Origin of the sequence: Euryhalocaulis caribicus (assembly GCF_000412185.1) — a bacterium.
Taxonomy (GTDB): Bacteria; Pseudomonadota; Alphaproteobacteria; order Caulobacterales; family Maricaulaceae; genus Euryhalocaulis; species Euryhalocaulis caribicus.
Window position 1 is genome coordinate 56,654 of sequence record NZ_ASJA01000009.1, and the last position, 56,711, is coordinate 113,364.

Consider the following 56,711-nt stretch of genomic DNA (forward strand, 5'->3'; position numbering starts at 1 on the left):
CCGTCATCGCCCGTGCGCGCCATGACGACATAGATATCGCTGGTCCCGCCGCCGGAAATGAACGCCTTGGTCCCGTTCAGGATATAATCGTCGCCGTCCTTCACCGCCTTGGTTTTCAGGCTGCCGGCGTCGGAGCCCGCGCCCGGTTCGGTCAGGCAATAGCTGGCGATCTTTTCCATGGTCATCAGCGGCGGAATCCAGCGTTCGCGCTGTTCGCCGGAGCCGTAGGAATCGATCATCCAGGCGGCCATGTTGTGAATGGAGATAAACGCCGCAGTGGAGACGCACCCCCGGCTCAGCTGTTCGAACACGATGGCCGCGTCCAGCCGGGTCAGGCCCGAGCCGCCAAATTCTTCCTGCGTATAGAGCCCGGCGAATCCCAGCTCCGCCGCTTCGCGCAGCACATCGACCGGAAACGTCTTGTTCTCGTCCCAGCCGGGCGCGTTCGGGCGCATCCGGTCGGCGGCGAATTGCGCCGCGGTGTCTTGAATAAGCTGCTGTTCTTCGCTCAGTTCGAAATTCAAAAGAGGCGCTCCTGCAGTCTTGCCGCCTTGAATTGGCTTGGCCGTGGCGCGAAGTCAGGACAGAACGGAACGAAAATCAAGCGGAGTAACCCACTTGGCCGCATATCCCGCCACCCGCATGCGCCGGCTTCGGCAGGCAGACTGGACGCGCCGGATGGTGCGCGAAACAACGCTCACGCCCGACGATCTGATCTGGGCGATCGTGGTCAGCGAGAGCGCCGATCCGCGCCAGCCCGTCGCCGCCATGCCCGGCGCGGACCGCCTGTCCGTGGCCGAGACGGCAAAGGCCGCCAGGCGCGCCCGCGAACTCGGCATACCCGCCCTCGCCCTGTTCCCGCACATCAACCCGGCGAAGAAAGACGAGGTCGGCAGCGCCGGAACGGACCCTGACGGACTGGTCTGCCAGACGATCAAGGCGGTGAAGGACGCCGCGCCAGAAGTGGGCGTCATGGTCGATGTCGCGCTGGACCCCTACACGACTCACGGCCATGACGGCGTGCTGCGCGACGGCGAAATCCTCAATGACGACACGGTGGCCCGCCTCACCGATCAGGCGCGCGCCTTCGCCGAAGCGGGGGCGGACGTCATCGCCCCGTCCGACATGATGGACGGGCGCATCGGCGTGCTGCGCGGCATGCTGGAGGATGACGGCTTCACCAACACCCTGATCATGTCCTACGCCGCCAAATACGCCTCCGCCTTCTACGGCCCGTACCGGGAAGCCGTCGGCTCCGCCACGGCGCTGCAGGGCGACAAGAAGACCTACCAGATGGACCCGGCGAACATCGAGGAAGCCCTGCGCGAGGTGGAGCTGGACCTGGAGGAAGGCGCGGACATGGTGATGGTCAAGCCGGGCCTGGCCTATCTCGACATTGTCCACGCCGTGAAACAGGCCTTTCAGGCCCCGACCTATGCGTTCCAGGTCTCCGGCGAATACGCCATGATCAAGGCCGCCGGCGCCAATGGCTGGATCGACGAGGACCGCGCCATTCTGGAAACCCTGATGGCGTTCAGGCGCGCCGGCGCCAATGGCGTGATCACCTATTTCGCCGAACATGCTGCGGACATGCTGGGCGCCTGACGAACTTTACCCCGGCCTTCCGCGCTTTAGCTCCCATTACGCACAAACAGGGAGCACTCGATGAGCAAGAAGGCCGAAACGCGTGTCCAGTCCTTGCTGGACGACCTGAAAGAGCGACACCCCGACCAGCCCGAGTTTCACGAGGCGGTGGCGGGCGTGGCGCGCTCGGTCATGCCGCTGGTCCTGGAAAATTCGGCCTATGATGACTGCAAGGTTCTCGAACAACTCACCGAACCGGACCGCATCATCTCCTTCCGCGTCGCCTGGCGCGACGATGACGGCGCGGTGCACGTCAATCGCGGCTGGCGGGTCCAGCACAATCACGCCATCGGCCCGTACAAGGGCGGCCTTCGCTTTGCCCCGCACGTCAATGAAAGCGTCCTGAAATTCCTGGCCTTCGAGCAAACCTTCAAGAACGCCCTGACCAATCTGCCGATGGGCGGCGCCAAGGGCGGATCCGATTTTGATCCGCACGGCCGCTCGAACGGCGAAATCATGCGCTTCTGTCAGGCTTTCATGGAATGTCTCTATCGCTATATCGGCCCCAATACGGATGTTCCGGCGGGCGATATGGGCGTGGGCGGCCGCGAAATCGGCTTCCTGTTCGGTCATTTCATTCGTCTGACCAACACGTTCGAGGGCTCGCTCACCGGCAAGGGGCTGGCCTTTGGCGGCAGCGCCGAGCGGACGGAAGCGACCGGTTACGGCCTGATCTATTTCCTGGAAAACGCGCTGAACCATCACGATCTGGAATTGAAAGAACAGACCGTGGCGATCAGCGGCGCGGGCAATGTCGCCCTGTACGCCGCCGAAAAAGCCATGGAGGAAGGCGCGAAAGTCGTCACGCTCAGCGACTCCGGCGGCCTGCTGCACGTTAAAGAAGGTCTCGACGAGGACACGCTGGACGCCATCAAGCGTTGCAAGCTGAAGAAGCACGGCGCTTTGGAAGACGGCGCAGGCGATATCAAGGGCGCGAAATTTCATAAGGACAAAACGCCCTGGGGCGTGGAATGCGATATCGCCCTGCCCTGCGCCACCCAGAACGAACTGGACGGTGACGCCGCGAAAACCCTGATTGATAACGGCGTCAAAGCCATCGCGGAGGGCGCGAACATGCCCTGCACCGAAGAGGCCCGCGAGGCTTTCCGGAAATCAGACGTGATTTTTGTCCCCGGCAAGGCCGCCAATGCCGGCGGTGTTGCGGTCTCGGGGCTGGAGATTTCCCAGAACGCGGTTGGTCTTCAATGGGACCGTGAAGAGGTCGACCAGCGCCTGCGCCGGATCATGTCGGAAATTCACGACAAGTGCCGCGACGCGTGTCCGGACAAGGACTGCAAACCGCTGGACTATGTCGCCGGGTCGGACATTGCCGGATTCAAACGGGTCGCCGACGCCATAGTCGCCTATGGCGTCGGCTAGGGCGGCGTTTATTGCGCCTGGTTGACGCTGATCTCGCCAATTCCCGTACGGTTGCGGGTCAGATCGCCATCATAGGTGTCGATGCTGATCTCCCCGATTCCCGTCATGCTCAGATCGGGATTCACGGCATGTCCGCCAAAGGACACGTCCCCGACGCCTGACATATCGACTTCCAGCGGATCGGCCCGGCCATCCCGGATCGTGATGTCGCCGACGCCGTTCAGTTCGATCTCCACCGGGCCGTTCACCGACCCGACGGTTATATCGACCACGCCCGAGATATCGGCGGTGAAGCCTTGCGTCTCGCCCAGGTCGATATCCTGAACGCCGCTGATGTCGAAGCGGGTGTCGCCGCGCACGGCGCCGACCTCCAGCCGTCCGCACTCACTGGTTTCCAGGTCAAAACCGGAAACGGTTTCAATATCGGTCGCGGCGATCGAATCCTCGATCCGAAGCAGCACCGATTCCGGGGCGGAGATGGTCAGCGTGTTGGCTTCCCTGGCGTCGTGGAACTTGCCCTTGAAGAACAAGGGGCCGTCCTCGCGATAGCCGGACCGGTCGCCATCGCTGCCACAATCATATTCATCGCCCAGATCGCGCGACTCGCCCCGGACCAGCAGCACGCCGTCTTCGAAGCTGATGGACGCGCCGGGCGCATCTTCATCCTCACCGCGGGTCAGCGTCACGGTGGTTTCCGCATTGCCGCTATTGGTCAGTTCGACCTCGCCCAGGAAGTTGGAAATGACGATTCCTTCGGCTTCGTAAGTGCCGCCTTGCTGCGCGAAGGCCGGCGCCGCGGACAGCGCTGCAACCGACAGGATCAACATGGTTTTCATGATCTTTTCCCCTCAGCGCGCCTTAAGAGCACGAGCCGGCGCAATCGCCGCTGAAATCGCCAGAACCCATGATCCGCTTGTCGACCTTGCCGCTATAGGACGCGACCCAGACATCGCCGGAGCCCATGATGGCGATTTCCGGATTGGTCACCGCCCCGTCAAAACTCACATCGCCGGATCCGGCGATGGTTACCTTGAAGGACGTTGTCTCGCCGCCATCGACCTCAATATCGCCGGAGCCGTTCACGCTGGCTTCCAGCGGTCCATCTATCCGGTCGACATAAATGCCGCCGGAGCCGTCAATGCTCAGATCGCCGCCATTCGCGACCGCGCCGGTCTCGATATCGCCCGACCCGCTGATCGTGAATTTGCCGGACCCGGCAATAGATCCGGTCGCAAGATCGCCAGACCCGGAGATTTTCAGTACGGCGTCGCCGCCAACATCGCCGGTTTCGATGTCGCCGGATCCGTCAATCTTGCCGCGCAAATCGCCTGAAACATCACCTAAGGTCAGGCGGCCGCAGCCATCCATTTCCACATCGGCGGACGACAAGTCGCCAGTCTCGCCGTGCACCATGGAATCGGTGACTTTCAGGCTGGCGCTGGCGGGAGCCGAAACGCGGATGACGGGAAAATCCTCAATCGAGTGATAATCGCCAAATCGCGACACGCGAATCTGCAGGTCGCCGCCGCGGCGGCTGCGGCAGCTATAGCTGCGCATTTTGCGGCGATCGCCTTCGACAGCATATCCCTCGCCCCGTTGTGAAACTTTTGGCGTTTCAACAAGGTCGCCAGGATTTTCAACGGTCACGGAAAGACTGTCCGATTCCGTCCAGACAATCGCGCCGAACACGTCGTCGATTACGATCTCCTGCGCCTGCGCAGCGCTCGCCGCGCACGCGGCAACGCCGCCGAGCAGAATTGTACGGTAAATGGTTTTCATGGGGTCTCCCTCCTCAAGACATCTGATCTTCTGCCCTGTTGGATGCGGGGGAAAGCCCTTCCGGATGCAAACGACCGAATTAAAGTTTCGCAAGATTCAAAACGGGCGGACCGAAATGGCCCGCCCGTCAGAAATGTCACATGGCTGAAAGCCTGTATTATTCTTCAGGCCAGCTCGGCAGGGTATTGAGTTCGGTGACCGACATTTCAGTCACCAGGTCGATCTCGTCATCCCAGATTTCAAAGAAATCATCGTCTTCCCGGGCGACAAGGCCGGCCAGCGGCAGTTCCACAACGCGCTCGGCGTCCAGGAAATCGTCTTCCAGTTCGACCAGCACGGAAACAACAGCGCCCGACTGATCGACCAGAACGGCCTCGACCTCGCCCAGCTCATCGCCAGCGGGATTGATCAGGTCTGCATCCTCGATCTGTCCGGCGGTGACGCCCAGATCGGTCATCACATTATTGTCGGCCCGCATATAGGGGCTTTGCGCAAGCGCCGCGCCAGCCGCCAGGGATGCAGCGGTAGCGAGAATGGCGGTTTTGTTCAGCATTTTCATTGTTACGCCTCCTTCGCGTTCGTCCTGGAGGCATAAACGGGGCGCCCGCCCCCTTCGTTCCGGTCAGTATCAGGGCTTGCGCAGCCGCGCGATCAGGCTGGACGTATCCCAGCGGGCCCCGCCCTGTAACTGCACCCCGGCATAGAACTGATCGACCAGCGCGGCGACCGGCAGGCTGGCGCCGTTCTCGCGCGCTGCGTCCAGCGCGATACGGAGATCCTTGCGCATCCAGTCAACCGCGAAACCGAATTCGAATTCGTCCTTCACCATCGTTTCCCAGCGATTTTCCATCTGCCAGCTTTGCGCCGCGCCCTTGGAAATCGCCCCGATCACTTTTGCCGGATCCAGTCCCGCTTCCTGCGCGAAGTTCAGCCCCTCGGACAGGCCCTGGACGATCCCGGCGATGCAGATCTGATTGACGCATTTCGCCAGCTGCCCGGACCCGGCCGGGCCGATCAGCGAACACGCCTTGGCGTAGGCGTCCATAATGGGCTCCGCCGCGCGATAATGAGACTCTTCGCCGCCGCACATAACTGTCAGCTGGCCGTTCTCGGCGCCGGCCTGACCGCCTGAAATCGGCGCATCAAGAAATCCCACGCCCTTGGCGCCGGCCGCTTCCGCCAGTTCCTGAGCCAGCGCGGGAGAGGCCGTGGTGTGGTCGACCATGATCGCGCCGGGCTCCATCACCTCCAGCGCCGGCTCCGCCACGGCCCTCACATCGGGATCATCGCCGACGCAGATAAAGACAAACTCAGCGTCCTTCGCCGCCTCTTTTGCCGTATCCGCGGCCCGGCCCTTGTGTTTTTCGGCCCAGGCGGACGCCTTGGCGCCGGTGCGGTTCCACACCGTCACATCATGCCCGGCGGCGGACAGATGCCCCGCCATCGGAAAACCCATTACGCCGAGACCGAGAAACGCGACTTGCCGAGCCATGGCCGAAACCCTCTAATGCTGTTCAACGAACCTTGCGCGACCATAGGCAAGGCGCGGCGGCCGTGAAACCGGCCTGACCGCAAAAGGGACGACAGGTCGGGGGACAGCTTCAAATGGCGGCACTGGGTCGATGGATTCGTCGCATCATATTGATTGCGATTGCGCTGGTGATCGTCGCGGCGGGATGGTTCGTGTGGCGTCTTTATGCCTCGCTGCCGATGACCGAGGGCGAGATCGCGCTGGAGGGCCTGTCAGAGCCCGCCTATATCGTGCGCGACGCCAACGCCGTGCCGCACATCTTTGCCAGCGACGCAAACGTCGCGGCCTATGCGCTGGGCGTCGCCCACGCGCAGGATCGCCTGTGGCAGATGCACTTCACGCGCGCCGCGGTTCGCGGACAGCTCGCCGCCATGCTGGGGCCGGACGCGGTCGCCAATGACGCCCGCATGCGCATCTATGGCCTTGCCGCCGCGTCAGACGATCTGGCCGCGCGCCTGTCGGAAGATGACCGCGCCTATTTTCAGGCCTATGCCGACGGCGTGAACGCCTTCATGGCGTCAGACGGCTTTTCCAGACCGCCGGAATTCCTGCTGCTTCAAACCAGGCCGCAGCCCTGGACGGTCGCCGACACGATCCTGATCTACAAGGCGATCGCGCTCGACCTCGTCACGGGCGATGCCATGCGCGCCGCGCCGCGGGCCCGGCTGACCTCCGTCCTCGGCCAGGCCAGAACCCGCGCCTTCCTGCCGCCCTACCCGGAAGACGGCGTGCGCGCGCTTTCGGAAGACGAGGTGAACTATTCCGGCGAAGCCGCCGACACCGCGATAGAGGTCGAGGCCGGCCGCGATCCGATGGGGGAAGAACCCGAAGGCTCCAATAACTGGGTTGTTTCGGGCCAGCACACCACGTCCGGCTCCCCGCTTCTGGCCAATGACCCGCATCTGGGCCACCGCACGCCCGGCGTCTGGTATCTGGCGCGCATGACCACGCCGCAAGGCTCGCAGGTCGGCGCCACCCTGCCCGGCGCGCCCAATATCGTGCTGGGCCATAATGGCCGCATCGCCTGGGGCTTCACCAATACCGGCACGGACGTGATGGACCTTGTCACGGCGGAAGAGGCCGGTCTCGACCTCGTTTCGGAAGACACCGAGACCATCCGCGTGAAAGGCGGGGAGCCGGTCGAGCTGAAGATTCGCAAAACTGCGGACGGCGTGGTCCTGCCCCGCGACTGGTTCGACGCCGCTCAGATCCAGCCGCTGGACACCGCCGCCATCCTTGTCTCCCCGCTGGACGATCCGGACGATTTCACCTCCACGGTGGGCCGGCGGATTTCCAGCGCCGAGAGCTGGGACGACCTGAACGCCGCCCTGCGCAATTTCGTCGTGCCGATGCAGAATATCGTGTTCGCCGACACCGCCGGGAATATCGGTTTCATCACGCCCGGCCGAGCGCCGCTGCGCGGCGAATCCGGGGCATGGACCGGCCAGATCCCGTTCGAGGACCTGCCCCGCACCTATAATCCTGAAGACGGCATGGTGGTCACCGCCAATAACCAGATCCCGCCCGACGGCTATCCCTATTTCCTGACAGAAAGCTGGTCGCCGCCCTTCCGCGCGGCGCGCATCACCGACCTGCTGACCGCCGACCGCCGGCTGGACAAGGCCGATTTCCGGGCCATCCAGACCGATGTCGTCTCCGGCTGGGCGACCGACGCCCTGCCCCATCTCTGGGAGGCCCGCCCCGAATCCGCCAACGGACAGGAATCCCTGCGACGCCTGCGCGGCTGGAACGGCGAGATGCGCCGCGGCTGGCCGGAGCCGCTGATCTTCGCCGAATGGATGAAGGAGCTGTCGCGCGCCATCTATGAGGACGATCTGGGCGAGGCCTTCATCGTCTATCACCGCCCGCGCGAGCAGTTCATCGTCAATGTCCTGTCCGGCGAAGCGCCCGGCTGGTGCGACGATTCCCGGACCGAGCTGCGGGAATCCTGCACCGACATCGCCGGCCCGGCGCTGGACCGCGCCGTCGCCGTGCTGGCCGAACAATACGGCCCCGATCTGGAAAACTGGAGCTGGGGCGAGGCGCATCCCGCCTATTTCGCCCATTATCCGTTCGCGGCCTCCTCCTTCCTCGACCGCATCTTCTCCACCCGCGTTCCCGCGCCGGGCGATGGAACCACGGTCAATGTCGCTCACTATTCCTATTCCCGTGAAGACTTCCGCGCCTTCCACGGTGCCAGCTATCGCGCGATCTACGACCTCGCCGACCTCAACGAGTCGCAATTCATCTCGCCCGTCGGGCAGTCCGGCCATTTCCTCTCGAAGCATTACCGCGACCTGGCCGAACCCTGGGCCGACGGCGAATATTTCGAGATCCGTTATGACTGGACGCCGCAGAATGCCCCGGAATCCACCGAAACCCTGGTCCTGCGCCCGGCGCGATAGCCGGTCATTTCACATTCATCGGAGACCGGCATAGTCTGAGACCATGATGAAGCGACTGACATTCGCGCTGACCGCGCTCGCCCTCGTGTCCAGCCTTGGCGCCTGCTCCAACGCCTATTACGGCGCGATGGAGGAGCTGGGTTACGAGAAGCGCGACATCCTTGTCGGCCGCGTCGAGACGGCGCGCGACAGCCAGGAAGAGGCGAAAGAACAGTTCGAGAGCGCGCTGGAGGCGTTCCGTTCGGTCGTGGACATCAATGGCGGCGAACTGGAATCCGCCTATGACCGCCTCAGCGCCGAATATAACCGCGCCGAGGCGGACGCCCAGCGGGTCCGCGACCGCATCAACTCGGTCGAGAATGTCTCCGAAGACCTGTTCCGCGAATGGCGGGCCGAGCTGGACGCCTATCAGGACCCGTCCTTGCGCGAGACCAGCGCCCGGCGCCTGCGCGAGACCGAGGCCCGCTACGCCAGCCTGATCTCTCAGATGCGCGCGGCCGCGGCCCGCATGGACCCGGTGCTGGAAATCTTCGAGGACCGCGTCCTGTTCCTCAAGCACAACCTGAACGCCCGCGCCATCGCCTCGCTGAGCGCCGAAACCGGCCAGCTGGAGGCCGACGTCGCCCGCCTGATCGCGGAAATGGAGCGCGCCATCGCCGAGGCCGACGCCTTCATCGCCGCCAATCGCGGCGCCTAGCGCAGGTTTTCCGCCAGGAAGTTCTCCATCAGCGCCGCAAATTCCTCCCGGCTGCGCTCGCTGGCGAAATAATGGTCGTCGCCCTTGAGGGTGACGAAGTCGAAATCCGCCCCCGCATCTTCAAGCGCCGCCCGCATCACCCCGGCATGGTCATAGGACACGGTCGTGTCGTCCTCCGCATGGACCAGCAGCACAGGCTCGTCATAGGCCGCGGCGTTCAGCGCCGGCGACCAGGCGCGCAGACGCGCATCGTCGGTAATCCGGTCGCCCATATAGAGCTTGAGATAGTTGGTGCCCTCGGTGGGGTTTCCGCCGGCAAGGGTCTCGCTGGCCAGCATCGGCAAATGCGTCACGCCATTGGCGCTGATCACGCAGTCCAGCGCCAGATCGTCCCGCATCCCCAGAGACAGCGCCGCGAACCCGCCATAACTGGCCCCCAGCGCGCACATGCGCTGCGGATCGGCGATGCCCTGCGCCGCCATCGCTTTCGCGCTGTCCACGATATCGTCGATCATCGCGGCGCCCCACTGGCCATAGCCCGCATCGCGGAAATCGGCGCCATAGCCGGACGATCCCCGGAAATTGGGTTGCAGCACGGCATAGCCGCGGCTCGCCAGAAATTGCGCGATCCAGTCAAACCCCGCCGTGTCCCGCGACTCCGGTCCGCCATGCGGCAGGATCACGGTCGGGAACGGTCCGGATGCCGGGTCGGCGTTCAGCGGATAGGTCACATAGGCGGGAATCGTCATCCCGTCCCGCGCCTCGAACTCGAACGCCTCGACCTGCGCCATTTTCTCCGGCGGCAGCATCGGCCGGTTGAACCCGATTACCTCCAGCTGTCCCGTTTCCGTGTCGAACAGGCTGTAGGACCCGGAGAAACGCGGCCCCTCCGCATAGACCAGGAAACGCTTGCGGTCCCGCGTCCATGAGGTCAGCGAGACATGCTCGTCCGGCAGCGCCTTGTCGAGCGCGGCGCGGTATTTCTCCAGTTCCTCGTCAAAATAATGCTGGCGCGAAAAGTCGTCGCGATAGGCATAGCCGGCGATCTCGTTCCGGAACGGGTCGACGATCGCGTAATCCACGTCATGCCCGTCGGGGGCGGTCGCGATCCGCTCGATCATTCCCTCGTCCATATTCAGCTCGAACAGGCCGCTGAATCCGTCTTCTCCATAGGCGTCGACCACCAGGCTGGAATCATCCAGCGCCCCGACAACGGTGAACGGCCGGATCGGGGTGTCTTCCTTGCGATAGACGCTGTCGAACCCGCTCGATCCCCGGAAAATTTCATAGACCCGCGTCTCCGGGTCATAGTTCACCCGCGCGATCACGCTGCCGTCCGGATGGGTCACCAGGTCGATCGTGTTGTCGCTTCCGGTGTCCAGACGCCGGCCGCCGCTATTGCCCAGATTGGCGCGGAACACGGCCAGTTCGAAATGCCCGCCGCTGGCGTTGACCCGCGTGAAACTGCGCGCCGATGACGCGTCATAACGCAGGCCCAGCATGATGATGTGCTCGGGGTCGTCCGGCAGATAGCTGAGAATATTGCCGAGGCTGCCGCTGAACACCCGCTCCCCGCTCAGCAGCACGTTTGCCTTGCCGCGCTCCACGTCCACGGAAACAACGACCGACTCGGTGAAGGTGAACATGCCCTCCATCGTCTGGATCTTGCGCGTCTCCCGCGCCTGCATCAGCACGTAATTGTCGCTGGCCCAGGTCAGGCCGGACAGGAACATGTCCTCCGGCGCCTTGATCACCCGCACCGGCTCGGTCATCTCGCCGGTATTATAGATGAACAGCGCCTGCGTGCCTTCATGGGGCCGATAGGCGGCGATCATCCGGCCATTGGGCGAAATTTCCGCGGCCGCCATGTCCGGCAGATGCGTATAGGCATCGCGTGGCGGCGTCTGGGCGTGCGCGGCGGCGGCCGCGAGAACCGCGCAAGCGGCGACAAGCGTTCTGATCATGATGATGGGCTCCCCTCCCCGGTACAGTCTTCCTGACTAGCCCTGAAGGCGGCGTCCGGTCAAACCGCGATTTAGGGTTGAGCGCACTCCCGCGTTGCCCCGCCCGCGCCTTTCGCGCTAACCCTTTGCCCGAGCGAAAAGAACACAGTCGAGCCGGGGGCCGTACATAGATGAAAGAGATCCTGGAGGCCCTTGAGGCCAAGCGTGAAGCAGCGCGTCAGGGCGGCGGAGAGCGCCGCATCGAAGCCCAGCACGAAAAGGGCAAGCTGACCGCGCGCGAACGTCTGGAGATCCTTCTCGATGAAGGCTCGTTCGAGGAAATCGGCATGTTCGTCGAACATCGCTGCAGCGATTTCGGCATGGAGGACAAGAAGATCCCCGGCGACGGCGTGGTCACCGGCTCCGGCACCATCAATGGCCGCCTCGTCTATATCTTCTCCAAGGATTTCACCGTTTTCGGCGGCTCGCTGTCGCTGGCCCACGCCGAGAAGATCACGAAGATTCAGGACATGGCGCTGCGCAACGGCGCGCCGATCATCGGGCTGTTCGACGCCGGCGGCGCCCGCATCCAGGAAGGCGTGGACGCGCTGGGCGGCTATGCGGAGATTTTCCAGCGCAACGTGCTGTCCTCCGGCGTTGTGCCGCAGATCAGCGTGATCATGGGCCCGTGCGCGGGCGGGGACGTCTATTCCCCCGCCATGACCGATTTCATCTTCATGGTGCGCGGCACCTCCCACATGTACGTCACCGGCCCGGACGTGGTGAAGACCGTCACCAACGAAGTCGTGACGCATGAGGAGCTGGGCGGCGCCAAGGTCCACGCCGCCAAGTCGGGCGTGGCCGAAGGCGCCTATGACAATGATTTTGAGGCGCTGACCCAGATGCGCCGCCTGATCGACTTTCTGCCGCTGAACAACCGCGAAAAACCGCCCAAGCGCGAATCCTACGACGACCCCGACCGGATCGAGGACAGCCTCGACACCCTCGTCCCCGACAATCCGAACAAGCCCTATGATATTCGCGAACTGATCCAGAAGACCGCCGACGAAGGCGACTTCATGGAAATCGCCCCCGAATACGCCAAGAACATCGTGGTCGGCTTCGGTCGGGTCGAGGGCTCCACGGTCGGCTTCGTGGCGAACCAGCCCATGGTGCTGGCCGGCGTGCTGGATATCGACGCCTCCAAGAAGGCCGCCCGCTTCGTGCGCTTCTGCGACGCCTTCAATATCCCGATCGTGACCTTCGTGGACGTCCCGGGCTTCCTGCCCGGCACCCGCCAGGAATATGGCGGCCTCATCAAGCACGGCGCCAAGCTCCTGTTCGCCTATGCCGAATGCACCGTCCCGAAAGTCACCATCATCACGCGCAAGGCCTATGGCGGCGCCTATGACGTCATGGCCTCCAAACATCTGCGCGGCGACATCAACTATGCTTGGCCCACCGCCGAGATCGCCGTGATGGGCCCGAAAGGCGCCGCCGAGATCATCTTCCGCAAGGACGCCGACGATCCCGACAAGATGGCCGAGCACGTCAAGGACTACGAAGACCGCTTCGCCAACCCGTTTGTGGCGGCGTCCAGAGGCTATCTCGACGACGTCATCATGCCCCACTCCACCCGCAAGCGCGTGGCCAAGGCGCTACGGACGCTCGCCAACAAGAAGCTCGAAAATCCCTGGAAGAAGCACGACAATATTCCGCTCTAGGCGCGGATATTCGTCCAGATTTCCCGGGGAGATTTGCGCCCTCCAGACGCCGCCTTCGAGACGCCCTCACGGGCTCCTCAGGCTAAGGGATGGGGTTGGAAGGCGTTGTTCTAACCCACGCTTCCATCACCCTCACCCTGAGGAGCCGCGCCAAGGGCGCGGCGTCTCGAAGGGCCGTCACAGAACAAAACGCGCCCTCCCTATCATCCACCATTGTCATCCCGGACTTGATCCGGGATCCCGGCGAACAAGCGCGCAAGCTTCGCCGAGATCCCGCATCTCCGCTTCGCTCCGTGCGGGATGACAATTTAGGGGGATGAATCAAAAACAATCCGCCCGGCCTCCGGGACGGCGTAAGCTCGTCCCCGTTCACCGTCATGCGAGGGGCTTCGGATCCGGTCGCCCGAGGGACGGAGTGAACGCGGTTCCCGGGATACGGCATGGCTCGACCGAGTCCGTGCGCGTCCCGGCGCACCGCCAGGCGCCAGTCTGAGGCTGAAATGCCCTGGCTATTAAGACTCTGGCGGCAGCGGATGGAGAGGCCGGTCGAGGCGACTCCCGCCCTCCGCAAAAGAACCGCGCGGCGCGTCTTTCGAAGACGCGAAACATACAAACACACGGTAACCGGCGTCCCGAAAGACGCGCCGCAACACCCTTGCCCTCTGACTCGATCAGAGGGGTCGTGTTTCTTCTTCTCTCACCTCTGCGGCCTGCGGGCCGTGGAGGCGAAGGCGCTTACCCCAACGAGTCCCCGGAAATCGCATAGCGATTATCCGGGGTCCAGAGATAGCGGCCACGTTGCAAACTGGATCCCGGACAATGGCTGCGGCCATTTCCGGGAGCTGAAAGAGAGAAAAGCAAAAAAAGAACGTCATCCTCCGACGGACCCCGGCCTTGAGCCGGGGGGAGATCGGAGGACCCAGTTGAAGTCTTTACGCTCCAAGCTCCCTGGGTCCTCCGGTCAAGCCGGAGGATGACGGTGAAGAGAGGCAGAGGGCGAAAAACCGCTCCCGCAGCGCGGCTGATCCGCTAGTCTGGCGTTCCGCCAGATCAGGAGACGCGCCGATGAAACCGTTCGTACTCTGCCTCGTCTTTCTCGCCGCCTGCTCGCAGAACGCCGGCGCGTCCGGTTTCCGCGAAACGCTGGACGCGCATCTGCAAGCCATACAGACGCGCGACCTCGCCGCCTATGAGGCAACGATCACCGGCGGCGACACCCTTACCCTGATCTTCCCGGACGGACGCCTGATCGAGACCCGCGCTGAAGTGATGGATTTTCACCGCGACTGGTTCGCGGACGAGACATGGAGCATGAGCTTCACCCCTGTCCGCGTCATCGAAGGCGCGGAGCTTTCCACCGCGCTTTACCGCACGCGGTTTGAAACCACGCTTGAAAACGGCGACCCTTACTGGTCGGAGAGCTATCTCGCCCTCACCTTCGCGCTGGAGGACGGGCAATGGCGCCTGACTCATGACCAGAATACCCGCATCCGCACCAGCCAGGACGACACCTAAATGACCAGAACCCTTCTTGCCCTCCTTGCCGCAACCACCCTCTCCGCCCCCGCGTTCGCCGACCAGATCGCGGTCGTGAACAAGGGAGAGGACACGCTCGCCCTCGTCGATCCCGAAACGCTGACGGTCACGGCCACCGTCCCGACCGGCTCCAACCCGCATGAGGCCTGGACCGCGCCGGACGGCTCTGCGGTCTATGTCACCGATTACGGATCCGCCGAAGGCTCGACCGTCACCGTCATCAATCCGGCCAGCGCCGAAGTCGCCGCCACATGGAGCCTCGGCCCCAATCGCGGCCCGCATGGCGTGTGGTCCTCCGCCGACGGCTCGAAGCTCTGGGTGACGACGGAGGGCACGGGAACGGTGGTGGAGCTGGACGCCGCCAGCGGCGCGCTCCTGAACACCTGGGAAACCGGGCAGGATGTCAGCCACATGATCGTGCCCCTGCCGGGCGGCGAGAAGCTCTATGTCACCAATATCGGGTCGGGCACCGTCACCGTCATCAACCGCGCCGATGACAGCGTCGCCACCATCACCGCCGGCGCCGGGGCGGAAGGCATCGACGTCTCGCCCGACGGCTCCGAAGTCTGGGTGACCAGCCGCGACCAGGGCGAAATAGCCATCATCGACCCTGCAGCGGACGAGGTGATCGAGACGATTTCCTCGCAAGGCGAAGTGCCGATCCGCGCCAAGTTCACCCCGGACGGCTCGCAGGTCTGGGTCTCCAATGCCGGCTCCAACGCGGTCGCCGTATTCGATGCGGCCAGCCGCGCGCATCTGGGCTCCATCGATGTCGGCGCGGTCCCGGTCGGCGTGTTGATGTCGCCGGACGGCAAACGCGCCTTCGTCGCCAATACGCAGGACGACAGGATCACCATTATCGATGTCGCCAGCCGCGAGGTAACGGGAGAGCTGGTCACCGGCGACGAACCGGACGGCATGGCCTGGGTCAGCAGCGCGGAATAACCATGAAAAAGGGCGGCCGCGATGGCCGCCCTTCAAAGGTTTCAAATCTGGCCGCCTTTAACGCGCGACAACGCGTCCATTGGCGTCCAGCCGCGCATTGCTGGGAACCCAGACCCAGCCCTGTCCGTCGACAAGCACCTGCGCGCCGTGATCGAAATTGCGGTAATCGCGCACCATCAGCGAGGAATCGATATCCGCATTGACCGCCGAATTGGCGTTGGCGCGAACGCGGGCGCGATCATTGGCGTTAACCGCCGCGCGCGAATTCACGCCCGCTCGGGCGCGAGCGTCGCCGTCATAACGGGCATTGGCGCGGGCCCGGCGTTCACGGGCCGCTTCGATGCGCGCTTCTGCGCCCACGCGCGCGTCAGCGCCCGCATCCTGAAGACGGTCGGCGCGATCCTCCGCGCGGTCTTCCAGCTCGTCAGCCCGGCGTTCGGCGCGATCTTCCAGATCGTCCATCCGCTCTTCCCGAAGGTCTTCGGCGTCATCAAGACGCTCCTTGAGCTCGCCGCGCTGAAATTCGCCTTCCAGTTCGGTCTGGCCGCGAACCGCGCCATTGACGGGGCCGTTCACCTGACCGGTGGTCTCGTTCACGACGCTGCCGCCAACAACCTGCGCCTGGGCCGGAACGGCCAGCGCGAACAGGGCCGCCGCGGCGGCGCTCGAAATCAGATATTTATTACGCATGGGTTCGATCTCCTTTTGCGTGATCGATTGACCCGTGAAACGCGCCCCCGCGCCGCCATGTTCCTTTATAATTCAGTCGGCACATCAAATTTGGATCGCTATTTTCACGCTCCCCTAACGCATTTCGTTTATGGCTCGACCACCATCCGGATATTTCAAGGGAGGTCCGCGCCATGGGTCCGATGAGCGATATACTCGCACGCGTCCGTCAATCAGGCCGCGTTTCGGCGGAGGACACGCAGGCCGTGCGCCGCATCGTCTATCCCGACATGTATGTCGACAAGGACGAGGTCGAGGCCCTGTTCGCCATCGACGAGACCGCCCATCGCCGCGACCCGCAATGGGTCAGCTTCTTCCTTGAAGCGCTCAGCGATTTCCTGGTCCGCCAGAAAAAGCCGATCGGCTATATCAGCGAGGCCAATGCCCGCTGGCTCATGAAGCACATCGACCGCGACGGCGAGGTGAAGACAGAGACCGAGCTGATGCTGCTCGTAAAGATCCTCGAAGAAGCCGACCACGCGCCGGAACCGCTTTTCCTGTTCGCTATGGACCAGATCCGGATGGCCGTGCTGGAAGGCCGCGGACCGCTGGCGCGCGACAGCCGGCTTGAACCGGGCCGCGTCAACGCCGCCGAAGCCGCCCTCCTCCGCCGTGTCATCTATGCCTATGGCAGCGACGGCGGCGCGGCGATCACCCGCGCCGAGGCGGAAATCCTGTTCGACATCAATGACGCCGTCGCGGACGCCGATAACGATCCGGACTGGACCGACCTATTCGCCAAGGCGCTCGCCAATTTCCTGATGGCCGCGTCGGGTTATTCCGCGCCGTCACGCGAAGTTGCGCTGGCGCGCGACGAGTGGCTGGGCTCCGGCTCCACCGATGTCGCCGGCTTTGTCGGCCGCATGGCGTCTTCGGGGTTCTCCGGCATCCTGAACGCCTATCGCCAGCCTTCCGCGCGTCAGGTCATGGAAAAACACAATGACCGCATGGCCGCCGATATCGCCGCCTCCGAAACGGTGACGCGGATGGAGGCCGAATGGCTGGCCGCCCGCCTGCGCCGCGACGGCGAGCTGAGCGAGTCCGAGAAGGCGCTCTTGCGCTTCATCAAGGAAAACTCGCCGGACATTCACCCCGCCCTCAAACCCCTTATCGACGCCGCCTGACCCGGCCGCTTCGGGACTGAAGCCGAAATTAGCGAAGTTACCTTGACGTTACATCATGTAACGTATACGTATCACACACCATGTAACCCACAGGTAACTCGGAGACCCGATATGGAAAAGATCGAACGTCTGGCGCAGCGGCGCCGCATTCTTCTGATGGTCAGCGCTGGCGCATTCCTCGCCTGGCAGATTCCGCTCATGGACAGTTTCAGCCAGTGGCAGGCCGGCGGCGCAAGCCTGATCAGCCTCGCCGGTTTCCTGATCTGGGCCGCCGCCCTGATCGCCGTGTTCGTGTGGGGCCGCGCAGCGGGCGTCCGGGACCCGGAAGCGCGCGCTGCGCTTGAGGACGAACTGACAGAGGCCAATCGCGCCCGCGCTTTCAGCTTCGCCTACTGGATCATGCTGATCGGCGCCGCGGGCCTGCTGGCCCTGTCGCAATTCCAGCCTGTCACCGCTACGGAAGTTGCGCACATCATCGTGGTTCTGGGCGTCGCCGCCCCGCTATTCCGTTTCGCCTTGCTGGAGCGCGGCTGATGGCGGCGCCCGTGCGATTGCTCAATCGCCTGAAGGAGCACAGAACCGCCGCCGACCTGACCCAGGCCGAACTGGCGGCCAAGGTCCGGGTCAGCCGCAAGACCATAAACACGGTCGAGAATGGCGTCTTCGTCCCCTCGACCGAGCTGGCCCTGAAACTCGGCCGCGCGCTGGGTGTCAGCGTGGAGACCCTGTTCCAGCTGCCGGACTAGACTTTACGCTTGGGCATGATGCGGCCTTCAACGGCGGCCGCCAACGCCGCCCAGATCGGAATGCCCGCGACCAGCCCGGTCTGTCCCGCCAGCGCCAGGGCCCAGGCGGACACAAGAACGACGAGGATCGAATAGGAGAGCCGCGCCCGGTTCAACGGCTCTCCAGTCGCGTCACAGACTGAAACCGGCGCGGGCTGGGTCATCGCAATCAACAGGACCCCCAATGTCAGGGCCACGGCGAGTCCCAGATACTCATAAGGCGCGGCGGCGATGTTCACCGCATCCGCCCCGCCAAACAGCACAAACCCCGCCACGGTCATCACCAGAGAGGCCAGAACGAATAACCAGCGGCGCGGCTGCGGCCGGAACAGGGTCGCGTCCAGCGCGAAAGCCAGCATCGCCGCCACGCCCAGCGCCCAAGCCCCGTCCCGCCACATGGCCAGCGCCAGCAGGATCAGGGTCAGGACGCAATCAGCGCCTGTCGCCGCGGGGCCTACCGTCCGGTTTACAATCCGCGCAAGAAAAAGCGCGACGGCGGCGCTGAGGATCGCCGCCGGTCCCAATAAAAGGCCGAACGGCGCGGCAACCAGCGCCAGGAACGCCGCGCTTTCATGGTCCGGCGCCAGCTCCCGCGCCAGCGCCCAGGACAGAAAAGCGACCAGAAGACCAAGGATCGCGGTCAGCAGCGCCGCGAGCGGTCCGGCGTCGAACCAGACAATGTCCGCGGCCGCCACCGCAATCCCGGCCAGCGGCGCCAGGAACAGGACGGCGCGGTTCGTGGGGTAGTTGGCTTCAAGCGGCCGGGCGATGCTGGAATATTTATGGACCCGATGCGTGGTCATGGCCGCGCCCCTTCCCTAATCTGCCCCGGCCCCTGCGGCGGAGACTCGCAAACCAGCATGCTGATTTCCCTCCACATATCCAAGACCGCCGGGACCGCTTTCCGGATTTTCCTGGAATCCAATCTCGGACGCGCCGCCGCCTTCGCCTATGCGGGAGAGCGCGGCGCCCGGCCGGAGATCCGTCAGGCGATGGAGCTTTTGAAACACGGAGAAGCCGCACAGGCAAAAGAGACAATCCAGCAAGGCGGCATCGAAGCGATCCACGGCCACGTCGCCTATGAATTTCTGCAGGCTTTTCCTGACGCCGCGACAATGACATGGCTGCGCGACCCCGTGCAGCGCGCGGTCAGCGAATGGCTGACCATGAAACGATCCCCCGACCCGGAGAATCCCGAAAGCGTGGCGGTTGCGAACGGCGAAGCGAAATTCGAGGCTTTTCTTGAAAAGCGCCGGGGTTTTTTGAGCCATTGCGTCGGCCTGCTGCAGGACAATGACCGTCCGCTGGCCCTCTTCGCGGCTGAGCGCGCCGCAGAAGCGGCGGAGGTGATGAGGCGCGAACTTGGATGGCGCGGCGCCGCGCCCAACCGCAACCGCACGCCCGCTTCGGCGCAGGATGAAGCCGTGGCGCTCACAAAGACCCACGCGGACTCCGCGCGGGAGATACTTGGCGCGGACATCGCCCTGCACCGCCAGCTCCTGGCCGACTGGGATTCAGGCGCTGCGGCGGAGCGCGCCGCCTTGGCGCTTAGCAACGCCCCGCACAGGCGCGCCGCATCTCCTCTCCGGCGGGCGCGGCGGGCGGCGGGGGTCGCGCGTGAGCGCGCGGGCCGGTTTCTGAGACGGGATTGGGCCTGAACGCGACGGACGGCATTGGTAACGCCGCCGCTTCGGGCTAAACCTTTGAACCAAGACCAATTCATGGGGAGAACCAACATGACACGCTGGATGACCGCCGCCGCCGCCATCGCCTTGCTGACCGCCTGCTCGCAGGAACCGGCCGCTGACGATGCCGCAATGACTGACGCCGCCCCGGCCGATGACGCCGCCGAGACCGGCGCCATGGACGAGCCAATGGACGATGCAGGCGATGACATGTCCGACATGGATGCGGATATGGACGCCGACAGCCAGATGGCGGACTCCGCCCTAAACGCCGAGGCGCAGGAAAAACTGGACAGCGTGCTCTCTGACGCCCGCCGCGACGACGACCGCGCGCGTGACGAATTCCGCCACCCGGGCGAGACGCTGGCTTTCTTCGGCATCGAACCTGACATGACCGTGGCCGAGGCCCTGCCGGGTGGCGGCTGGTATACGCGCGTCCTCCTGCCCTACCTGACGCCCGAGGGCCGTTATATTGCCCTGAATTACCAGACCGGCGTCTGGGAAGGCATGTATGGCGACAACTGGAACGATGACGCCGCGGCGGAAATCGCCGGCTGGACGGAAACCGCGCCAGCCAAGCTGATGGAGAACGGTCCGGACGGCGCCGAGGTCGAGGCCTATGTCATCGGCGAAACGCCGGCCTCTCTGGACGGGCAGGTCGACGCCGTCCTGTTCGTGCGCGCCCTACATCATCTCAACCGCTTCGATGTTGCCTATATGGACGAAGCCGTCGCGGACTCCTTTGAAATGCTGAAGCCGGGCGGCGTTGTCGGGGTGGTTCAGCATCGCGCGAACGCCACGGCCTCCGATGACTACGCCAGCGGCGATAATGGCTATCTGCGCGAAGCCGATGTCATCGCCGCTTTCGAGCGCGGCGGGTTCAAGCTGGACTCTCAATCCGGCATTAACGCCAATCCGGCCGACACCGCTGATTATGAAGACGGCGTCTGGACGCTTCCGCCCTCTGGCGGCGGCGGAGAGGAATACGCCGATATCGGCGAGTCCGACCGTATGACCCTGAAATTCCGCAAGCCTGAATAAAGCCTCTTTTTTACGGGCGTCTTGCCGGACAATACGGGGCGGACGGCGCGAAAGCCGTTCGCCCCGATCCGTTGGAGTTTCAGCGTGAAAATCATTCGAGATTTCCTGCTTTGCCTGACATTTTTATGGCCAGCAGGGGCCGCTTTCAGCCAATCTTCGGGCGATGCCGGGCAAGCTCTGGAGCCCTATGCCGCCGCGTTCTATGGCGTCGTTCGCATTGAACGCGGCGGAAACAGCATTTTCGAACAGGCCTACGGGCGCGCCAATTATCAATTGGATGTCGCGAATGCGCCGGATACGCGCTTTGCGCTGCAGGCGCTGACCCGTCCGCTTGTCGCCGCCGTATTTCACAGCGCGGCCGATCAGGGCGTGATCGATCTGGAAGCCTCGATCTGCGCTTATCTGTCGGCCTGCCCGGAGAGCTGGAACGGCGTGAAGATACGTCACCTGCTCAACCAGACTTCCGGCCTGCCCGACCTCTCGGCGGCGCTGGAAGCAAGCCCGCAGGGCGGGCCGCGCGAGCGTCTGTCCGCCATTCTGCAGGCTGATGAGCCGTCAGCTCCGCTCTATACGCCCGGCTCCCGCTATCGCGATTCCCGGTTCGACTACGCCCTTGCGGCGGCTGTTCTTGAAGCCGCTTATGGAGAGTCCTTTGAAACCATCATGGACGCCCAGCTTTTCAATCGGGCGGGCATGAGCAATGCCGGCATCGCCGCGCCGAACGCCGCCATCGCAAACATGGCGGCCGGCTACGCCATTTCAGACGGCGCGCCCGAGATTGTCTGCGCCGGAGAAACCTATCTGCCCGGCGCGGAAGGCGCCTATGCCACGGCGCGCGATCTGGCGGCCTTTGCAAACGCCTTGTTCGGGGAACGCCTCACCACGGCGAAAATGCTGGACGCCATGGTGACCCCGGATTACGCGCTTTCATCCAGCCACGCCTATGGATTGATGACGGCGGAGCGCGGCGGCCTGCTCAGTCATTTCTATGGCGCGCGCGGCGACGGCTATGCCGCCTGGCTTTCGCGCTATCCCGACCATGATGTGACCATTGTCATCCTGTCCAACCAGAATGGCGCGCCGGTGAACGATATGCGCAAGGCGCTGGAAGCTGCATTGTTCGGGAACGGAGCCTGATCGCCCCCGAATTTCAGGGCCATGACCTTGCAGCGACTCGATTCAGCGGGTTTGCTCAACTCATGCCACTGGGCCGCGCCACGCCAATCGACAGAGTCCGCCAGACGGTGAACGTCATCGCGGCGCTGGCGAATTTCGCGTTGCCGCAAATCCCCCTGATCTTCGGCGTCGGCAAGGAGATCGGGCAAAACCCCGGATCGGACGCCAACGCAGTGCCGCCGGGCTGGGCGTTTTCCATCTGGGGTCTGATTTTCGCCTGGACCATTCTATTTGCGTTCTGGCAGGCGCTGCCCGGCAAGGGCCGGTCCTCCTATCTGCGCAGCGAAGGCTGGGGCACGGCGCTGGCCATGGGGCTGGCCGCGCTCTGGTCAGTTTTGTCGATGTTCGCCCCCTTCTGGACCACCCTGCCCGTCATGGCCGCGCTCTATGTGACGCTGGCCTGGCTGGCGCTGAGCCTGCTAAGCCGGCCGGAGTCCGATACCGAGGCGGTGCGGTGGCTGGCCATCTATCCGTTCCAGCTTTTCTTCGGCTGGATCACTTTGGCGCTGATGGCGAATTTGGCCGCGGTACGGCTGGAATACGGGATCAATCCCATCGGGGGCACGGAAGATACCTATACGCTGATCATCATGGCGTTCGGCGGCGTTCTGGCCTTGATCGGACTGAACCTGACCCGCGGCGCCGCGGCCTATGCCCTGCCCGTGGCGTGGGGCGTCGGCGCGCTGTTGCTGCAACACGCATGGGCTGACTGGAATCCGGCCCCGGCGGCGGGCAGCGCAACGCTGTTCCTGTTTCTGCTGGCCGCGGAGCGTTGGGTCGCCCTGCGCACCCGTCCGCGGCCCCGGTTCTCGCGATAAGCCTTGTCGGCTTGCCTTGGCGGGCGCGCTTGCTTACCGCTTCGCCCATGAAATCGCTTCTACTGGTCGCCACGGGCGGCGCCGCGGGCGCGGCGGCCCGTCACCTTCTGTCACAGGCTTCCATGCGCTGGCTGGGGCCGGCGTGGCCATACGGCACGATGGCGGCGAATATTCTGGGCTCGCTTCTGATGGGGGCGCTGGCCGGATGGCTGGCCTACAAGGTCGATGGCGGGCGCGATCTGCGCCTGTTTCTTGGCGTCGGCCTGCTGGGCGGCTTCACGACATTTTCCGCGTTTTCGCTGGAGACCGCGCTGATGATTGAACGCAAGCAATTCGCCAACGCCGGCTTCTATGCGGCGGGCTCCGTCATCCTTTGCCTGATGGCGTTGTTTGCAGGGCTGTATCTGGCGCGAAAGGCGTTCGCATGAGCGAGGTGAAGCACCTGCCTGTGGATCCGTCCGAGGACGGCGTGCGTCTGGACCGCTGGTTCAAGCGGCGCTTCCCGCACATCAAGCACGGCCAGCTGGAGAAGATGCTGCGCAAGGGCGAGATTCGCGTCGATAGCGGCCGTGTCAAATCAAACACGCGGCTGGAGGCGGGGCAGGAAGTGCGCGTGCCGCCCCTGCCGGCGCCGGAGGAAACGCCGGACCAGCCGGGCGTTCCGGCCAGGGATGCGAAGCTGATCCGCTCGCTCATCCTCTATGAGGACGAGACGATGATCGCCCTCAACAAGCCGTCCGGGCTGGCGGTCCAGGGCGGCTCCAAGACCACGCGCCATATCGACGGCATGTTGCCCGCGCTGGAGCGAAACGGCGAAACGCCGCGCCTTGTGCACCGGCTGGACCGCGACACGAGCGGCGTCCTGATCGTCGCCAAAACGACGCAGGAAGCCGCGAGGCTGGCCAAGCTGTTCAAGGGGCGCGACCTGCAAAAGATTTACTGGGCGATTGCGCTGGGCGCGCCCCGGCCGCGCGAGGGCGTGATCAAGGGCCATGTCAGGAAGGCCGCGGGCATGGGCGACAATCCCGACCGCGAGCAGATGGTGTTCGCCGAACATGGCGATGAAGGCGCGCGCTATTCCCTGACCGATTACGCCGTCGTCGCGGAAGCCGGACGGCGGGCCAGCTGGGTGGCGCTGAAACCCATGACGGGGCGCACGCATCAGCTTCGCGTTCACATGGCCGCGGCCGGTCACGCCATACTGGGCGACGGAAAATATGTTTGCGACATCCCGACCCCCGAAGGGCTCGACAAGCGCCTGCACCTGCATGCGCGCAGCCTGACCCTTCCGACAGCGCGCGGCGGGACAATCGAGATCACGGCCCCCCTGCCCGATCACATGGCGAACACGTTCAACACTTTCGGATTCGATCCGGCCGCCTATATGGACCCGTTCGCCTAGGGCCTGACACACTGGTCCTTTCAAACGATTCGGACGCGCCGGAGGGGGCCATGCCGGGATTGAAACTCGCCATTTTCGATATGGACGGAACGCTGATCGACTCCCGTCAGTCGATCGCCCACGCCATGAGCCAGGCGTTTCAGGGCGAAGGCCTGACCACGCCGCACCATGACGACGCGCGCAAGGTTGTCGGCCTGTCGCTGGACGAGGCGCTGCGCCGTCTTGCGCCGCCCGATATCGGGCAGGAGCGCGCCGCCGCCCTGTCCCGCCGTTACAAGGCGGCGTTCGTGGCGCACCGCAACAGTCCGGATTTCCACGAGCCGATGTATGACGGAGCCCTGGAAACGCTGACGCGGCTGAAGGATGAAGGCTGGCTGATGGCGATCGCCACGGGAAAATCCAGGCGCGGCGTGCGCGCGGCGGTTCAGGCGCACAATCTGTCCCGGTTCTTCGATACGATCGTCTGCGCCGATGACGGGCCGGGAAAACCGCACCCGTTCATGGTGCGCGAATGCATGGCCGGCGTCGGGCTGGAGCCCGCCGGAACCCTGATGATTGGCGATTCAGAGCACGATATCGGCATGGGCCGGGCCGCCGGCGTTCATTGTATCGGCGTCAGCTGGGGCTTTCAGACCCGGGATGAACTGGAAGCGGCGGGCGCGCACGCGGTGTTCGACAAATTTCCCGATCTGGATGTTCACCTGGAAGGTTTTCCGCACGGGCTGGCGGCATGAGCAAAGGGTTCAAACGCTTCTATAAACACGCCGAGGCCTCCGACGCCGAGGGCGGGTATAACGTGCTGCTCGACGGCAAGCCGATGATGACGCCCGACGGCGCGAAACTGACCCTGCCCACGCGCGCCGCGGCGGCGCAGATCGCCGATGAGTGGAATGCGCAGGGCGAGCAGATCAAGGCCAATGACCTGCCCCTGACCCGCCTGGCCAATCTGGCGCAGGACCGGATGGGCGCAGCGCGGGAAGCCACCGCGGACTGGCTGACCCAGTACGCCCAGACGGACGTGCTGTGCCATCGCGCGGAGCATCCGCAAAACCTGACGCAGAGGCAGGCGGAGCAATGGGACGCCGCGCTTGAATGGGCAAATCAGGAACTCGGCGTAAGCCTTTCAACTGTTTGCGGCATTCAGACAGCCAATCATCCGCCGGAGTCTCTTGAACGGGTTCGCGATCTGGCCCTCGAGCTGGATGATTTGCGGCTTACCGGCCTGGCCCACGCAGCCGGGATGATGACCTCCGCCGTGCTGGCCTTCGCCCTGATCCGCAACCGTTATTCGGCGGAGGAAGCCTATGCGCTGGCGACGCTGGAAGAAAAATTCCAGCAGGAGCAATGGGGCGTGGATGAAGCCGCGGCCAAGCGGGACGCGGAAATCCTGAGCGAGCTGAAAACACTGCAGGACTTCATGAATTCGCTTTGACCCCCTAGTGACTCTCCGCCCGGCCGTAATTTGAGCGGTAATAGGTCAGGGCCGGTTTGTCCCTGTGATCATAATCCACGACCTGTCCGATAATGATCACGTGGTCCCCTGCCTCGACCCGCTTGTAAGTCTTACAGGCCAGCCGCGTGACCGCGCCAAGGATCCAGGGCGCGCCGTTCTTCGCCGGCTCCCACGGGGCCGCGGAATCCAGGCTGGTGGTTTCAGCCATTGTTTTCGCCAGCACTTCCTGTTCGTGCGCCAGCACGTTCACGGCAAAATTATCCGCCTTGCCGAAAAGCTCGAACCGCTTGCTGTCCCGGCCCAGCGACCAGGAAACAAGCGGCGGGTCGAGCGAGATCGAGCTGAAGGAATTGACGGTGATCCCCGCCCCGCCGCCATCTTCGCCCGCCGCGGTTACGACCGTAACGCCCGTGGTGTAGCGCGCCAGCGCGTCGCGATAGTCGCGATCCGTGAAGTCCATTCAGCGATCCTCAAAACCGTAAAAAAGAGCGGCAACGCGCTCTTAACCTCGTTGGCGGCATATAGACCGCTGAAAACAAGGGCAAGCGCGGCGATTCACATGGCGGGCGATCAGGCAATCATAATCAAGAAGGTCAAGAAAGGCGGCGGCCATGGTCATCATGGCGGCGCCTGGAAGGTCGCCTATGCGGACTTCGTGACGGCCATGATGGCGTTCTTCCTGCTGATGTGGCTGATCAATACCACGACGCCTGAGCAGAAGCGCGGCATCGCCGACTATTTCGCCCCCGCCAGCGTCAGCCCCTCTCAATCAGGTTCCGGCGGCGTGCTGGGCGGCACGTCCATCGGCGAAGACGGCGCAAAAGGCAGCGGCGCGTCTTCCGTGATCGAACAACTGGCGCCCAAAGCTCGCCAGCGCACCAATGAGGAACAGCGTCAGGCCGGGGTGGGCGACAATCAGGGCGCGGACGCGCCGGAAGTTTCCCAGAGCGCCGAAGACCGCGCCCGCGCCATTCGTGAAGCCGCCGCGTTCGAAAGCGCCGAAATGTCGCTGCGTCAGGCGATGCAGGACATGCCCGAACTGGCCGAGCTTTCCAAACACCTGATCATCGACGAGACCCCGGAAGGCCTTCGCATTCAGATCGTGGACCAGGAGGGCCGCCCGATGTTCGAGCCGGGCTCCGCCGAGCCGCATGAGCGCGCACGCACCCTTCTGCGCGCCGTCGGCGAAATCGCCGCGCGCCTGCCCAACCGGGTCAGCGTATCCGGTCACACGGACTCCAGCGTTTCCCCCAACCCGGCCTATACGAACTGGGAACTCTCATCCGACCGGGCCAATGCGTCCCGCCGGATGCTGCAATCGGCCGGCCTTCCCGGCGACCGGGTTTATCAGGTCACAGGCAAGGCGGGTTCGGAGCCGCTTTTCCCCGACGATCCCTATCAGGCGGGCAATCGGCGCATCTCCATCACCTTGCTGCGGGAGGCGCCGGTCCTTCCCCCCGGCTACCAGCCCTAGGCGCCGCCGCGCTGTATTTGAGGGCAAGAAGCGCTTGCCGGACGCCGGGCATTTGCTAGCGTCGGCATGGCGATGGGAAATGAGGGGCTTGTAATTTGATGGATCTGGCCGCTGGCGGCGGCGCCCTGATGTGGGCTGTTATGGCCTCCATCGGCGTGATCGTCGTCCTGTACGCGACCGAACGCTTCTCGATCGAGCTTATCTCGGCCGGGGTGATCGCTTTCTTCCTGCTGCTGTTCCAGATCTTCCCGGCGCCGGTTCCGGAGGGTCAGAGCTTCGGCCCGGCGGAATTGCTGTCAGGCTTTGCGAACCCGGCGCTTATCACCATCATGGCGCTTCTGGTCATCGGCCAGGGCATGTTCCAGACCGGCGCGATGGACGGCCCCACGCGGCGCCTGACGGCCAGTTATGAGCGGCATCCGCGCCTGACCCTGCTGACCGTCTTCGGCTTCATGTTCGTGGTGTCGGCCTTCATCAACAACACCCCCGTCGTGGTGATGTTCATCCCGATCATGGCCGCGATTGCCCAGCGCATGGGCGGCACGCCGTCCGGGCTGATGATGCCGCTGAGCTTCGTGGCGATTTTCGCCGGCGCGACCACGCTGATCGGTTCGTCCACCAACCTGCTGGTTTCCGACGTTCTGCGTCAGACGCGGGGCTTCGGGCTGGAATTCTTCCAGCCGACATTGCCCGGTCTGGTGCTGGCGGGCGCGGGCATCATTTATCTTCTGGTGGCGGGCCGTTTCCTGATGCCCCGCCGCGTGACCATGGAGGGTGAATTGAAAGGCGCCACGGGGCGCCAGTTCATCGCCCAGATCGAGGTCACGCCCGGTCATCCGCTGGTCGGCAAGAAGCCGGTCATGGGCATGTTCCAGGATCTGCCGAACATGACCGTGCGCATGATCCAGCGCCGCGAACACGCCATCCTGCCGCCCTTTGACGACGCCGAGCTTCAGGAAGGCGATCTGGTGATCGTCGCGACCACGCGGAAGAATTTGACGGAATTGCTGTCTTCGCGCGCCGAGTTCCTGCGCGGCATGATGCAGCTTGGCGACTTCAAGATCGAGGAAGGCCGCGACGAAACCCTGATGATGTCGGAGGCGGTTATCGCCCCCGCCTCCCGCTTCATCGGGCGCACGATCGAACAGGTCGGCTTCCGCTACCAGACCGGCTGTATCGTGCTGGGCGTGCAGCGCCGCAGCCGCATGATCCGCACACGCATGGGCGAAATCCGGCTGGAAGCCGGCGACACGCTGCTGATCTTCGGCCCCGAGTCCGCAATCAAGTCCCTGCGCAACAACAAGGACGTGCTGATCCTGGAATGGGCGACACAGGACGTGCCCGATATTCGCCGCGCCGCGCTGGCGCGGCTGACATTCGGCGGCATCATTGTCGCCTCGGCGCTGGGGCTCGTGCCCATTGTCGTGGCGTCTGTCGTGGGGGCGACGATCATGGTGGCCGGCGGCTGTCTGAACGGCCGTCAGGCCATACGGTCGCTCGACATGCGGGTCTTCATGCTGATCGGGGCCGCGTTCGCCATGGGCGGCTCGCTGCAGGCGACAGGCGGGGCGGGATATCTGGCCAATGTCGTGGTCGACATTTTTGCGCCTTATGGATCGGCGGTGCTGATTTCCGCCCTGTTCCTGCTGGTCGCCATCCTGACCAATATTCTTTCCAACAGCGCCACGGCGATCCTGTTCGCCCCCATTGCGATACAAGCCGCGCAACTGGTCGATGCGCCGCCGGAGGCGTTTGTCCTGACCGTGCTGTTCGGCGCCAATTGCTGTTTCGCCACGCCCATCGCTTATCAGACCAATCTCCTGGTCATGGGGCCGGGCCATTATCGCTTCATGGATTTCCTGCGGGTCGGCGGGCCGCTGGTGCTGGTTTTCTGGATTGTCTACAGCCTGTTTGCGCCGTGGTATTTCGGGCTGTAGCCGTATCTCCTAGACTTGGCGCGGAGAACGCGATTCCGCGCGAGACGACAGACCGAGGCCAGCCGAGTTGAGCCACCCATTTCAGAGCCAGCAGCTGCAGTTCTACATGACGCGGCCCGCGCCCTGTCCTTATCTGGACGGGCTGCAGGAACGGAAGGTCTTCGCCCATCTCGACCCTCTGGCCGGCCCCGGCATGCACGACGCGATGATCCGCGCCGGCTTTCGCCGTTCCCAGAACGTGGTCTACCGCCCGGCCTGCGAGGGCTGTGACGCCTGCATTTCCGCCCGTGTTCTGGCCGGCCGCTTCGAACCGTCGCGTTCGCAACGACGCACATGGCGGCGCAATCGCGACCTGCGCGTCGAGGAAAAACCGGCCGAAGCCACGCGCGAACAGTTCCAGCTTCTCAAGCGCTACCTCGATCATCGTCATCCCGGCGGGGGCATGACGGAAATGACGTTCGGGGATTACGCCGCAATGACCGAGGAAGTCTGGGCCCGCACCCGTGTTTTCGAATATCGCCTGCCGGACGAGAACGGTCAGCGCGGACGCCTGATCGCCGCGGCCTTGTCGGACTGGATGTCGGACGGGATATCCATGGTTTATTCCTATTTCGATCCGGATTTGCCCGCGCGGAGCCTGGGCGGTTTCATGATCCAGCATCACATCGAAATGACGCGGCGGCGCGGCCTGCCGCATGTCTATTTGGGCTATTGGGTGCCGGGCAGTCCGAAGATGCGCTACAAACAGGATTACCAGCCGCTAGAGCTGCTTCGCCCCGGGGGATGGGCGGAAATCGATGAAAACGAGTTTTCGGGGGAGACATAGATGGACCGCAGGAAATTCCTGAAATTCGGAGCCGCGGGCGCCGCAGCGGCGACGACGGGCGCCTGCGCGGATAGTTCGAACGCCGACAGAGAGGCGGAGAGCGCCGCCGAATCCGCCCCCGCGCCACGCCGCGGCGCCAAGGAATTGTCCATGGTCACGACGTGGCCAAAGAATTTCCCGGGCCTGGGCGACATGGCGACGCGCACCGCGGACCTGATCGGACGCCTCACAGAAGGTTCGGTGACCGTGAAGGTGTTCGCCGCTGGCGAGCTGGTGCCCCCCTTCGAATCCTTTGATGCGGTCTCGACCGGCGCGGCGGACATGTATCACGGCGCGGAATATTACTGGCAGGGCAAGGCCAAGGGCTTTCCCTTCTTCGCAGCCGTTCCGATGGGCCTGACCGCCGACGAAATGCTGGGCTGGATCAAGTATGGCGGCGGACAGGAGTTGTGGGACGGCCTGTCGGCGCAATTCAACATCAAGCCTTTCCCGGCCGGCAATACCGGCCAGCAAATGGGCGGTTGGTTCAAGCGCGAGATCAAGACGCTTGAAGATTTCCGCGGCTTGAACATGCGCATTCCCGGCCTTGGCGGCGATGTATTGCGGCGGCTTGGCGGCGCGGCCGTGGCCATACCCGGCGGCGAAATTTTCCAGTCCCTGCAATCGGGCGCGATCGACGCGACCGAATGGGTGGGGCCGTGGAACGATCTGGCGTTCGGCTTCTACCGCGTTGCGCCGTTCTATTACGGCCCCGGCTTCCATGAACCCGGGCCGATGCTGTCCTGCGGCATGAATCTGGATGTCTGGAACAGCCTGACCGCGCACGAACAGCTGGCCGTCAGTACGGCCTGTGACTGGGCGACCAACCAGTCCATCGCGGAATACCAGCATCAGAACGCCCTGGCGCTGAACACGCTGGTCAATGACCACAAGGTGCAACTGAGAAGCTTCAGCGACGATATCTGGCGGGAAATCCAGCGGGTTTCCGCCGAGGTGATCAGCGAAATCGGCCAGTCGGACGCCACCACAAAGGCGATCTATGAAAGCTACATCGCCGCCCGCGGCCGCGCGATGCGTTGGAGTTCGGTTTCCGATGGCCCGTACTTGCGCGCCCGTACGCTGGGCACCGAATATGAGCGCAAGCCCGCCGAGACGCCCCGGCAACCCGCCTCCCCCGCCCAGAACGCGCCCGGCAACGAGCCCCCGGCTGACAACGAGCAATGAGCTATGACGCCTGGACGATGGTTGGCGCCGCGCTGGGCTGGCTCGGCTGGCTGACCAGCTGGATTCTGTTGCTGCCGCTTGTCGCCGTCATGTTTGGACTGGGCGGCGCATTCGGGAACAGCCTGCGGAGCTTGCTGGCGCGCCTGATCCGGGTTTCTGAGCGCATCAATGACGGGCTGGGCTGGCTCGCCAAGTGGCTGGCCGTGGCTCTGGTCGCCGTCGTCGCGATTGTCGTCGTGCAGCGCTATGTCTTCGGCGTATCCCTGACCCGCATGCAGGAGGGCGCGACCTATCTCCATGCCGGCCTGTTCATGCTTGCAGCGGGATCGACGCTGCTGGCGGACGGGCATGTGCGCGTCGATCTTTTCTACAGCAAGCTGTCGGCGCGCGGGAAAGCCCTTACCGATTTCATCGGGGTCTATCTGTTCCTCTACCCGATGTGCTGGCTGATGCTGAACATGTCGCGGGATTATGTGGCGCGCGCCTGGCGCGTGTGGGAGGGTTCGCCCGAAACTGACGGCCTGCCGCTGGTCTTTGCGCTGAAGACGCTGGTTCCGGTGACGGCCCTCCTTCTGGCGATGGCGGGATTCAGCCTGTCCGCCCGGGCGGCCCTGACACTGCGCGGGCGGCCGATCGAAGATCATGAACATCACGAGGCGCTGACCGGGACGAGGACCGCCTGATGCTCCTCGCCGAGATCTTCGCCATCACCATGATCGTCGTGACCATCGCCGCCCTGCTACGCGGATTTCCGGTTGCTTTCACCCTGGCCGGGGTGGCGTTAATTTTTGCCGGCGCGGGGGTGCTGACCGGGGCGTTCGAACCCGCCTTCCTGCGCGCATTTCCACAGCGCATCTATGGCGCGGTGATGACGAACGAGCTGCTGATCGCCGTGCCGCTGTTCGTGTTCATGGGCGTGATGCTGGAGAAATCCCGCATCGCCGAGGAATTGCTGGAGGCGATGGGCAAGCTGTTCGGTCCGATGCCGGGCGGGCTTGGCGTATCCGTTATTCTGGTCGGCGCATTGCTGGCGGCGTCCACCGGCATTGTCGGCGCGACCGTGGTGACCATGGGGCTGCTCTCCCTGCCCACCATGCTCAAGCGCGGCTATGCCCCGGAACTCGCCACGGGGTCGATCACCGCATCCGGAACGCTGGGCCAGATCATACCGCCTTCTATCGTGCTCATCCTGCTGGGCGACCAGATTTCCAACGCCTACCAGAACGCCCAGCGCCAGCTTGGCAATTTCGCGCCGGAGCCTGTCTCGGTCGGCGACCTGTTCGCCGGCGCGCTCATTCCAGGCCTGATGATGGTCGGGCTGTATATTCTCTATGTCATGTTCGTAGCCTTTACCCGGCCCTCCAAAGCGCCGCCCGTCCCACGCGAGCGCGGCCAGAGCGGCCCGGCTTTCGTCGCCGAAATCCTCAAGGCGCTCGCCCCGCCCCTGATTCTCATCGTTGCGGTTCTTGGCTCCATTCTGGCGGGCCTGGCCACGGCGACGGAAGCGGCGGCGCTGGGCGCGCTCGGCGCGACCCTTCTGGCCGGTTTCCGTAATGCCGGGGAGGCTGACAATCCGGCTTTCGGCCGCTGGGCGATCGGCCTGGGCGCGCTGGCGTTGATCCTGCTGATCCTCATGGGTGCCTTCCTGGATTTGCGGCTGGGACGCGCCGATGTCAGCGCCGGGGAAGCCGCGGCCACGACACTGGCCTATGTCCTGTCCGCCCTCGCCGTTCTCAGCGCGCTCTGGTCCGGCATGCGGCTGCTGTCGGGCGGCAAGCTGGGCGAGGTCTCGCGCTCCACGGCGGAAATCAGCGCCATGGTGTTCATCATCCTGATCGGCGCGACCCTGTTCAGCCTGGTCTTCCGCGGCTTTGGCGGCGACGAGATGGTTTCGCAGTTCCTCACCGGCATTCCGGGCGGCCAGTGGGGCGCGCTGATCGCCGTGATGGCAATGATGTTCGTGCTCGGCTTTTTCCTCGACTTTATCGAGATCACCTTTGTGGTGGTGCCCATCGTCGCGCCCTCACTGTTCATGATGGGCGTCGATCCGGTGTGGCTGGGCGTATTGATGGCGCTGAACCTTCAAACTTCGTTCCTGACGCCGCCCTTCGGCTTCGCGCTGTTTTATCTGCGCGGCGTCGCGCCGCCCGAAGTGACGACGGCGCAAATCTATCGCGGGGCGATTCCGTTCGTGATCCTGCAGCTTCTGGCGCTGGCGCTGGTTGCCGCCGTGCCCGCGACTGCGACATGGCTGCCGAACCTGATGGCCGGCTAGCCCCAGGGGCCGGCGGGCTGTTCCGCCGTTTCCGGCTCCAGCGCCGAAACCTGGCCGCCGGCAAATTTCACCAACGCATCTATCCGCTTCTCAATCGGCGGGTGCGTCGTGAACATCCCGGAAAAACCCTTGTGCGGGTTATAGAGAAACATCTCCCGCACCTCTCCGGGCGCGCCCTTGATATCCGCCTTGCCGGAGATTTTCTGGAGCGCGCGGATCATCGCATCCGGGTTCTTGGTCAGTTCAACCGACCCGGCATCGGCCAGATACTCGCGTTTCCGCGACAGGGAAAACCGGATCAGGATGGCGAGGATATAAGCCACGGCGAGTATGCCGATGGCGATCAGGATCAGGACGCCCGCCTGTCCGCCGCCCGACCGCCGGCTGCGGTCCGTCCGCCCCATATGCCCCCAAAAGAAGCTGCGGGCGACGATCTCCGCCACGAAAGAGATAATGCCGACAAATATGACCGAGATGATCAGCAGCCGCACATCCCGGTTACGGATATGCGTCAGCTCATGCGCCATGACGGCCTCGACTTCGTCTTCGTCCAGCGCGTCCAGCAGGCCGCGGGTGAAGGTGATCGTGTAGTCCTTTTCCTTCAGTCCGCTGGCAAAGGCGTTCATCGCGCCGGTTTCGATGATCTTGAGCTTCGGCATGGTCATCCCGCGCGAAATGCACAGGTTTTCCAGCATGTTGTAGAGTTCGGGCTCATCGGACCGCGTGAGCGATTTTGAGCCCATCGCCATGGAGATCATGGCGTCATGCCCTACCCAGGCAATGCCGAACCAACCCGCGGCCGCGATCAGCGCAAAGGGGGCGACGAAGGGCAGCCGGGAGAGCGCGATGGCCGCACCCTCCCCCACGCCGTAACCGTTCATGCCGGCCCAGACGAGCGTGCCGGCATAGGCCAGCGCGATCAGAAGCACCGGGAACATCGCCAGAAGGAAGATGCTGGCCCGGTTATTCTTCCAGATATGGGTTTTCAGGCCGAAGGCCTGCATGGCTCAGCCGTCCCTAGAAGCTGACGTCCGGCGCGGCCTCGACCTTGGCGCGGTCGTCCACGTCGACCTCGAAATATTCCTTCTTCGAGAAGCCGAGCGGCGCGGCGAACAGCACGGCCGGGAATTGCTCGACCGCGGTGTTCAGTTCCGCCACGGAATTGTTGAAGAAGCGGCGGGCCGCCGCGATCTTGTTTTCCACGTCCGACAGCTCGCGCTGCAGCTCCAGAAAGTTCTGGTTGGCCTTCAGGTCCGGATAGGCCTCGGCCACGGCAAACAGCTGGCGCAGCGCGCCGGTCAGCAGGTTTTCGGCCTGTTGCTGGTCCTGCAGAGAGCTGGCGTCAATCGCCTGCTGGCGCGCTTGCGTGACCGCTTCCAGCGTTTCCCGCTCATGGCTGGCATAGCCTTTCACGGTCTCGACGAGGTTCGGAATGAGGTCGTAGCGCTGCTTAAGCTGGACGTCGATATCGCCCCATGCCTGGTTGACCGCCTGGCGCAGAGCCACAAGGCGGTTGTAAATCGTGATGCCGAAAATCGCGACGACAACAACGATCGCGAGCAAGATCCAGATAAAGGTCACGGTGTCTCTCCCGGTGAAATGGCGTTGCGTCTAGGAATACCGCCCGCGGCCCCGAGCTTAAAGGCGGAAATCGGGGCCGAATTTCCCGGTCCGCGGGAATCCTTTCGGCGCAAGGCGTCCCGCCTGGGCGCGCTTGCCTTCATATTCCTTCCATTCGGCAATCTCGCGCCGCCGGCCGGATGTGTCGATCACGGTAAAGCCATCCTCGGCGTTGAATACCGCCACGTCGGCCAATCCGCCGTCGCGGAAGGTCTGTAGCTTCACGCCCTTGCCGCGCGACAGCTCGCTCACCTCTTCCAGCGGATAGATCAGCAGCTTGCGGTTATCGCCAATCACCGCCACGCGGTCACCGGTGACTTCGCGGGCCGCCGCCGCTTCCACGTCGCCGCTGACCGTCATGACCTGCTTGCCGGACTTGGTCTGTGCGACCAGGTCCTTCTCCGAGGTCACGAAGCCATAACCCGCTGACGAGGCCAGCAGCAGCTTCCGCTCGGGATCGTGCCGGAACAGGGCAATCGGCTCGTGGTCTTCTTCCAGGTCCAGCATCAGGCGCAACGGCTCTCCCGCGCCGCGGCCGCCCGGCAACTTGTCGCCCGCCAGCGTATAGAAACGGCCATTGGAGGCGAACAGCATGATCTTGTCGGTCGTTTCCGCCTGCACCACGAACTTCGCGCGGTCGCCTTCCTTGAATTTCAGGTCGCTGACGTCATCGACCTTGCCTTTCAGCGCACGGATCCAGCCTTTTTCCGACAACACGACGGTGATCGGTTCGCGGACAACCAGCGCCTCGCTGACCATTTCGGCCGCACCTTCCGGGGCTTCGCCAAACTGCGTGCGGCGGGGATCGTCCTTGAAGGCGTCGCGCGCTTCGCGGATCTGATCTGTGATCCGCGCCCACTGCTTGTCCTCGCTGCCCATCAGGGCTTCCAGCTCGCCCTTCTTCCCGGACAGCGAGTCGTGCTCCTTCTTCAGCTCCATCTCTTCCAGCTTGCGGAGAGACCGGAGGCGCATGTTCAGGATCGCCTCGGCCTGCCGGTCGCTCAGCTTGAACGCGGCGATCAATTCCTTCTTGGGCTCGTCCTCTTCCCGGATGATTCGGATCACCTCGTCCAGGTTCAGATAGACGATCAGATAGCCTTCCAGCACCTCCAGCCGGTCGGCGATGGCGGCGAGGCGGTGACGCGTGGCCCGCTGCAGAACCTCACGGCGGTGATCCAGCCAGTATTGCAGCACATCGCGCAGGCCCATGACGCGCGGCGCGCCATGCGGGTCCAGCACATTCATGTTCAGGCTGACCCGGCTTTCCAGATCGGTCAGCTTGAACACCGACTCCATCAAGATTGCCGCCTCGACCGTCCGGCTGCGCGGCTCCAGGATCAGGCGCACGTCCTCGGCGGACTCGTCGCTGACCCCGCCCAGCAGCGGCAGCTTCTTGGAATCCACCAGTTCGGCGATGCGCTCGACCAGCTTGGATTTCTGGATCTGGTACGGAATTTCCGTAATCACGATCTGGTACTGACCGCGCCCCAGATCCTCGGTCTCCCATTTCGCACGCAGGCGGAAAGAGCCGCGCCCGGTGGCGTAGGCCTCGGCAATGCCGGCCGGATCATCGACCAGAATGCCGCCCGTCGGGAAATCAGGCCCCTTCACATGCTCGATCAGCGTGTCGGTGCGGGCATTGGGATGCTTGATCAGGTGCAGCGCCGCGTTGCACAGCTCGCCCGCATTGTGGGGCGGAATGGACGTCGCCATGCCCACCGCGATCCCCGCCGCGCCATTGGCCAGCAGGTTCGGGAAACCGGCGGGCAGTACGACGGGCTCTTCATCCTCGCCAGAATAGGTCTCGCGGAAATCAACCGTATCCGCGTCCAGCCCCTCAAGCAGAAGCTTGGCGGCCTGAGTCAGGCGGGCCTCGGTATATCGCATGGCGGCGGCGTTATCGCCGTCCAGATTACCGAAATTCCCCTGCCCCTCGACCAGCGGGTACCGCGCCGCGAAGGTCTGCGCCAGACGAACCATGGCGTCATAGACCGCCTGATCGCCATGTGGATGATACTTACCGATGACGTCGCCCACCACGCGGGCGCACTTCTTGAAGCCGGATTTCGGATCCAGCTTCAATTCCCGCATCGCGAACAGCAGGCGGCGGTGAACCGGCTTCAGGCCGTCGCGGACATCAGGCAGCGCACGCTGCGTAATGGTGGACAGCGCATAGGCCAGATAACGGGTGGAGAGAGCCTCGGTAAGCGGCTCGTCCTGTATGCGCCCGGCGTCGGGCGGAGGCGTCAATTCGGTCATGACGGCATTGTCTCTGATTCGAGCGAAATCGGTACGCCGGGGAGCGGCGTTTTATACGGCGGGTCAGGCTGTCTTGCGCATCCAGAACGATCCGCCGCCATATTCGATCATGCCCGTGCGCCGCATGAAATGCACCGGCAGCAGCACGTCCCAATGATCGGAGAATTGCAGCATCGCCGCCAGGGCGTGCTGCTCATTGAACTGCTTCACGCGGATCGCCGCCGGATATTCAAAAGGCAGATAGATGTCGTGAACGTGCACCAGAACGCCCGGCTTGAGCACCGGGAAAACGTTCAGCAACGCATGGGTCACGTCCGTCCCCTGCAGCATGACGTGCGACCCGTCGAGGAAGAACACATCCCCGGCTTCAAGCGCCGCGAAGGCATCCAGCGGCACGTCCAGCAGGTTCTGCTCGATATGCTCATCGGTCTTGCCCTCGATCTCCGCGCGGGGCGACGGGTCGATCGAGGTGATCCGGGTCTGTAGCCCGTGTTCCTCTATGGCCTTTCGCAAAAACCGGGTGGAATGGCCAACCCCCACCTCGACCCAGCGTCTGGGATCATGAACCGCGGCGATGGCATAGAGCGCGCGGGCGTCGGCGCGGGAGAAATAACCGTTCTTCCAATAGACCGCCTGCGGATCGTCGTCCGGGGCGTTCTCCGGAACCGCGTTCAGCGCCTCGGAATAGAAATGAGGCTTCAGTTCTTCGAAAAACGCCTCGAAATGGGCGCGGTCGCGTTCCAGGCGCGCTTCGACAGCCTCGAAACGGTAATTTTCGGGCAATTCCTTCTGGATTTCGCCATAGGGCGCGGCGGGAATGAAAGCGCCGTGTTTCGAGAGAAACTCCGACAGCGCGCCGGACATGGCGTCCTGCAAATCGCGCCGGACTGCGGGGCGTTGCGCCAGAAAATCGATGATATCACGTGATTTGCTCACCTACCCGTCCCTCGCGAAGAATAGAAAGCGCGGCATATCAGGGCCCCGCGCGACGGCCAAGCTTTCGCCTCTACAGGCGTCCGGCTTTCTCCAGCCGCTCCAGCATCTCGGCGCGCGCCTCCGGCAATTGCTTGTCAGAGGGCCAAAGCACCCAGCGCTCCAGAAAATGCCCGGTCAGGGCGAACGCCGCCGCCACGTCGCCCTCCTTCAGATTCGGCGCGCCGCCGCGCATATATTCGGGTAGCAGGAACAGCTTGTCCTTATAGGGCTCGCCAGCCGCCTCGCTGACCGCCCGGCCCGATTTCGGGCTGACATAGATCAGGTCTTCCTCGACTCCGGTCGCCGCGCACCGCCGCAAATCCAGCCCGAATCCCAGCTCCGCCAGCAACCCGGCTTCGAACCGCGTCATCAGGGCCGGCCAGATGTCGGGCTGATCCATATTGGCGATCAGCGTGGAAAAGGCGTCGAACAGTTTGGGATGCGCTTCGCGCTCAGGCGCCACCTGGGAAAGCAGCGTGCAGGAGGCATTAAGGCCGGAAATGGCCAGCCGGTCATCCAGCAATTCCGCCGGAAACGGATCCGCCGCATCGATTTCAAAATAGCCCAGATGGTCTTCCAGCCGCGCCCGCCAGGTTGCCCGCACCTGATTGCCGGGCTGCAAAACACCGCGCAGACGCTTGGATCGCCCGCCGCGGACCAGCCCGGCATGACGGCCCTTTTCCGGGGTCAGCAATTCTATAATGGCGCTGGATTCGCCATGGGGACGGACCCGGATGACGATACCCTGATCGGTCCATTCCATGGCGTCAGACGTCGAACTCCAGTCCCAGCGGCGTGTAGAGACTGCGCTGTTCGGACCAGTTTTCCTTCACTTTCACATGCAGGAACAAATGCACGCGGCGGCCGAGGATTTCTTCCAGCTCTTCCCGCGCACGCTGCCCGATTTCACGGATGGCGCGGCCCTGCTTGCCCAGAACGATGGCGCGCTGACTTTCCCGCTCCACGAATATCGTCTGCTCGATCCTGACCGAGCCGTCGCGCTTTTCCTCCCAACTCGCTGTTTCCACGGCGGTGGCGTAGGGAAGCTCCGCGTGCAGGCGCAGGAACAGTTTTTCGCGCGTGATCTCGGCGGCCAGCAGACTTTGCGGCAGGTCCGCCGCCTGATCGGGTGGATAGAGATACGGGCCTTCCGGCATCGTTTCCGAAACAGCTTTCAACAGATCGCCTACACCGTCGCCCTTGGTCGCTGACAACATGAATATCTGGCTATAAACACCTGTATCATTGAGTGTTTGCGCTAACTCAAGCAGCGGTTCCCGCTTCATCGCGTCAATTTTGTTCAGCGCCAGAAACGCCGTCCGCCCCGCCTCCTTGAGGCCGTCAATAACCCGCGCGACATCATCTCCGGAGCGGTGGTCGGAGCCGGTTTCATCAGGCGTGCCGATCCGCGTCTGGGCGGCGGCGTCGACCACATGGATGATCGCGTCGGCCTCCTCCGCGCCCGTCCAGGCCGCGCGCACCATGGCGCGGTCCAGCCGGCGGCGCGGGGCAAAAATGCCGGGCGTGTCGACAAACACGATCTGGGAGTCGTCATGCATGGCGACGCCGCGCACCGGAAAGCGTGTCGTCTGCACCTTGTGCGTCACGATCGAGACCTTCGTCCCGACCATCTGGTTTACCAGCGTCGACTTGCCGGCGTTCGGCGCGCCAATAACGGCGGCAAATCCGGAACGTGTGCTTGGGTCAGCCATTATCGGTTTCTCGCTTGAACAGGGCTTCGGCAGCGTTGCGTTCGGCGGCCTGTTTTGAACTCCCCTTCCCCCGCTCGGGTTTCACGCCCTCCAGGCTGACTTCCACCTTGAATTTCGGCGCGTGATCGGGGCCCGACCGGCCCACGATCGTATAGCGGGGAACGTCGTAACCCTGCGCCAGCGCCCATTCCTGCAGGGCGGTCTTGGGGTCGCGCGGTTTATCGATGACCTTCTTCAGTTCTTTCTTCCAGAAGGAATCATAGAAGTGACGGGCCACCTTCAGCCCGCCATCCAGATACAGCGCGCCGATCATGGCCTCGCAGGCGTCGCCCAGGATGGAATCCTTTTCCCGGCCGCCGCCCCGCTCCTCCGATTTGCTGAGCCGCAGCGCCTTGTCGATACCGGCGTCCAGCGCCACCCGGGCGCAGGTTTCCCGCCGCACCAGCGCGTTCAGGCGCGGCGCCAGTCCGCCTTCGGCGACGTCGGCAAATGTCTCATAGAGCTTTTCGGCGGTCAGAAGGCCCAGTATCCGGTCGCCCAGAAATTCCAGACGTTCATTATTGCTGCGGTCGCCCGCGCCATCGCCAAAGCTGGAATGAGTCAGGGCGCGGATCAGCAGCTCGCGATCCTTGAACCGGTGTCCGATCCGGTCCTGCAGTTCGGCGAGAGCCGGGTCCTTGCTCACAATTCTTCGGCGTTGGCCCTGACGCCGTGGAAGAAGCGGCCCAGCCGGAAATTGAACCAGGTCCAGGGCCGCAGCAGGCGGAAATTCTCATTGACGGAGAAGAAGATGATCTGCGCCTTGCCGACCAAATTCTCCGCCGGAACCGCATCGAAATAGCGGCTGTCGCGGCTGTCGTCCCGGTTGTCGCCCATCATGAAATAATGGTTCTCGGGCACGAAGAAGACTCGCGTATTATCGGCCGGGCCGCCTTTGCGCTGATCGAAAATGATGTGCGTATCGCCGTTCGGGAAGGTTTCCCGATAGACCTGAGTGGCGCGGCGGTTTCCGAAATCGTCCGTCGTATTGAGGCTTTTCACGAATTCATGGCCGACCGGCTGACCGTTGATGTTCAGCACGCCGTCGATCATCTGGATCCGGTCGCCGGGCAGGCCCACAACCCGCTTGATATAATCGGTGCGGTTGTCGCGCGGATATTTGAACACCACGACATCGCCGCGATCTGGCTGCCCGCCCAGAATCCGTCCGTCAAAAATGGGCGGCGACAAAGGCAGGGAATGGCGGCTGTAGCCATAGGAAAACTTGGACGCAAAGATGTAGTCGCCGGTCGCCAGCGTCGGCACCATGGACTCAGATGGAATATGGAAAGGCTGGAACAGCAGGGTGCGCAGGATCAGCGCAATGCCGAGCGCATAGACGATCGTGCGGACATTCTCGCCCAGCGCGCTTTTCGAGCCCTTCATATTCAAAACACGATCCATCATTGTCTTATCCGCGCGGCGCCGGTTGAGCAGGCGCGATGGCGGCTTCAATAATCACAAAAGCCTGCGCCAGCGGGAAGTCGTCCGTGATCGTCAGGTGAACCTGCACCGTATGCCCGTCCGGGGTCATCGCCGCAAGCCGTTCCGCCGCGCCGCCCGTCAGGGCCAGCGTCGGTTTTCCGCTCGGCAAATTCACCACGCCCATGTCTCGCCAGTGCACGCCGCGCCGCGGCACGCCGGTTCCCAGCGCCTTGGCGCAGGCCTCTTTGGCCGCAAAACGCTTGGCGTAACTCGCCGCACGCTCCCGGCGCTTGTCGGATTTGGCCTGTTCGATCTCGGTAAAGATGCGCTGCACGAAACGGTCGCCGAACCGGTCCAGCGAATGTTCGACCCGGCGGATATCAATCAGGTCGTTGCCCATGCCAAGGATCATGCGCGCGCCTCCGCAATCAGCGCCTTCATGCGCCTGATCGCCTCTTCCAGCCCGATGAAGATCGCCTCCCCCATCAGGAAATGCCCGATATTCAGCTCACGCATCTCCGCGATGGCTGCGACCGGCTTGACCGTGTCGAACGTCAGGCCGTGTCCGGCGTGGATTTCAAGCCCGCGCCCCGCCCCGTCAGTGGCGGCGTCGCGGATCCGCTCCAGCTCGGCTTCCGAGTCTTTCGTTTCACCTGCGAAAACGTGCTCGACATAGCGGCCGGTATGAAATTCCACGACCTCCGCGCCCAGCGCCGAAGCCACGGCGACCTGTACCGGGTCCGGCTCGATGAACAGCGACACGCGAATGCCGCCTTCCTCGCGCAGCCGACGCACGACGGGGGCAAGCTGGTTGTGATGCCGCGCGGCGTCCAGCCCGCCCTCTGTCGTCCGCTCCTCGCGCTTTTCAGGCACGATGCAGCAATGGGGCGGGCGGTGGCGAAGCGCGATCTCCACCATCTCGTCCGTGGCGGCCATTTCCAGGTTCAGGGGCAGGTCGATCTCGTCCACCAGCCGCTGGATATCATTGTCCCCGATATGGCGGCGGTCTTCCCGCAGATGGGCCGTGATGCCCTCGGCGCCCGCCTCCGCGGCCAGCCGCGCCGCGCGCACGGGATCGGGATGGTCTCCGCCGCGCGCGTTCCGGATGGTCGCGACATGGTCGATATTGACCCCGAGGCGCGGCAGGTCGCTCACGCAAGGCCCCGGCTGCCCGGTTTCACCGGCGGAATGGCTTTCAGTTCTTCAGGAAGTTCGTCTTCCTTATAGGCCGGGAAATCGACCTGGGCGAGCGAGATGAGTGGCGCGCCAATATCCGCCTTGCCGCCCGACCGGTCGATCAGGCACGCGCCGGCAAGGATTTCCGCGCCCGTCTTGCGCAGCGCGTCCAGACATTCGCGGGAAGACAGCCCCGTGGTCACGATGTCCTCCACCATCACCACGCGCTCGCCCGGCTGCAGCGCGAAACCTCGACGCAGCTGGAATTCACCGTCCTCGCGCTCCACGAACAGGGCGTCGCAGCCCAGATGCCGCGCTGTTTCATACCCCGGGATAATTCCGCCCACGGCGGGCGAAACAACGGCGTCGACCGGACCGCCCACGGCGTCGCGTATCTTCTTCGCCAGCGCCTTGCAGAGCTTCTCTGTCCGGTTGGGATCCTTGAAGACCTGCGCCTTCTGCAGGAAGACCGGGCTGCGCAGCCCGGAAGACAGAATGAAATGGCCTTCAAGCAGGCCGCCGGCCGCCTTGAATTCGTCGAGTACGTCCTGGGTATTCACCGTCGCTTGGTCTCCTGTGCGCGTTTGGCCTTCACCACGCTGCGGCTGGCGCGCAGGGCGGCGATGATGTGCGACAGGTGTTTGGCGTCCAGAACCTCGATATCCAAGCGCATGTCGAAGAAATCTGTGGACCGATTGAGGGTGGAAACATCGGTAATGTTACCGTTGTTCTCGCCCACGATCTGCGCGATCTCGGCCAGCACCCCGGCCTCGTGCACCACGGTCACCAGAACCCGGCTCATGGCCGTCGCTTTCTCGGCCTCCGGCGTCCAGTCCAGGTCGACCCAGCGGTCCTTGTCCTCGTCAAAATCGGCCAGCGTGTCGCAATCTATGGTGTGGACCTCCACGCCGATTTCCGGCTGCAATATGCCCACGATGCGGTCGCCCGGCAGCGGCGTGCAGCACTTTGCGAAATGCAGCGTCACGCCAGGCGTCAAATCCTTGTCCTTGCCGCGCACGAAAAGCTGCGCCTTCTCCTCGCGGATCAGCCAGCGCGGTCGTCCCCGCAGGCGCTTGGCGTCCTTGCGGCCGGGGAATACGGCGTCCAGCAGGTCCGCCCCGGTAATGCGATTGCGGCCCAGCTCTTCATAGAGGCGGTTCTCGTCATCCACTTCCAGCCGGCGCAGCGCATCGTTGAGATTGGACTTGCGCAGTTCCTTGCCCTCGCGCCGGAACGCGGATTCGGCAATTACCCGGCCCAGCTTGACGAATTCGTCCTTCTCGCTGGTCCTCACCAGACGCCGGATGGCGGACCGCGCGCGCCCGGTGATGACCAGGTCTTCCCAGCCGGAAATCGGCGCCGGCGACCCGGCGCGCAGGATTTCCACCACGTCGCCGTTATTCAGCGTGGTGGTCAGCGGCCGCTCGCGGCCATTGATACGGGCGCCGACCGTGGTGTCGCCCAGATCGGTATGGATCGCATAGGCGAAATCCAGAGGCATCGCGCCCGCCGGTAGCGGAATAAGCTGGCCGCGCGGAGTGAAGGTGAACACCTGGTCGGTGAACATCTCCAGCTTGGCGTGCTCCAGGAATTCGTCCGGGTCGCCGCCATGCTCCAGGATTTCCACGAAGGGCCGCAGCCGCGCCAGCGGGTCGCCGCCCGCGCGCTTGGCCGCATCGGCGTCGAACCGGTAGGCGTCATCCTTGTAGCGCCAGTGCGCGGCGACGCCGTGTTCGGCGACCGTATCCATTTCCTCGGTGCGGATCTGCAGCTCGACCCGCATCTGGTCCGGGCCGATAATCGTGGTGTGCAGGGAGCGGTAATTGTTCGGCTTGGGGACAGAGATGAAGTCCCGGAAACGGTCCGGCACGCAACGCCAGCGCTGATGGATGATGCCCAGCGTTCGGTAGCAGGTATTCTCCTCGTCCACGACCACGCGAAAGCCGTAGATATCGGCCAGCTCCTCGAAGCTCAGCGACTTGCGCTCCAGCTTGCGCCAGATCGAATAGGCGCTCTTTTCACGGCCATAGACCCGCGCGGACACGCCTTCCTTCTCCAGCATGTCGACAAGGTCGGCCGTGATCTGGGCGATCTTGTCGCCAACCTGCTCGCGCAACACCGCCAAACGCCTGGAGATCGTCTCGAACGCCGCCGGGTTGAGATGCTTGAAGGACAGCTCCTCCAGCTCGGTACAGATGCGGTTCACGCCAATACGCCGCGCAAGCGGAGCATAGATTTCCAGCGTCTCGCGGGCGATACGTTCGCGCTTCTCCGGCTTGGAGATGAAATGCAGCGTCCGCATATTGTGCAGCCGGTCCGCCAGCTTCACCAGCAGGACCCGGACGTCGTTGGAAATCGCCAGAATGAACTTCTGCAGGTTTTCGGCCTGTTTCGTCCGCTCCGAATTCAGCTCCACCTGGCCCAGCTTGGTGACCCCGTCGACCAGCTTGGCGACCTCCACGCCGAACATCTCGGCAACCGTGTCGAAACTGGCGTCGGTGTCCTCGATTACGTCATGCAGCAGCGCCGTCGCGATAGAGGCGGAGTCGAGCCGCAGGTCTGTAAGAATTTCCGAAACCGCGACCGGGTGGGCAAAATACGGATCGCCCGAAGCGCGCATCTGGTCACCGTGCATTTTGACGGCGTACACATAGGCGCGGCTGATCAGATCTTCATCGACATTCGGGTCATAGGCCCGGACCCGGTCGACAAGCTCATATTGACGCAAAAAACCGCGCCGGTCCGCCGGCGCGGTTTGCTGCGTCGTTGCTGCTGTGTCTGCGTGCTCGCGAACAGCTTCGGCCAAGGCGGCTCCTTAGAACCGGTTATCCGGCCCGGCGTCGCGGTCGGTCTGCAGAGCGCGAAGCATGTCTTCCTCGCTGATGCCCTCGTCACCGCCGCGGCTGGCGATGGCCGCGCGTTCTTCTTCGTCCTCGACATCCTCCAGCGGAATAACGCGCTGCAGGCTGGAGACGAGGCTTTCTTCCAGATCGGACGGCTTGACCGCCTTCTCGGCGATTTCGCGCAGCGCCACGACCGGATTCTTGTCGTTGTCGCGGTCCAGCTTCAGTTCAGCGCCGGCGGAAACATTCCGGGCGCGATGTGCGGACAGCAGAACAAGCTCAAAACGGTTCGGAACCTGTTCGATGCAATCTTCAACGGTGACGCGGGCCATGCGCCCTCCTGGAAAACGAAAAACCTAGACGAAACTTCTGTTTAGGGGCCCCTGCCCTTGTATTCAAGACCGCTTGTGCGTCTGCGAAGGGCTCAAGCGCAGTCGCGACAGGCCTTCACGCGCCTCGCCGGGCAGGCTTTCCAGCACGCTCCGCGCCCGTCCATGCGCCGGATGCGACCATTCCGGCGCGATGTCCATAACCGGCGCCAGCACAAAGGCGCGCTCATGGGCGCGCGGGTGCGGCAGAGTCAGGTGTTCGCCCCCTGCCGTCCGCCCGTCATAATCAATCAGGTCCAGATCCAGTGTACGGGAGCACCATCGCGGCTCGCCCGCGCGGTCCCGCCCGAACGCCTTTTCCACCTCCAGCAAGCGCGTCATCAGCGCCTCCGGCGCCAGGCTTGTCTCGATACGCGCCGCGGCATTGGCGTAGGGGGGATCAGCCGGATCGGGCCAGGCCGGGCTGCGCCACAGCCCCGACCGCGCAACAACCGCAACATCCCCCTTCTCGGGTAACGCCCGTATGGCCTTCAGCAAGGTGATTTCCGGCGGACGTCCTTGAAAAGGACGGTTGCCGCCAAGGGCTATGATGATCATGCTACGCGCTTAGTCTTCTATATTGATTGCAATTACGGGATTTGATCATGGCATTCTATCCGAATGAACGTCTGGCGCTGATGATTGATGGCGCGAATTTCTACTCCGCCGCCAAATCTCTCGATTTCGACATCGACTATCGCAAGCTTCTGGAAGAATTCCGCAAGCGCGGCCGCCTGATCCGCGCCATCTATTACACCGCGCTGGTGGAGGATCAGGAATATTCCCCGATCCGTCCCCTGATCGACTGGCTGGATTATAATGGCTTCAGCGTCGTCACGAAGCCCGCCAAGAGCTATACCGACCACCAGGGCAATCGCCGGATCAAGGGCGATATGGATGTCGAGATTGCAGTCGACGCCCTGCAGCTGTCAGACAATCTGGACCACATCGTCCTGTTCTCCGGCGACGGCGATTTCCGCAAGCTGGTCGAGGCGGTGCAGGCCAAGGGCGTGCGGGTCTCCGTCGTGTCCAGCCTGAAGACCGATCCGCCGATGATCTCCGACGATCTGCGCCGTCAGGCAGATTCCTTTATTGACTTGGCGGATCTGGAAGGCCTGATCGGCCGCGCGGGGGGCTCCAACAACCACGATGACGACGACGATTCGTGAGCGCGGGAACCTTCGCGCCTGAAGCGCCTCGCGACTGTCCGCTCTGTCCGCGCCTTGTCGAATTCCGCGAGGAATGGCGGGCGAAAGAACCTGACTGGTTCAACGCCCCGGTCCCGTCTTTCGGAGCGGAAGACTGCCGCCTGCTGGTCCTCGGTCTGGCGCCCGGCCTGCGCGGGGCGAACCGGACGGGGCGGCCTTTCACCGGCGACTGGGCGGGCGACCTCCTCTATCCCACGCTGCAGAAATACGGCTTTGCGAAAGGCGAATATGACGCGCGGCCGGATGACGGCCTGAGCCTCACTGACTGCATGATCACCAATGCGGTGCGGTGCGTGCCGCCCCAGAACAAGCCGACGGGGCCGGAAGCCAAAACCTGCCGCAACTATCTGGGCGCCCGGCTTGAGGCCCTGCCCCGGCTTCAGATCATCGTCGCGCTCGGCAAGATTGCCCACGACAACGCTTTGGCGACTCTCGGCTACAAGCTGTCCGCAAAGAAATTCGCGCACGCCGCTGAACATGAACTGGAGGGCCCCAACGGCCCGCTTCTCATGATCGATAGCTATCACTGCAGCCGCTACAACACGAACACCGGCCGCCTCACCGAGGCGATGTTCCACGACGTGTTCGAGAAGGCGAAAAAACGTATGGAGTCGGCTTAACGCCGGGCCAGCATCGCTTTGCGGCGTCCATGTCGCCAGCGATACATGAAGCCCGCCCATGCCGCGTAAAGCGGCGTCATGGCCCCTGCATCAACCTCAATAGTCTCTGACAAACGCACGCCGTCCTCATAGGGAAACACGTGCAGGCTATGCCGCCATGCCTTTACCGGACCGCCATGCTCGAAACTGCGCAAAACGCGACGTCCCGGATCGTATTCCAGAACCTCCATTACCCATGGCGAACGCGGAAAAAATCCAAACAGCGAAAATTCGCTCTTGATGACTTGTCCGGTCTTTAAAGGCGCATCCGGGAGGCCATGAAATCTGACCAGCCCTCTCATCGCCGCTTGGACACTCGCCCAGTCTGTAGCCGTTTCCCATAACGCGTCCGGTGAAGCTGCGTAATCATGGTTTAGCTCCACGGTCTGCATGGCGCGTCAGTTATGTTCGCGCAGGATGCGGGCTTTCTGGCGTTCCCAGTCCCGCTTCTTGACCGTCTGGCGCTTGTCGATGGTCTTCTTGCCCTTCGCCAGCCCCAGCTTCAGCTTGGCGATGCCGCGATCGTTGAAATACAGCGTCAGCGGGACCAGCGTCATGCCCTCGCGCTGGGTGGCGGCCGATAGCCGGGCCACCTCGCGTGCGTGGAGAAGCAGTTTGCGGTGCCGCTTGGGCTCATGATTGTGCCGGTTCGCGGCGGCGTACTCGGGAATATAGGAATTGATCAGGAATATCTCGCCGCCCTCGTCGCTGGCATAGGATTCGGCAATATTCGCCTTGCCTTCGCGCAGCGATTTCACCTCGGACCCGGTCAGCGCCAGTCCGGCCTCGATCTCGTCCTCGATCTCGTAGTCGAACCGCGCGCGGCGGTTCTTGGCGATCGTCTTGCCCATGCGTCCTATCCGTCCAGCAATCCTGCGCGGCTCATCGCCGCGCGCACCGCGTCCTTTGCGGCCTCGCCCGGCTCCGTGATCGGCAGGCGCACATCCACGCCCGACCGGCCCAGCAGGGAGAGCGCGTATTTGGCGGGTCCGGGGCTGGGATCAAGGAACAGCGCCTTATGAAGCTCAGCCAGACCGGAATCGATGCTGCGCGCTTCGGCCAGTTCACCGGCCGCCGCGGCGTCCCAGATCTGCGCGCACAGGCCCGGCGCGACATTGGACGTGACGGAGATCGCGCCGTCGCCGCCATTCGCCGCGAACTCGACCGCGGTCGAATCGTCACCGGACAGCAAGGTGAAATCCTCGCCGCAGGCTTCGCGCTGATCGCGCGCCCGCGCCATGTCGCCTGTGGCGTCTTTGACCCCGACGATCCGTTCCAGCCTGGAAAGCGCTGACATCGTTTTCACTGACATGTCGATTACAGAACGGCCCGGGATATTGTAGATAAGTATCGGCAGGGAGACCGCATCATGAATGGCCTCGAAATGGCGATACAGCCCCTCCTGGTTGGGCTTGTTGTAATAGGGCGTGACAATCAGCAGGCCGTCCGCGCCCGCCGCTTCCGCTTGCCGGGAGAGCGCGATGCCTTTTGACGTATCGTTAGACCCGGCGCCGGCGATGACCGGCGCGCGGCCCGCCGCGGCTTCCACGGTCAATTCGATGACCCGGCGTTGCTCGTCCGCCGACAGAGTCGGCGACTCGCCGGTGGTGCCGCACGGCACCAGGCCGTCCGTGCCTTCGTCGAGCTGCCATTGCACCAAACCTTGCAACGCGGCCTCATCGACCGCGTTGTTCTTGAAGGGCGTTATCAAAGCAGTCAGGGATCCAGTGAACATGAACCTTCCTTCGGGCGCAGATCTGACTTTCGCGGCGGACCTTAAGCGGGCCGCCCTTGGCGCGAAAGGGCGCATGCTCATGCTGGCCGCGACAACGGGCCTGATCGCCGGCCCGGCGCTGGCCCAGAGCGTTCCGGTTCCCCGGCCCAAGCCCGAACCTGCGCCTTTCACACAGACCCTGCCGCCACAGGAATTCAACCGGCTGGAGGCCGCGTTCGAGGCTTCCCGCGACGGCGACTGGGGCGCGGTGCGCGCGGCGATTCCCTCGATCAACGACCCGGTCGCCCGCAAGCTTCTGCTCTGGCGCATCGCGACCTCGGACGAACAGACCAGCTTCCGCGATCTGGCGAACCATATTGAACAGCTGGACGGCTGGCCGAACACCAACGCGATGAAGCGGGACGCCGAATATGCGCTCAGCGACAAGAACAGCGCCTATATCCCGCCGTCCGAAATCGCCGCCTATTTTTCCGAAAACCCGCCGATCACCGGCGAAGGTCACGCCATCTACGCGTTCGCGCTGTTCGACCTGAATCTGCCGGACGACGCGGAACTGGAGCTGAAGAAAGCCTGGCGCGGCCAGACGCTGAAACTGGAAACACAGCGCCGCATTCTGAACGAACACGCGCAGCGCCTGTCGGCGGACGATCACTGGTCGCGCGTGGATTTCCTGCTCTGGGCGGATCAGCGCACCGCCGCGCGGGATGTCATCCCCTATCTGTCGGCGGAGAAAAAAGCGGTCGCCCAGGCGCGTCTCGGCCTGACCGAAGGCACGTTGTCGGCCGCCAATGTCCCGTCCAGCATGGCCGGCGACCCCGGCATCCTGCACCAGCGCGCCCGCGCGGCGCGCCGCCGCGGCGACGATACCGGCGCCATCGCCAATCTCCGCGCCATTACCGAAAATCCGTCGGTGGAAACCGGCCGGGGCGAGCTGTGGAACATGCGCCACCTGATGGCGCGCGAGGCGCTCGAGCTGAAGGACTATCGCGCCGCCTACGACCTCACCAAAGCAACCGATCTGGAAGACGCCGGCGACCGGTCAGAGGCGGAATTCCTCGCCGGCTGGGTCGCGCTGCGCTTCCTCGACATGCCTGAGGCTGCAGGCGAGCACTTCAAGATCATCACGGAAATCGTCTCGACCCCGGTATCGCTCTCGCGGGGACAATACTGGCAGGGCCGCGCCGCACAGGCCGCGGGCGACACGGAGGCCGCGCAGACCTATTACACACAGGCCGCCGAACACATCACCACCTATTACGGCCTGCTGGCCGCCGAACGGCTGGAAAGCCTGACCGGCGAACCCGCGATGATTGTCATTCCGGCGGATCCTGAAATCACCCAGGCCGATATCGACGCCTTCGAATCCCGCGAGCTGGTGCAGGCCGCCCGGATGCTGGGCGAGCTGGGCGAGGACTGGTGGTTCACCGTGTTCGCCTATCACATCGAGGACACGATGCAGGACGCGGCGCAATTCGCGCTGCTGTCCGACATGGCCAAGGATTACGGCATGATGCGCCCCGCCCTGCGCGTGGCGAAATCGGCCCGCAACCGGCACATCCCCGTGATGGAGCGCGCCTATCCGCTGGCCTTCACCCCGCCGGAAGGCCCGCAATATGTCGAACCGGCGCTGGCGCTCGCCATTTCGCGTCAGGAAACCGAGTTCGATCCGCGCGCCGTCAGTCACGCCAACGCGCACGGGCTGATGCAGCTATTGCCCACAACCGCGCAATCCACGGCGCGATCCCTGGGGCGGCCCTATCGTTATTCCTGGCTGTTGGACGATCCCGATTACAATGCGGAGCTGGGCAGCTCACACCTCAAACAGCTGGTGGGCGATTTCAACGGCTCCTACATCGTGTCGATGGCGGGCTATAACGCGGGCGCGTCACGCGGGCGCCGCTGGATCGCGACCTATGGCGATCCCCGGGCCGGCGCCATCGATCCGGTCGACTGGGTGGAGCTGGTGCCGTTCGGCGAAACGCGGAACTATATCCAGCGCGTGATCGAGAACTTGCAGGTCTATCGCGCGCGCCAGAACGGCAATACCGCGCCCGTGACGATCACCGAAGATCTCAATAAGGGCTCGATCCCGAAAGCCAGCCTGTCTCCGACCTAAAGCCGGGCCAGCGCCCGCTGGTAAATATCCGAATCGACATTGCCGCCGGTCAGCACCACGCCGACGCGGCTGCGCCGCGCGAACGGCTTGCGCGACAACAGCGCCGCCAGCGCCGCCGCGCCGCCGGGCTCGACCACCAGCTTCATGCGGCGGAAGGCGAACGCCATGGCGTCCAGCGCCTCGTCATCGCTGACGGCGAAGCCGCCGGCGACCCGCTCCTTGTTGATCGCGAACGTGATCTCCCCCGGCGCTGGCGACAGCAACGCATCACAGATCGATCCGCCGCGCCGCTCATTCCCGACAATCTTTCCGGCGTCGAACGATTTCATATGATCGTCGAAGCCTTCGGGCTCCGCCGTGTAGATTTTCGTGGACGGGCTCAGGCCCTCCATGGCCAGCGCGATGCCGGCCGTCAGCCCGCCGCCGCCCGCGCAAACGATCAGCGCGTCCAGCGGCCCGCCCGCCGCCTGCGCCTGCCGGGCGATTTCCAGCCCCGCCGTGCCCTGCCCTGAAATCACGTCCGGATCATCGAAGGACGGCACCAGTGTCGCGCCGGTTTCCGCCGCTATCCGCGCGGAAATTTCCTCCCGGCTTTCAGTTTCCCGGTCATAGGTGACGATTTCGCCGCCCAGGCGGCGGACGCCCTCCATTTTCACTTTCGGGCTGTCTTCCGGCATCACGATGGTCGCCGGCGCGCCGAACGCCTTCGCCGCCGCCGCAACGCCTTGCGCATGATTGCCGGAGGAAAACGCCACCACCCCGCGCATGCGCTCTTCGGTGCCCAGCCGCGCAATACGGTTGGTCGCGCCGCGAATCTTGAAGGATCCCGTGCGCTGCACGTTCTCGCATTTCACGAAGACAGTCGCGCCCGCGGCTTCGTCCAGCGCCTCGAAACGCAGGAAGGGCGTCACGCGGGCCAGCGGGCGCACGCGCTCCTCGGCGGCGCAAACATCGTCAAAGCCGGGCGGCGTGGAATCCATGGGGGATTTAAAGAGACCGCGGATCGTATTCGTCAAACTCATTTCAAAATCACCTTCTGGACGGCGGGACAGGTAAAAACTGCGAATTACCTATAATTCAAGCCGGATTGCGCTTCACGAGCGCTTGTCAGGCCGCGCCACGCCCGCTTAACTCGGCTCAACTAAAGGAAAAGCCTGTTTGGGAGGAGCCGCCATGATGCGCGGATTAATGATGGACGCCCCGCTGATGATCAGCGGAATTCTGAGACACGCCGCGCTTAATCACGGGGGCCGGGAAATTGTCACCCGCCTGCCGGAGTCGGGTGAAATCCACCGTTATGGCTATCGCGACGCCTGGAAACGCTCTCAGCAGGCAGCCCACGCCCTGACAAAGCTCGGCGTGGCGCCGGGCGAGCGCGTGGGCACGATCGCGTGGAACACGCACCGGCATTTCGAACTCTATTATGCGGTGTCCGGCATCGAGAGCGTGATCCACACGATAAATCCGCGCCTGAAGCCCGAGCAGATCGCCTGGATCATCAATCACGCCGAAGACAAGATCGTCTTCTTCGACACCACATTCGCCCCGATCGTTGACGGGATCGCGCAGCACTGCCCCGGCGTTGAAAAATGGGTGCTGATGGCGGGCGCCGAACACAAGCCCGAAATGAAGACCGAAATCCTCACCTATGAGGAACTGATCGCCGACGAGCCCGATGAGTTCGACTGGCCGGTCTTCGACGAACACGCCGCCGCCTGCCTCTGCTACACGTCCGGCACCACGGGCGATCCCAAGGGCGTTCTCTATTCCCATCGCTCCACCGTCCTGCACGCGATGAGCTCCATCGCGCCGGACGTGATCGGCGGCGGCGCCGAAGCCTCGATCCTGGCCGTGGTTCCGATGTTCCACGTCTCCGCCTGGGGTCTGCCCTATGGCGCGCCGATGGCGGGCGCGAAACTGGTCATGCCGGGCGCGCAACTGGACGGCGCCAGCCTGTACGAGCTGATCGACGGCGAGGACGTCACCTACATGGTGGGCGTGCCCACCGTCTGGCTCGGCGTGCTGGACTATCTGCGCAAGAACGAAAAACGCCTCGACAAGGTCGAAAAAATCTTGTCCGGCGGCTCCGCCCTGCCCGAGGCGCTGCTGCGCGCCTATGAGGAAGGCTATGGCGTCACCATGCAGCAGGGCTGGGGCATGACGGAAATGTCGCCCATCGGCACGATCGGCACGCTGAAACCCAATCATGACGGGCTGCCGCAGGACGAGAAGGTCAAGATCAAGCTGAAACAAGGTCTGGGCGTTTATGGCGTGGAGCTGCGCGTGGTTTCCGAAGACGGCAAGATTCTGCCGCGCGACGGCAAATCGTCCGGCCACCTTCAGGTGCGCGGGCCGTGGATCGCCAGCCAGTATTTCAAGCGCGACAGCGACGATCAGTTCACCGATGACGGATGGTTCGACACCGGCGACATCGCGCACCTGGACGATGATGGCTACATGACCATTACCGACCGCGCCAAGGACGTGATCAAGACCGGCGGCGAATGGATTTCCTCCATTGATCTGGAAAACGCCGCTATGGGCCATCCCGACGTGGCGCAGGCCGCCGCCATCGGCCTGCCCCATCCAAAGTGGCAGGAGCGCCCGCTACTGGTCGTTGTGCCGAAAGAGGGGTGTTCTCCCACAGAGCAGCAGATACAGGATTACATCGCGGAAAAATGCGCCAAGTGGTGGGTGCCGGACGCGGTCGAATTCGTCGAGGAACTGCCGCTCGGCGCCACAGGCAAAGTTCTGAAGACCGATCTGCGCGAACGCTTCAAGGACTACAAGCTCGGCGAGGACAAGCCGAAGAAAGCCAGGCCGGAAACCTCGGCCGCGCCGGAAACCGATAATGGCGGTGAAAAGCGGAAAAAATTCCTGGGAATTTTCTAGGGGTTTGAGCGCAGACGCTGAAGGTGATCAGTCCGGAAGGACGGTCACCTTCAGGCGCATCTTGGGGTGGATGTCACAGCGGACGACATATTCGCCCGGTTGATCGAAAACGATATCGGTTCGCGATCCGATCGGCTGTGACCCGGAATCGAAGCTCAACGCGTCAGATTCCACATAGGCATGATGCAGGAACTGATCATCATTGACGATGGTCAGCGTTCCCCCTTCTGTGAGCGTCGTTTCCTCGGGGTCGAAAGCCCGTCCCCGCTGGGACACCGTCACCGTGGCCTCGCCCTGCCCGGCCGATTCACCCGGCAACACCGTGGCGGGCTGCGCTGCTGTAAAAACGGGAAAAGCGGCCACAGCCGCGACACATGAAATCAGGCGCATCTTCACTCTCACGCTACCGCAGCATCGGGATTTAGGGCTTTTGCCGGCGGCAACCAGATCGTCACGCATGTCCCCGCGCCCGGCTCCGACTCCACGCGCAGCTTTCCGCCTGACCTTTCGATCAGCTGGTTGGCCACCGCCAGCCCAAGGCCGCAGCCCTCATAGTGGCGCGTAACGCCTGATTCCAGCTGCCGGAAAGGCTCCAGCGCCATCGGGATCTTGTCGGCGCTCATACCGATGCCCGTGTCGCGTATGCGTATTTCCACGCCGCGGGGCAGAGCGGATATCTCGGCTGACACCGCCCCGCCCTCATCGGTGAACTTCACGGCGTTGGATATGATCTCTCCGGCCGCGCGCTTGACCGCGTTCGGATCGGCGTGCGCGCAGACCCCTTCTCCGCCGGAGACGGAAAGCCGGATGGACTTGGCGGCAATCTGCGTCTCGTGCAGTGCGACGGCCTCTTCAACAAGCTCGCTGACAGGCAAGGTTTCGGGCCAGAGTTCTGATTCCTGCGCGCCGGACACTTCCAGAATATTCTCGATAATCGTCAGCAGGTTCATCCCGCTTTCGTGGATCAGGGTCGCATAGCTCTTTTGCTGCTCCGCGTTGGCCGCGCCATGGCCTTTTAGAATACCGGCAAACCCGATGACGGCGTTCAGCGGGGTGCGCAATTCGTGCGTCATCGCCGTCATGAAGTCTGTTTTCGCCCGGCTGGCCATTTCGGCCCGGTCCCTGGCGTCCAGATAGTCCGACTCGCGCTGCTTGGCGTCGCTGATATCGGCCCAGGTGATCAGTGCCCCGCCTTCGCTGGTGGCGCTCCGGTCCATCCTCAACCAGCGCCCGTCCGGCAAACGCATTTCTCCAGCGTGAGCCTCTTCGGAAAACAGCGTGTCGCGCGACACGGAAACCGGCGATCCGTCCTGCCGGAAAAGTTCAGGATAGAAGGCTCCGTGAATATTTTCCTCGCGAAGGTCGGGGAAAAAGTCCTTCACCTTCACATTGGCATGAATAATCCGCTGGTCCGCATCGACCAGAACGATCGCCTCATGCGCGTTCTGAAGCGCGTCGATCAGGCGGATCTGCGCGGTTGTCCGCAGGGCTTTTTCCCGGGCCATCATCTCCCGGATATTGTCCTGCATGACCGACATGGAGCGCAGCAGAGCCCCGGTCTCATCCTGTCCCCCGGCCGGGATTTCCGCCTCGAAATCACCATCGGCGATCCGGTTCGCCGCGCCGGAGGCCGCATCCAGGGGCCGCACGATGGAGCGAGTCAGCAATGCAATAATCAGGATCGACACGGCAATCGCGGCCAGCGCCGCCGCTGTGTTCAGCCGCTGGCTTCTATCCACCGCCGCCACCGCGCTCTCCCGCGACAGATAGGCGGCATTGGCCTGTAGTTCGACGATGATATCGAGCGTTTCGACAATCTGGTCCGCCTGCGCCTGAAGCGTCCGCTCCGGCAAGGCCTCGCCGCCGGACGCCATGACCGCCGCACCCCATTCCTGCGCCTGCAGGCGCACCTCATGCGTCATCTCCCGCGAGCGGGCAGTCAGCGCGCGTTCCTCGACAATCTCCAGATCGCTCAGGAAATCGTCCATGCGCTCTTCAAATTCGGAAAAGTCGGCGCCGTCGGCGCCCTCATACACGCCCTGCCGCAACAGCGCGGCGTCCGCGCGGGAGAAGGACAGGCTCGCGGCCCGGGCAAAATTGATCGCCATCATGGGACGGTCATAGGTTTCCTCGACCACCGCCCCGGCCCGT

At 63.8% G+C, this 56,711-nt stretch carries 57 protein-coding genes (2 of these 57 running past the window's edge); 28 read left to right on the plus strand and 29 right to left on the minus strand.

Features of this window, described 5'->3' with window-relative positions; all coding sequences use genetic code 11:
* Positions 1-524, minus strand: the start of a protein-coding gene (locus tag L338_RS08975) for an isobutyryl-CoA dehydrogenase (protein ID WP_022698039.1). It extends 616 nt beyond the left edge of the window; only the first 524 of its 1,140 coding nucleotides appear in the window; it begins with the start codon at positions 522-524; the stop codon falls past the left edge of the window.
* Between the two features lie 94 nt (positions 525-618).
* On the opposite strand from L338_RS08975, the gene hemB reads away from it, so the two are divergent.
* Positions 619-1,605 carry a porphobilinogen synthase gene (gene hemB, locus L338_RS08980; protein ID WP_027068410.1) on the plus strand — a complete coding sequence of 329 codons (987 nt, stop codon included), beginning with the start codon at positions 619-621 and terminating at the stop codon, positions 1,603-1,605.
* Positions 1,606-1,665: 60 nt separating this feature from the next.
* On the plus strand, positions 1,666-3,024 hold the full coding sequence (gene gdhA, locus L338_RS08985; protein ID WP_022698041.1) for an NADP-specific glutamate dehydrogenase: 1,359 nt from the start codon (positions 1,666-1,668) through the stop codon (positions 3,022-3,024).
* An 8-nt stretch (positions 3,025-3,032) separates the two neighbouring features.
* On the opposite strand, the gene L338_RS08990 is transcribed toward gdhA, so the two are convergent.
* The 4 genes from L338_RS08990 to L338_RS09005 form a co-directional block, all read right to left on the minus strand.
* Positions 3,033-3,860 carry a DUF2807 domain-containing protein gene (locus L338_RS08990; protein WP_022698042.1) on the minus strand — a complete coding sequence of 276 codons (828 nt, stop codon included), beginning with the start codon at positions 3,858-3,860 and terminating at the stop codon, positions 3,033-3,035.
* Positions 3,861-3,882: 22 nt separating this feature from the next.
* Positions 3,883-4,803 carry a GIN domain-containing protein gene (locus L338_RS16515; protein WP_022698043.1) on the minus strand — a complete coding sequence of 307 codons (921 nt, stop codon included), beginning with the start codon at positions 4,801-4,803 and terminating at the stop codon, positions 3,883-3,885.
* A 157-nt stretch (positions 4,804-4,960) separates the two neighbouring features.
* Complete coding sequence (locus tag L338_RS09000) at positions 4,961-5,362, minus strand: hypothetical protein (RefSeq protein ID WP_022698044.1); 402 nt, start codon at positions 5,360-5,362, stop codon at positions 4,961-4,963.
* Between the two features lie 69 nt (positions 5,363-5,431).
* Positions 5,432-6,295: an NAD(P)-dependent oxidoreductase gene (locus L338_RS09005; RefSeq protein WP_027068411.1), complete on the minus strand. Its 864-nt coding sequence runs from the start codon at positions 6,293-6,295 to the stop codon at positions 5,432-5,434.
* Positions 6,296-6,408: 113 nt separating this feature from the next.
* On the opposite strand from L338_RS09005, the gene L338_RS09010 reads away from it, so the two are divergent.
* Both L338_RS09010 and L338_RS09015 read left to right on the plus strand, forming a co-directional pair.
* On the plus strand, positions 6,409-8,739 hold the full coding sequence (locus tag L338_RS09010; protein WP_022698046.1) for a penicillin acylase family protein: 2,331 nt from the start codon (positions 6,409-6,411) through the stop codon (positions 8,737-8,739).
* 43 nt (positions 8,740-8,782) lie between these two features.
* Positions 8,783-9,436: a DUF2959 domain-containing protein gene (locus tag L338_RS09015; RefSeq protein WP_022698047.1), complete on the plus strand. Its 654-nt coding sequence runs from the start codon at positions 8,783-8,785 to the stop codon at positions 9,434-9,436.
* On the opposite strand, the gene L338_RS09020 is transcribed toward L338_RS09015, so the two are convergent.
* Positions 9,433-11,400, minus strand: coding sequence for an alpha/beta hydrolase family protein (locus L338_RS09020; RefSeq protein ID WP_022698048.1), 1,968 nt, complete (start codon positions 11,398-11,400; stop codon positions 9,433-9,435). The genes L338_RS09015 and L338_RS09020 overlap by 4 nt on opposite strands.
* A gap of 170 nt (positions 11,401-11,570) precedes the next feature.
* Here L338_RS09020 and L338_RS09025 point away from each other — a divergent pair, with 170 nt between their 5' ends.
* From L338_RS09025 to L338_RS09035, 3 genes are all read left to right on the plus strand, one after another.
* Positions 11,571-13,103 carry an acyl-CoA carboxylase subunit beta gene (locus L338_RS09025; protein WP_022698049.1) on the plus strand — a complete coding sequence of 511 codons (1,533 nt, stop codon included), beginning with the start codon at positions 11,571-11,573 and terminating at the stop codon, positions 13,101-13,103.
* Between the two features lie 1,065 nt (positions 13,104-14,168).
* Positions 14,169-14,618 (plus strand): YybH family protein, encoded by a 450-nt coding sequence (locus tag L338_RS09030; protein ID WP_022698050.1) that lies wholly within the window; start codon positions 14,169-14,171, stop codon positions 14,616-14,618.
* Positions 14,619-15,584, plus strand: coding sequence for a YVTN family beta-propeller repeat protein (locus tag L338_RS09035; protein ID WP_022698051.1), 966 nt, complete (start codon positions 14,619-14,621; stop codon positions 15,582-15,584).
* Between the two features lie 57 nt (positions 15,585-15,641).
* On the opposite strand, the gene L338_RS09040 is transcribed toward L338_RS09035, so the two are convergent.
* Entirely contained in the window at positions 15,642-16,274 is a 633-nt protein-coding gene (locus tag L338_RS09040) for a hypothetical protein (RefSeq protein WP_022698052.1), read from the minus strand.
* A gap of 182 nt (positions 16,275-16,456) precedes the next feature.
* Between L338_RS09040 and L338_RS09045 the strand changes: the two genes are divergently transcribed.
* The 3 genes from L338_RS09045 to L338_RS09055 all read left to right on the plus strand — a co-directional run bounded on the left by L338_RS09045 (position 16,457) and on the right by L338_RS09055 (position 18,183).
* Positions 16,457-17,437, plus strand: coding sequence for a hypothetical protein (locus L338_RS09045; protein WP_152485863.1), 981 nt, complete (start codon positions 16,457-16,459; stop codon positions 17,435-17,437).
* A gap of 111 nt (positions 17,438-17,548) precedes the next feature.
* The gene (locus L338_RS09050; protein ID WP_022698054.1) at positions 17,549-17,971 is read left to right on the plus strand and encodes a hypothetical protein; all 423 of its coding nucleotides are present in this window, start codon (positions 17,549-17,551) and stop codon (positions 17,969-17,971) included.
* On the plus strand, positions 17,971-18,183 hold the full coding sequence (locus tag L338_RS09055) for a helix-turn-helix transcriptional regulator (RefSeq protein WP_022698055.1): 213 nt from the start codon (positions 17,971-17,973) through the stop codon (positions 18,181-18,183). Before L338_RS09050 ends, L338_RS09055 begins: the two co-directional genes overlap by 1 nt.
* Here L338_RS09055 and L338_RS09060 read toward each other — a convergent pair.
* Positions 18,180-19,025: a hypothetical protein gene (locus tag L338_RS09060; protein ID WP_022698056.1), complete on the minus strand. Its 846-nt coding sequence runs from the start codon at positions 19,023-19,025 to the stop codon at positions 18,180-18,182. The two genes, L338_RS09055 and L338_RS09060, sit on opposite strands and share 4 nt — an antisense overlap.
* Before the next feature lie 57 nt (positions 19,026-19,082).
* Here L338_RS09060 and L338_RS09065 point away from each other — a divergent pair, with 57 nt between their 5' ends.
* The 8 genes from L338_RS09065 (at position 19,083) to L338_RS09100 (ending at position 25,776) form a co-directional block, all read left to right on the plus strand.
* Positions 19,083-19,880 carry a hypothetical protein gene (locus L338_RS09065; protein WP_022698057.1) on the plus strand — a complete coding sequence of 266 codons (798 nt, stop codon included), beginning with the start codon at positions 19,083-19,085 and terminating at the stop codon, positions 19,878-19,880.
* 78 nt (positions 19,881-19,958) lie between these two features.
* Positions 19,959-20,948 carry a class I SAM-dependent methyltransferase gene (locus L338_RS09070; protein WP_022698058.1) on the plus strand — a complete coding sequence of 330 codons (990 nt, stop codon included), beginning with the start codon at positions 19,959-19,961 and terminating at the stop codon, positions 20,946-20,948.
* Between the two features lie 84 nt (positions 20,949-21,032).
* A complete protein-coding gene (locus tag L338_RS09075; protein WP_161624616.1) occupies positions 21,033-22,085 on the plus strand; it encodes a serine hydrolase domain-containing protein in 1,053 nt (350 codons plus the stop codon).
* A 62-nt stretch (positions 22,086-22,147) separates the two neighbouring features.
* On the plus strand, positions 22,148-22,942 hold the full coding sequence (locus L338_RS09080) for a hypothetical protein (protein WP_022698060.1): 795 nt from the start codon (positions 22,148-22,150) through the stop codon (positions 22,940-22,942).
* 47 nt (positions 22,943-22,989) lie between these two features.
* Complete coding sequence (crcB, locus tag L338_RS09085; protein ID WP_022698061.1) at positions 22,990-23,370, plus strand: fluoride efflux transporter CrcB; 381 nt, start codon at positions 22,990-22,992, stop codon at positions 23,368-23,370.
* Positions 23,367-24,344 carry an RluA family pseudouridine synthase gene (locus L338_RS09090; protein WP_022698062.1) on the plus strand — a complete coding sequence of 326 codons (978 nt, stop codon included), beginning with the start codon at positions 23,367-23,369 and terminating at the stop codon, positions 24,342-24,344. The genes crcB and L338_RS09090 overlap by 4 nt, the downstream gene beginning before the upstream one ends.
* A gap of 50 nt (positions 24,345-24,394) precedes the next feature.
* Positions 24,395-25,078, plus strand: a complete 684-nt coding sequence (locus L338_RS09095; protein ID WP_022698063.1) for an HAD-IA family hydrolase — start codon at positions 24,395-24,397, stop codon at positions 25,076-25,078.
* The gene (locus tag L338_RS09100) at positions 25,075-25,776 is read left to right on the plus strand and encodes an ATP12 family chaperone protein (protein ID WP_022698064.1); all 702 of its coding nucleotides are present in this window, start codon (positions 25,075-25,077) and stop codon (positions 25,774-25,776) included. The genes L338_RS09095 and L338_RS09100 overlap by 4 nt, the downstream gene beginning before the upstream one ends.
* Before the next feature lie 4 nt (positions 25,777-25,780).
* Here L338_RS09100 and L338_RS09105 read toward each other — a convergent pair whose 3' ends face one another.
* Positions 25,781-26,257 (minus strand): flavin reductase family protein, encoded by a 477-nt coding sequence (locus L338_RS09105; protein WP_022698065.1) that lies wholly within the window; start codon positions 26,255-26,257, stop codon positions 25,781-25,783.
* A gap of 99 nt (positions 26,258-26,356) precedes the next feature.
* On the opposite strand from L338_RS09105, the gene L338_RS09110 reads away from it, so the two are divergent.
* The 6 genes from L338_RS09110 to L338_RS09135 all read left to right on the plus strand — a co-directional run bounded on the left by L338_RS09110 (position 26,357) and on the right by L338_RS09135 (position 33,533).
* Entirely contained in the window at positions 26,357-27,271 is a 915-nt protein-coding gene (locus L338_RS09110; protein WP_022698066.1) for a flagellar motor protein MotB, read from the plus strand.
* 98 nt (positions 27,272-27,369) lie between these two features.
* On the plus strand, positions 27,370-29,208 hold the full coding sequence (locus L338_RS09115) for an SLC13 family permease (RefSeq protein WP_022698067.1): 1,839 nt from the start codon (positions 27,370-27,372) through the stop codon (positions 29,206-29,208).
* Positions 29,209-29,275: 67 nt separating this feature from the next.
* Positions 29,276-30,034 carry an arginyltransferase gene (locus tag L338_RS09120; protein ID WP_022698068.1) on the plus strand — a complete coding sequence of 253 codons (759 nt, stop codon included), beginning with the start codon at positions 29,276-29,278 and terminating at the stop codon, positions 30,032-30,034.
* Positions 30,035-31,258: a TRAP transporter substrate-binding protein gene (locus L338_RS09125; protein WP_022698069.1), complete on the plus strand. Its 1,224-nt coding sequence runs from the start codon at positions 30,035-30,037 to the stop codon at positions 31,256-31,258.
* Positions 31,255-31,941 carry a TRAP transporter small permease subunit gene (locus tag L338_RS09130; protein ID WP_022698070.1) on the plus strand — a complete coding sequence of 229 codons (687 nt, stop codon included), beginning with the start codon at positions 31,255-31,257 and terminating at the stop codon, positions 31,939-31,941. The genes L338_RS09125 and L338_RS09130 overlap by 4 nt, the downstream gene beginning before the upstream one ends.
* A complete protein-coding gene (locus L338_RS09135; protein ID WP_022698071.1) occupies positions 31,941-33,533 on the plus strand; it encodes a TRAP transporter large permease in 1,593 nt (530 codons plus the stop codon). Before L338_RS09130 ends, L338_RS09135 begins: the two co-directional genes overlap by 1 nt.
* Here L338_RS09135 and L338_RS09140 read toward each other — a convergent pair.
* The 14 genes from L338_RS09140 to folK all read right to left on the minus strand — a co-directional run bounded on the left by L338_RS09140 (position 33,530) and on the right by folK (position 46,508).
* Positions 33,530-34,537: a M48 family metallopeptidase gene (locus L338_RS09140; RefSeq protein WP_022698072.1), complete on the minus strand. Its 1,008-nt coding sequence runs from the start codon at positions 34,535-34,537 to the stop codon at positions 33,530-33,532. The genes L338_RS09135 and L338_RS09140 overlap by 4 nt on opposite strands.
* Before the next feature lie 13 nt (positions 34,538-34,550).
* Positions 34,551-35,105, minus strand: a complete 555-nt coding sequence (locus L338_RS09145; protein ID WP_422110944.1) for a LemA family protein — start codon at positions 35,103-35,105, stop codon at positions 34,551-34,553.
* Positions 35,106-35,171: 66 nt separating this feature from the next.
* Positions 35,172-37,412: a DNA topoisomerase IV subunit A gene (gene parC / locus L338_RS09150; protein ID WP_022698074.1), complete on the minus strand. Its 2,241-nt coding sequence runs from the start codon at positions 37,410-37,412 to the stop codon at positions 35,172-35,174.
* A gap of 63 nt (positions 37,413-37,475) precedes the next feature.
* Positions 37,476-38,348 carry a class I SAM-dependent methyltransferase gene (locus L338_RS16520; protein WP_022698075.1) on the minus strand — a complete coding sequence of 291 codons (873 nt, stop codon included), beginning with the start codon at positions 38,346-38,348 and terminating at the stop codon, positions 37,476-37,478.
* A gap of 70 nt (positions 38,349-38,418) precedes the next feature.
* Positions 38,419-39,150 carry a DNA repair protein RecO gene (recO, locus tag L338_RS09160; protein WP_022698076.1) on the minus strand — a complete coding sequence of 244 codons (732 nt, stop codon included), beginning with the start codon at positions 39,148-39,150 and terminating at the stop codon, positions 38,419-38,421.
* A 4-nt stretch (positions 39,151-39,154) separates the two neighbouring features.
* Positions 39,155-40,099: a GTPase Era gene (gene era / locus L338_RS09165; protein WP_022698077.1), complete on the minus strand. Its 945-nt coding sequence runs from the start codon at positions 40,097-40,099 to the stop codon at positions 39,155-39,157.
* Complete coding sequence (rnc, locus tag L338_RS09170; protein WP_022698078.1) at positions 40,092-40,784, minus strand: ribonuclease III; 693 nt, start codon at positions 40,782-40,784, stop codon at positions 40,092-40,094. Before rnc ends, era begins: the two co-directional genes overlap by 8 nt.
* Positions 40,781-41,545, minus strand: a complete 765-nt coding sequence (gene lepB, locus L338_RS09175) for a signal peptidase I (protein WP_051122746.1) — start codon at positions 41,543-41,545, stop codon at positions 40,781-40,783. Before lepB ends, rnc begins: the two co-directional genes overlap by 4 nt.
* A gap of 4 nt (positions 41,546-41,549) precedes the next feature.
* A complete protein-coding gene (gene acpS, locus L338_RS09180; RefSeq protein WP_022698080.1) occupies positions 41,550-41,975 on the minus strand; it encodes a holo-ACP synthase in 426 nt (141 codons plus the stop codon).
* Positions 41,972-42,718 (minus strand): pyridoxine 5'-phosphate synthase, encoded by a 747-nt coding sequence (locus tag L338_RS09185; protein ID WP_022698081.1) that lies wholly within the window; start codon positions 42,716-42,718, stop codon positions 41,972-41,974. Before L338_RS09185 ends, acpS begins: the two co-directional genes overlap by 4 nt.
* Positions 42,715-43,299: an orotate phosphoribosyltransferase gene (gene pyrE / locus L338_RS09190; RefSeq protein WP_022698082.1), complete on the minus strand. Its 585-nt coding sequence runs from the start codon at positions 43,297-43,299 to the stop codon at positions 42,715-42,717. The genes L338_RS09185 and pyrE overlap by 4 nt, the downstream gene beginning before the upstream one ends.
* Complete coding sequence (locus L338_RS09195) at positions 43,296-45,545, minus strand: RelA/SpoT family protein (RefSeq protein WP_022698083.1); 2,250 nt, start codon at positions 45,543-45,545, stop codon at positions 43,296-43,298. The genes pyrE and L338_RS09195 overlap by 4 nt, the downstream gene beginning before the upstream one ends.
* Positions 45,546-45,554: 9 nt before the next feature.
* On the minus strand, positions 45,555-45,914 hold the full coding sequence (gene rpoZ, locus L338_RS18200; protein WP_022698084.1) for a DNA-directed RNA polymerase subunit omega: 360 nt from the start codon (positions 45,912-45,914) through the stop codon (positions 45,555-45,557).
* Positions 45,915-45,977: 63 nt separating this feature from the next.
* Complete coding sequence (gene folK / locus L338_RS09205; RefSeq protein WP_022698085.1) at positions 45,978-46,508, minus strand: 2-amino-4-hydroxy-6-hydroxymethyldihydropteridine diphosphokinase; 531 nt, start codon at positions 46,506-46,508, stop codon at positions 45,978-45,980.
* A 47-nt stretch (positions 46,509-46,555) separates the two neighbouring features.
* Between folK and L338_RS09210 the strand changes: the two genes are divergently transcribed.
* Both L338_RS09210 and L338_RS09215 read left to right on the plus strand, forming a co-directional pair.
* Positions 46,556-47,119, plus strand: coding sequence for a LabA-like NYN domain-containing protein (locus L338_RS09210; RefSeq protein WP_022698086.1), 564 nt, complete (start codon positions 46,556-46,558; stop codon positions 47,117-47,119).
* A complete protein-coding gene (locus L338_RS09215; RefSeq protein ID WP_022698087.1) occupies positions 47,116-47,778 on the plus strand; it encodes a uracil-DNA glycosylase in 663 nt (220 codons plus the stop codon). Before L338_RS09210 ends, L338_RS09215 begins: the two co-directional genes overlap by 4 nt.
* Here the strand turns inward: L338_RS09215 and L338_RS17015 are convergent.
* Genes L338_RS17015 through dapA form a run of 3 tightly spaced genes read right to left on the minus strand, consistent with a single transcriptional unit; the run spans position 47,775 to position 49,552 of the window.
* A complete protein-coding gene (locus L338_RS17015; protein WP_081639550.1) occupies positions 47,775-48,209 on the minus strand; it encodes an SRPBCC family protein in 435 nt (144 codons plus the stop codon). The two genes, L338_RS09215 and L338_RS17015, sit on opposite strands and share 4 nt — an antisense overlap.
* 6 nt (positions 48,210-48,215) lie before the next feature.
* On the minus strand, positions 48,216-48,668 hold the full coding sequence (gene smpB, locus L338_RS09220) for an SsrA-binding protein SmpB (RefSeq protein ID WP_022698088.1): 453 nt from the start codon (positions 48,666-48,668) through the stop codon (positions 48,216-48,218).
* 5 nt (positions 48,669-48,673) lie between these two features.
* Positions 48,674-49,552: a 4-hydroxy-tetrahydrodipicolinate synthase gene (gene dapA / locus L338_RS09225; RefSeq protein WP_022698089.1), complete on the minus strand. Its 879-nt coding sequence runs from the start codon at positions 49,550-49,552 to the stop codon at positions 48,674-48,676.
* Between dapA and L338_RS09230 the strand changes: the two genes are divergently transcribed.
* Complete coding sequence (locus L338_RS09230; RefSeq protein WP_022698090.1) at positions 49,551-51,668, plus strand: lytic transglycosylase domain-containing protein; 2,118 nt, start codon at positions 49,551-49,553, stop codon at positions 51,666-51,668. The genes dapA and L338_RS09230 overlap by 2 nt on opposite strands.
* On the opposite strand, the gene L338_RS09235 is transcribed toward L338_RS09230, so the two are convergent.
* Positions 51,665-52,690, minus strand: a complete 1,026-nt coding sequence (locus tag L338_RS09235) for a threonine ammonia-lyase (protein WP_241762249.1) — start codon at positions 52,688-52,690, stop codon at positions 51,665-51,667. The genes L338_RS09230 and L338_RS09235 overlap by 4 nt on opposite strands.
* Positions 52,691-52,841: 151 nt before the next feature.
* Between L338_RS09235 and L338_RS09240 the strand changes: the two genes are divergently transcribed.
* The gene (locus tag L338_RS09240) at positions 52,842-54,560 is read left to right on the plus strand and encodes a long-chain-fatty-acid--CoA ligase (protein ID WP_022698092.1); all 1,719 of its coding nucleotides are present in this window, start codon (positions 52,842-52,844) and stop codon (positions 54,558-54,560) included.
* A 27-nt stretch (positions 54,561-54,587) separates the two neighbouring features.
* On the opposite strand, the gene L338_RS09245 is transcribed toward L338_RS09240, so the two are convergent.
* Together L338_RS09245 and L338_RS09250 are read right to left on the minus strand one after the other, a co-directional pair.
* Positions 54,588-55,019, minus strand: coding sequence for a cupredoxin domain-containing protein (locus tag L338_RS09245; RefSeq protein WP_081639551.1), 432 nt, complete (start codon positions 55,017-55,019; stop codon positions 54,588-54,590).
* Positions 54,959-56,711 carry the 3' portion of a sensor histidine kinase gene (locus L338_RS09250; RefSeq protein ID WP_152485864.1) on the minus strand. The gene runs 134 nt beyond the window's last position, so only the last 1,753 of its 1,887 coding nucleotides appear in the window; its start codon lies off the right edge, out of view; its stop codon occupies positions 54,959-54,961. The genes L338_RS09245 and L338_RS09250 overlap by 61 nt, the downstream gene beginning before the upstream one ends.

Bases quoted from the DNA above. Each gene is read 5' to 3' on its own strand.
- L338_RS09055 (WP_022698055.1), top strand. From the start codon at position 17,971: ATGGCGGCGCCCGTGCGATTGCTCAATCGCCTGAAGGAGCACAGAACC.
- L338_RS09010 (WP_022698046.1), top strand. From the start codon at position 6,409: ATGGCGGCACTGGGTCGATGGATTCGTCGCATCATATTGATTGCGATT.
- L338_RS09210 (WP_022698086.1), top strand. From the start codon at position 46,556: ATGGCATTCTATCCGAATGAACGTCTGGCGCTGATGATTGATGGCGCG.
- L338_RS17015 (WP_081639550.1), bottom strand. From the start codon at position 48,209: ATGCAGACCGTGGAGCTAAACCATGATTACGCAGCTTCACCGGACGCG.
- parC (WP_022698074.1), bottom strand. From the start codon at position 37,412: ATGACCGAATTGACGCCTCCGCCCGACGCCGGGCGCATACAGGACGAG.
- L338_RS09040 (WP_022698052.1), bottom strand. From the start codon at position 16,274: ATGCGTAATAAATATCTGATTTCGAGCGCCGCCGCGGCGGCCCTGTTC.
- L338_RS09060 (WP_022698056.1), bottom strand. From the start codon at position 19,025: ATGACCACGCATCGGGTCCATAAATATTCCAGCATCGCCCGGCCGCTT.
- L338_RS09115 (WP_022698067.1), top strand. From the start codon at position 27,370: ATGGATCTGGCCGCTGGCGGCGGCGCCCTGATGTGGGCTGTTATGGCC.
- L338_RS09090 (WP_022698062.1), top strand. From the start codon at position 23,367: ATGAGCGAGGTGAAGCACCTGCCTGTGGATCCGTCCGAGGACGGCGTG.
- folK (WP_022698085.1), bottom strand. From the start codon at position 46,508: ATGATCATCATAGCCCTTGGCGGCAACCGTCCTTTTCAAGGACGTCCG.
- L338_RS09045 (WP_152485863.1), top strand. From the start codon at position 16,457: ATGAGCGATATACTCGCACGCGTCCGTCAATCAGGCCGCGTTTCGGCG.
- L338_RS09230 (WP_022698090.1), top strand. From the start codon at position 49,551: ATGAACCTTCCTTCGGGCGCAGATCTGACTTTCGCGGCGGACCTTAAG.
- lepB (WP_051122746.1), bottom strand. From the start codon at position 41,545: ATGATGGATCGTGTTTTGAATATGAAGGGCTCGAAAAGCGCGCTGGGC.
- L338_RS09005 (WP_027068411.1), bottom strand. From the start codon at position 6,295: ATGGCTCGGCAAGTCGCGTTTCTCGGTCTCGGCGTAATGGGTTTTCCG.
- rpoZ (WP_022698084.1), bottom strand. From the start codon at position 45,914: ATGGCCCGCGTCACCGTTGAAGATTGCATCGAACAGGTTCCGAACCGT.
- L338_RS09050 (WP_022698054.1), top strand. From the start codon at position 17,549: ATGGAAAAGATCGAACGTCTGGCGCAGCGGCGCCGCATTCTTCTGATG.
- L338_RS09095 (WP_022698063.1), top strand. From the start codon at position 24,395: ATGCCGGGATTGAAACTCGCCATTTTCGATATGGACGGAACGCTGATC.
- L338_RS09080 (WP_022698060.1), top strand. From the start codon at position 22,148: ATGCCACTGGGCCGCGCCACGCCAATCGACAGAGTCCGCCAGACGGTG.
- L338_RS09135 (WP_022698071.1), top strand. From the start codon at position 31,941: ATGCTCCTCGCCGAGATCTTCGCCATCACCATGATCGTCGTGACCATC.
- smpB (WP_022698088.1), bottom strand. From the start codon at position 48,668: ATGGGCAAGACGATCGCCAAGAACCGCCGCGCGCGGTTCGACTACGAG.
- crcB (WP_022698061.1), top strand. From the start codon at position 22,990: ATGAAATCGCTTCTACTGGTCGCCACGGGCGGCGCCGCGGGCGCGGCG.
- L338_RS09105 (WP_022698065.1), bottom strand. From the start codon at position 26,257: ATGGACTTCACGGATCGCGACTATCGCGACGCGCTGGCGCGCTACACC.
- L338_RS09070 (WP_022698058.1), top strand. From the start codon at position 19,959: ATGACACGCTGGATGACCGCCGCCGCCGCCATCGCCTTGCTGACCGCC.
- dapA (WP_022698089.1), bottom strand. From the start codon at position 49,552: ATGTTCACTGGATCCCTGACTGCTTTGATAACGCCCTTCAAGAACAAC.
- L338_RS08990 (WP_022698042.1), bottom strand. From the start codon at position 3,860: ATGAAAACCATGTTGATCCTGTCGGTTGCAGCGCTGTCCGCGGCGCCG.
- L338_RS09015 (WP_022698047.1), top strand. From the start codon at position 8,783: ATGATGAAGCGACTGACATTCGCGCTGACCGCGCTCGCCCTCGTGTCC.
- L338_RS09025 (WP_022698049.1), top strand. From the start codon at position 11,571: ATGAAAGAGATCCTGGAGGCCCTTGAGGCCAAGCGTGAAGCAGCGCGT.
- recO (WP_022698076.1), bottom strand. From the start codon at position 39,150: ATGGAATGGACCGATCAGGGTATCGTCATCCGGGTCCGTCCCCATGGC.
- era (WP_022698077.1), bottom strand. From the start codon at position 40,099: ATGGCTGACCCAAGCACACGTTCCGGATTTGCCGCCGTTATTGGCGCG.
- L338_RS16515 (WP_022698043.1), bottom strand. From the start codon at position 4,803: ATGAAAACCATTTACCGTACAATTCTGCTCGGCGGCGTTGCCGCGTGC.
- L338_RS09125 (WP_022698069.1), top strand. From the start codon at position 30,035: ATGGACCGCAGGAAATTCCTGAAATTCGGAGCCGCGGGCGCCGCAGCG.
- acpS (WP_022698080.1), bottom strand. From the start codon at position 41,975: ATGATCCTTGGCATGGGCAACGACCTGATTGATATCCGCCGGGTCGAA.
- L338_RS09020 (WP_022698048.1), bottom strand. From the start codon at position 11,400: ATGATCAGAACGCTTGTCGCCGCTTGCGCGGTTCTCGCGGCCGCCGCC.
- L338_RS09000 (WP_022698044.1), bottom strand. From the start codon at position 5,362: ATGAAAATGCTGAACAAAACCGCCATTCTCGCTACCGCTGCATCCCTG.
- L338_RS09100 (WP_022698064.1), top strand. From the start codon at position 25,075: ATGAGCAAAGGGTTCAAACGCTTCTATAAACACGCCGAGGCCTCCGAC.
- L338_RS09140 (WP_022698072.1), bottom strand. From the start codon at position 34,537: ATGCAGGCCTTCGGCCTGAAAACCCATATCTGGAAGAATAACCGGGCC.
- L338_RS09035 (WP_022698051.1), top strand. From the start codon at position 14,619: ATGACCAGAACCCTTCTTGCCCTCCTTGCCGCAACCACCCTCTCCGCC.
- L338_RS09245 (WP_081639551.1), bottom strand. From the start codon at position 55,019: ATGCGTGACGATCTGGTTGCCGCCGGCAAAAGCCCTAAATCCCGATGC.
- L338_RS09030 (WP_022698050.1), top strand. From the start codon at position 14,169: ATGAAACCGTTCGTACTCTGCCTCGTCTTTCTCGCCGCCTGCTCGCAG.
- L338_RS09110 (WP_022698066.1), top strand. From the start codon at position 26,357: ATGGCGGGCGATCAGGCAATCATAATCAAGAAGGTCAAGAAAGGCGGC.
- L338_RS09235 (WP_241762249.1), bottom strand. From the start codon at position 52,690: ATGAGTTTGACGAATACGATCCGCGGTCTCTTTAAATCCCCCATGGAT.
- gdhA (WP_022698041.1), top strand. From the start codon at position 1,666: ATGAGCAAGAAGGCCGAAACGCGTGTCCAGTCCTTGCTGGACGACCTG.
- L338_RS09130 (WP_022698070.1), top strand. From the start codon at position 31,255: ATGAGCTATGACGCCTGGACGATGGTTGGCGCCGCGCTGGGCTGGCTC.
- L338_RS09240 (WP_022698092.1), top strand. From the start codon at position 52,842: ATGATGCGCGGATTAATGATGGACGCCCCGCTGATGATCAGCGGAATT.
- L338_RS09065 (WP_022698057.1), top strand. From the start codon at position 19,083: ATGCTGATTTCCCTCCACATATCCAAGACCGCCGGGACCGCTTTCCGG.